Annotated in this window: 58 protein-coding genes (1 of these 58 cut by a window edge); 28 read left to right on the top strand and 30 right to left on the bottom strand. The window is 66.3% G+C overall.

Features of this window, described 5'->3' with window-relative positions; all coding sequences use genetic code 11:
* Nucleotides 1–227: 227 nt before the first annotated feature.
* The 3 genes from CXR02_RS09265 to CXR02_RS09275 form a co-directional block, all read right to left on the bottom strand.
* A complete protein-coding gene (locus tag CXR02_RS09265) occupies nt 228–563 on the bottom strand; it encodes a lipopolysaccharide assembly LapA domain-containing protein (RefSeq protein WP_104061729.1) in 336 nt (111 codons plus the stop codon).
* Between the two features lie 85 nt (nt 564–648).
* Complete coding sequence (locus CXR02_RS09270; RefSeq protein WP_104061730.1) at nt 649–825, bottom strand: CsbD family protein; 177 nt, start codon at nt 823–825, stop codon at nt 649–651.
* A 288-nt stretch (nt 826–1,113) separates the two neighbouring features.
* Nucleotides 1,114–1,371 carry a hypothetical protein gene (locus CXR02_RS09275; protein ID WP_308470675.1) on the bottom strand — a complete coding sequence of 86 codons (258 nt, stop codon included), beginning with the start codon at nt 1,369–1,371 and terminating at the stop codon, nt 1,114–1,116.
* A gap of 340 nt (nt 1,372–1,711) precedes the next feature.
* Between CXR02_RS09275 and CXR02_RS09280 the strand changes: the two genes are divergently transcribed.
* From CXR02_RS09280 to CXR02_RS09290, 3 genes are all read left to right on the top strand, one after another.
* Nucleotides 1,712–2,224 carry a MepB family protein gene (locus CXR02_RS09280; RefSeq protein WP_104061731.1) on the top strand — a complete coding sequence of 171 codons (513 nt, stop codon included), beginning with the start codon at nt 1,712–1,714 and terminating at the stop codon, nt 2,222–2,224.
* A 352-nt stretch (nt 2,225–2,576) separates the two neighbouring features.
* Nucleotides 2,577–2,714: a hypothetical protein gene (locus CXR02_RS22360; protein WP_181037181.1), complete on the top strand. Its 138-nt coding sequence runs from the start codon at nt 2,577–2,579 to the stop codon at nt 2,712–2,714.
* 341 nt (nt 2,715–3,055) lie between these two features.
* Nucleotides 3,056–4,360, top strand: a complete 1,305-nt coding sequence (locus tag CXR02_RS09290; protein WP_104061733.1) for an ATPase — start codon at nt 3,056–3,058, stop codon at nt 4,358–4,360.
* Nucleotides 4,361–4,646: 286 nt separating this feature from the next.
* On the opposite strand, the gene CXR02_RS09295 is transcribed toward CXR02_RS09290, so the two are convergent.
* A complete protein-coding gene (locus CXR02_RS09295) occupies nt 4,647–5,399 on the bottom strand; it encodes an SDR family oxidoreductase (protein WP_104061734.1) in 753 nt (250 codons plus the stop codon).
* Nucleotides 5,400–5,489: 90 nt separating this feature from the next.
* Here CXR02_RS09295 and CXR02_RS22120 point away from each other — a divergent pair, with 90 nt between their 5' ends.
* The 3 genes from CXR02_RS22120 (at nt 5,490) to CXR02_RS09305 (ending at nt 7,296) form a co-directional block, all read left to right on the top strand.
* On the top strand, nt 5,490–5,696 hold the full coding sequence (locus CXR02_RS22120; protein WP_146072501.1) for a hypothetical protein: 207 nt from the start codon (nt 5,490–5,492) through the stop codon (nt 5,694–5,696).
* 104 nt (nt 5,697–5,800) lie between these two features.
* The gene (locus tag CXR02_RS09300) at nt 5,801–6,058 is read left to right on the top strand and encodes a helix-turn-helix transcriptional regulator (RefSeq protein WP_181037182.1); all 258 of its coding nucleotides are present in this window, start codon (nt 5,801–5,803) and stop codon (nt 6,056–6,058) included.
* Nucleotides 6,055–7,296: a type II toxin-antitoxin system HipA family toxin gene (locus tag CXR02_RS09305; protein ID WP_104061736.1), complete on the top strand. Its 1,242-nt coding sequence runs from the start codon at nt 6,055–6,057 to the stop codon at nt 7,294–7,296. The genes CXR02_RS09300 and CXR02_RS09305 overlap by 4 nt, the downstream gene beginning before the upstream one ends.
* Before the next feature lie 120 nt (nt 7,297–7,416).
* Here the strand turns inward: CXR02_RS09305 and CXR02_RS09310 are convergent, their stop codons facing one another.
* The 3 genes from CXR02_RS09310 to CXR02_RS09315 are packed head-to-tail and all read right to left on the bottom strand — an operon-like array spanning nt 7,417 to nt 10,304.
* Nucleotides 7,417–7,917 carry an SRPBCC domain-containing protein gene (locus CXR02_RS09310; protein ID WP_104061737.1) on the bottom strand — a complete coding sequence of 167 codons (501 nt, stop codon included), beginning with the start codon at nt 7,915–7,917 and terminating at the stop codon, nt 7,417–7,419.
* A gap of 37 nt (nt 7,918–7,954) precedes the next feature.
* Complete coding sequence (locus CXR02_RS22870; protein ID WP_258060886.1) at nt 7,955–8,302, bottom strand: hypothetical protein; 348 nt, start codon at nt 8,300–8,302, stop codon at nt 7,955–7,957.
* Nucleotides 8,271–10,304 (bottom strand): S26 family signal peptidase, encoded by a 2,034-nt coding sequence (locus tag CXR02_RS09315; RefSeq protein ID WP_258060888.1) that lies wholly within the window; start codon nt 10,302–10,304, stop codon nt 8,271–8,273. The genes CXR02_RS22870 and CXR02_RS09315 overlap by 32 nt, the downstream gene beginning before the upstream one ends.
* Nucleotides 10,305–10,575: 271 nt before the next feature.
* Here CXR02_RS09315 and CXR02_RS09320 point away from each other — a divergent pair, with 271 nt between their 5' ends.
* On the top strand, nt 10,576–10,914 hold the full coding sequence (locus CXR02_RS09320; RefSeq protein ID WP_308470676.1) for a hypothetical protein: 339 nt from the start codon (nt 10,576–10,578) through the stop codon (nt 10,912–10,914).
* 95 nt (nt 10,915–11,009) lie between these two features.
* On the opposite strand, the gene CXR02_RS09325 is transcribed toward CXR02_RS09320, so the two are convergent.
* A complete protein-coding gene (locus CXR02_RS09325) occupies nt 11,010–11,351 on the bottom strand; it encodes a hypothetical protein (protein WP_104061738.1) in 342 nt (113 codons plus the stop codon).
* A 120-nt stretch (nt 11,352–11,471) separates the two neighbouring features.
* Between CXR02_RS09325 and CXR02_RS09330 the strand changes: the two genes are divergently transcribed.
* Nucleotides 11,472–12,689: an MFS transporter gene (locus tag CXR02_RS09330; protein WP_104061739.1), complete on the top strand. Its 1,218-nt coding sequence runs from the start codon at nt 11,472–11,474 to the stop codon at nt 12,687–12,689.
* Between the two features lie 88 nt (nt 12,690–12,777).
* Here the strand turns inward: CXR02_RS09330 and CXR02_RS09335 are convergent, their stop codons facing one another.
* The 4 genes from CXR02_RS09335 to CXR02_RS09350 all read right to left on the bottom strand — a co-directional run bounded on the left by CXR02_RS09335 (nt 12,778) and on the right by CXR02_RS09350 (nt 15,077).
* A complete protein-coding gene (locus CXR02_RS09335; protein WP_104061740.1) occupies nt 12,778–13,239 on the bottom strand; it encodes a hypothetical protein in 462 nt (153 codons plus the stop codon).
* Nucleotides 13,232–13,864 carry a signal peptidase I gene (locus tag CXR02_RS09340; RefSeq protein ID WP_104061741.1) on the bottom strand — a complete coding sequence of 211 codons (633 nt, stop codon included), beginning with the start codon at nt 13,862–13,864 and terminating at the stop codon, nt 13,232–13,234. Before CXR02_RS09340 ends, CXR02_RS09335 begins: the two co-directional genes overlap by 8 nt.
* 86 nt (nt 13,865–13,950) lie before the next feature.
* On the bottom strand, nt 13,951–14,541 hold the full coding sequence (locus CXR02_RS09345; protein WP_258060889.1) for a TasA family protein: 591 nt from the start codon (nt 14,539–14,541) through the stop codon (nt 13,951–13,953).
* Nucleotides 14,542–14,714: 173 nt separating this feature from the next.
* Nucleotides 14,715–15,077, bottom strand: coding sequence for a hypothetical protein (locus tag CXR02_RS09350; protein WP_181037183.1), 363 nt, complete (start codon nt 15,075–15,077; stop codon nt 14,715–14,717).
* 163 nt (nt 15,078–15,240) lie between these two features.
* Between CXR02_RS09350 and CXR02_RS09355 the strand changes: the two genes are divergently transcribed.
* A complete protein-coding gene (locus CXR02_RS09355) occupies nt 15,241–16,713 on the top strand; it encodes an APC family permease (RefSeq protein ID WP_104061743.1) in 1,473 nt (490 codons plus the stop codon).
* A 92-nt stretch (nt 16,714–16,805) separates the two neighbouring features.
* Here the strand turns inward: CXR02_RS09355 and CXR02_RS09360 are convergent, their stop codons facing one another.
* The 8 genes from CXR02_RS09360 to CXR02_RS09395 form a co-directional block, all read right to left on the bottom strand.
* Complete coding sequence (locus CXR02_RS09360) at nt 16,806–18,251, bottom strand: TrkH family potassium uptake protein (RefSeq protein WP_104061744.1); 1,446 nt, start codon at nt 18,249–18,251, stop codon at nt 16,806–16,808.
* 11 nt (nt 18,252–18,262) lie between these two features.
* The gene (locus CXR02_RS09365) at nt 18,263–20,245 is read right to left on the bottom strand and encodes an APC family permease (protein WP_104061745.1); all 1,983 of its coding nucleotides are present in this window, start codon (nt 20,243–20,245) and stop codon (nt 18,263–18,265) included.
* Between the two features lie 144 nt (nt 20,246–20,389).
* Nucleotides 20,390–21,067 (bottom strand): response regulator, encoded by a 678-nt coding sequence (locus tag CXR02_RS09370; RefSeq protein WP_104061746.1) that lies wholly within the window; start codon nt 21,065–21,067, stop codon nt 20,390–20,392.
* On the bottom strand, nt 21,064–23,655 hold the full coding sequence (locus tag CXR02_RS09375; protein ID WP_104061747.1) for a DUF4118 domain-containing protein: 2,592 nt from the start codon (nt 23,653–23,655) through the stop codon (nt 21,064–21,066). The genes CXR02_RS09370 and CXR02_RS09375 overlap by 4 nt, the downstream gene beginning before the upstream one ends.
* A 30-nt stretch (nt 23,656–23,685) precedes the next feature.
* The gene (locus CXR02_RS09380; protein WP_104061748.1) at nt 23,686–24,309 is read right to left on the bottom strand and encodes a potassium-transporting ATPase subunit C; all 624 of its coding nucleotides are present in this window, start codon (nt 24,307–24,309) and stop codon (nt 23,686–23,688) included.
* 9 nt (nt 24,310–24,318) lie between these two features.
* On the bottom strand, nt 24,319–26,448 hold the full coding sequence (kdpB, locus tag CXR02_RS09385; protein ID WP_104061749.1) for a potassium-transporting ATPase subunit KdpB: 2,130 nt from the start codon (nt 26,446–26,448) through the stop codon (nt 24,319–24,321).
* Complete coding sequence (gene kdpA, locus CXR02_RS09390) at nt 26,445–28,112, bottom strand: potassium-transporting ATPase subunit KdpA (RefSeq protein WP_104061750.1); 1,668 nt, start codon at nt 28,110–28,112, stop codon at nt 26,445–26,447. Before kdpA ends, kdpB begins: the two co-directional genes overlap by 4 nt.
* Before the next feature lie 7 nt (nt 28,113–28,119).
* Nucleotides 28,120–28,218: a potassium-transporting ATPase subunit F gene (locus CXR02_RS09395; RefSeq protein ID WP_104061751.1), complete on the bottom strand. Its 99-nt coding sequence runs from the start codon at nt 28,216–28,218 to the stop codon at nt 28,120–28,122.
* Nucleotides 28,219–28,543: 325 nt separating this feature from the next.
* Between CXR02_RS09395 and CXR02_RS09400 the strand changes: the two genes are divergently transcribed.
* The 4 genes from CXR02_RS09400 to CXR02_RS09415 are packed head-to-tail and all read left to right on the top strand — an operon-like array spanning nt 28,544 to nt 30,783.
* Nucleotides 28,544–28,873, top strand: a complete 330-nt coding sequence (locus CXR02_RS09400) for a PadR family transcriptional regulator (RefSeq protein WP_058931552.1) — start codon at nt 28,544–28,546, stop codon at nt 28,871–28,873.
* Nucleotide 28,874: 1 nt separating this feature from the next.
* Nucleotides 28,875–29,240, top strand: a complete 366-nt coding sequence (locus CXR02_RS09405) for a DUF1048 domain-containing protein (protein ID WP_104061752.1) — start codon at nt 28,875–28,877, stop codon at nt 29,238–29,240.
* Nucleotides 29,237–30,022: an ABC transporter ATP-binding protein gene (locus tag CXR02_RS09410; protein WP_104061753.1), complete on the top strand. Its 786-nt coding sequence runs from the start codon at nt 29,237–29,239 to the stop codon at nt 30,020–30,022. The genes CXR02_RS09405 and CXR02_RS09410 overlap by 4 nt, the downstream gene beginning before the upstream one ends.
* Nucleotides 30,019–30,783, top strand: coding sequence for an ABC transporter permease (locus CXR02_RS09415; RefSeq protein WP_104061754.1), 765 nt, complete (start codon nt 30,019–30,021; stop codon nt 30,781–30,783). Before CXR02_RS09410 ends, CXR02_RS09415 begins: the two co-directional genes overlap by 4 nt.
* A gap of 38 nt (nt 30,784–30,821) precedes the next feature.
* Here CXR02_RS09415 and CXR02_RS09420 read toward each other — a convergent pair whose 3' ends face one another.
* Nucleotides 30,822–31,730, bottom strand: coding sequence for a phosphatase PAP2 family protein (locus tag CXR02_RS09420; protein ID WP_104061755.1), 909 nt, complete (start codon nt 31,728–31,730; stop codon nt 30,822–30,824).
* Nucleotides 31,731–31,920: 190 nt separating this feature from the next.
* Here CXR02_RS09420 and CXR02_RS09425 point away from each other — a divergent pair, with 190 nt between their 5' ends.
* From CXR02_RS09425 to CXR02_RS09455, 7 genes are all read left to right on the top strand, one after another.
* Complete coding sequence (locus CXR02_RS09425; protein WP_104061756.1) at nt 31,921–33,342, top strand: extracellular solute-binding protein; 1,422 nt, start codon at nt 31,921–31,923, stop codon at nt 33,340–33,342.
* Nucleotides 33,339–34,304: a carbohydrate ABC transporter permease gene (locus tag CXR02_RS09430; protein ID WP_104061757.1), complete on the top strand. Its 966-nt coding sequence runs from the start codon at nt 33,339–33,341 to the stop codon at nt 34,302–34,304. The genes CXR02_RS09425 and CXR02_RS09430 overlap by 4 nt, the downstream gene beginning before the upstream one ends.
* 8 nt (nt 34,305–34,312) lie before the next feature.
* A complete protein-coding gene (locus CXR02_RS09435; RefSeq protein ID WP_104061758.1) occupies nt 34,313–35,194 on the top strand; it encodes a carbohydrate ABC transporter permease in 882 nt (293 codons plus the stop codon).
* A 26-nt stretch (nt 35,195–35,220) separates the two neighbouring features.
* Nucleotides 35,221–36,735, top strand: coding sequence for a glycoside hydrolase family 32 protein (locus CXR02_RS09440; RefSeq protein WP_104061759.1), 1,515 nt, complete (start codon nt 35,221–35,223; stop codon nt 36,733–36,735).
* A gap of 134 nt (nt 36,736–36,869) precedes the next feature.
* Complete coding sequence (locus tag CXR02_RS09445) at nt 36,870–37,463, top strand: sulfite oxidase-like oxidoreductase (RefSeq protein WP_104061760.1); 594 nt, start codon at nt 36,870–36,872, stop codon at nt 37,461–37,463.
* Between the two features lie 10 nt (nt 37,464–37,473).
* Nucleotides 37,474–38,211 (top strand): FAD-binding oxidoreductase, encoded by a 738-nt coding sequence (locus tag CXR02_RS09450; protein WP_104061761.1) that lies wholly within the window; start codon nt 37,474–37,476, stop codon nt 38,209–38,211.
* Nucleotides 38,208–38,555 (top strand): DUF6510 family protein, encoded by a 348-nt coding sequence (locus CXR02_RS09455; RefSeq protein WP_210412325.1) that lies wholly within the window; start codon nt 38,208–38,210, stop codon nt 38,553–38,555. Before CXR02_RS09450 ends, CXR02_RS09455 begins: the two co-directional genes overlap by 4 nt.
* Before the next feature lie 126 nt (nt 38,556–38,681).
* On the opposite strand, the gene CXR02_RS09460 is transcribed toward CXR02_RS09455, so the two are convergent.
* From CXR02_RS09460 to CXR02_RS09475, 4 genes are all read right to left on the bottom strand, one after another.
* Entirely contained in the window at nt 38,682–39,773 is a 1,092-nt protein-coding gene (locus tag CXR02_RS09460) for a LacI family DNA-binding transcriptional regulator (protein ID WP_104061762.1), read from the bottom strand.
* A 134-nt stretch (nt 39,774–39,907) separates the two neighbouring features.
* On the bottom strand, nt 39,908–41,083 hold the full coding sequence (locus CXR02_RS09465; RefSeq protein WP_181037184.1) for an MFS transporter: 1,176 nt from the start codon (nt 41,081–41,083) through the stop codon (nt 39,908–39,910).
* 147 nt (nt 41,084–41,230) lie between these two features.
* Nucleotides 41,231–41,737: an SRPBCC family protein gene (locus CXR02_RS09470; RefSeq protein WP_104061763.1), complete on the bottom strand. Its 507-nt coding sequence runs from the start codon at nt 41,735–41,737 to the stop codon at nt 41,231–41,233.
* Nucleotides 41,738–41,750: 13 nt separating this feature from the next.
* Nucleotides 41,751–42,083: a helix-turn-helix transcriptional regulator gene (locus CXR02_RS09475; RefSeq protein ID WP_104061764.1), complete on the bottom strand. Its 333-nt coding sequence runs from the start codon at nt 42,081–42,083 to the stop codon at nt 41,751–41,753.
* Between the two features lie 189 nt (nt 42,084–42,272).
* Here CXR02_RS09475 and CXR02_RS09480 point away from each other — a divergent pair, with 189 nt between their 5' ends.
* From CXR02_RS09480 to menD, 5 genes are all read left to right on the top strand, one after another.
* Nucleotides 42,273–42,674, top strand: coding sequence for an Hpt domain-containing protein (locus tag CXR02_RS09480; RefSeq protein ID WP_104061765.1), 402 nt, complete (start codon nt 42,273–42,275; stop codon nt 42,672–42,674).
* An 83-nt stretch (nt 42,675–42,757) separates the two neighbouring features.
* The gene (locus CXR02_RS09485) at nt 42,758–43,774 is read left to right on the top strand and encodes a magnesium and cobalt transport protein CorA (RefSeq protein ID WP_104061766.1); all 1,017 of its coding nucleotides are present in this window, start codon (nt 42,758–42,760) and stop codon (nt 43,772–43,774) included.
* 22 nt (nt 43,775–43,796) lie between these two features.
* Nucleotides 43,797–44,825: an o-succinylbenzoate synthase gene (locus CXR02_RS09490; RefSeq protein WP_104061767.1), complete on the top strand. Its 1,029-nt coding sequence runs from the start codon at nt 43,797–43,799 to the stop codon at nt 44,823–44,825.
* 169 nt (nt 44,826–44,994) lie between these two features.
* Nucleotides 44,995–47,070, top strand: coding sequence for a PhoX family phosphatase (locus CXR02_RS09495; RefSeq protein ID WP_104061768.1), 2,076 nt, complete (start codon nt 44,995–44,997; stop codon nt 47,068–47,070).
* Nucleotides 47,071–47,193: 123 nt separating this feature from the next.
* Nucleotides 47,194–48,909, top strand: coding sequence for a 2-succinyl-5-enolpyruvyl-6-hydroxy-3-cyclohexene-1-carboxylic-acid synthase (gene menD, locus CXR02_RS09500; RefSeq protein ID WP_104061769.1), 1,716 nt, complete (start codon nt 47,194–47,196; stop codon nt 48,907–48,909).
* Between the two features lie 108 nt (nt 48,910–49,017).
* Here menD and CXR02_RS09505 read toward each other — a convergent pair whose 3' ends face one another.
* The 5 genes from CXR02_RS09505 to CXR02_RS09525 form a co-directional block, all read right to left on the bottom strand.
* Complete coding sequence (locus CXR02_RS09505) at nt 49,018–49,821, bottom strand: amino acid ABC transporter ATP-binding protein (RefSeq protein ID WP_104061770.1); 804 nt, start codon at nt 49,819–49,821, stop codon at nt 49,018–49,020.
* Between the two features lie 11 nt (nt 49,822–49,832).
* Nucleotides 49,833–50,624, bottom strand: a complete 792-nt coding sequence (locus CXR02_RS09510; protein WP_104061771.1) for an amino acid ABC transporter permease — start codon at nt 50,622–50,624, stop codon at nt 49,833–49,835.
* Between the two features lie 114 nt (nt 50,625–50,738).
* On the bottom strand, nt 50,739–51,539 hold the full coding sequence (locus CXR02_RS09515; protein ID WP_104061772.1) for an ABC transporter substrate-binding protein: 801 nt from the start codon (nt 51,537–51,539) through the stop codon (nt 50,739–50,741).
* A 239-nt stretch (nt 51,540–51,778) separates the two neighbouring features.
* A complete protein-coding gene (locus CXR02_RS09520) occupies nt 51,779–53,125 on the bottom strand; it encodes an isochorismate synthase MenF (RefSeq protein WP_104061773.1) in 1,347 nt (448 codons plus the stop codon).
* Between the two features lie 45 nt (nt 53,126–53,170).
* On the bottom strand, nt 53,171–53,788 hold the full coding sequence (locus CXR02_RS09525; protein WP_219816408.1) for a GntR family transcriptional regulator: 618 nt from the start codon (nt 53,786–53,788) through the stop codon (nt 53,171–53,173).
* Here CXR02_RS09525 and CXR02_RS22595 point away from each other — a divergent pair.
* From CXR02_RS22595 to CXR02_RS09540, 3 genes are all read left to right on the top strand, one after another.
* Nucleotides 53,777–54,235: a zinc-binding dehydrogenase gene (locus CXR02_RS22595; RefSeq protein WP_219816409.1), complete on the top strand. Its 459-nt coding sequence runs from the start codon at nt 53,777–53,779 to the stop codon at nt 54,233–54,235. The two genes, CXR02_RS09525 and CXR02_RS22595, sit on opposite strands and share 12 nt — an antisense overlap.
* 107 nt (nt 54,236–54,342) lie before the next feature.
* On the top strand, nt 54,343–55,119 hold the full coding sequence (locus CXR02_RS09535) for a demethylmenaquinone methyltransferase (RefSeq protein WP_258060892.1): 777 nt from the start codon (nt 54,343–54,345) through the stop codon (nt 55,117–55,119).
* Nucleotides 55,120–55,122: 3 nt separating this feature from the next.
* A protein-coding gene (locus CXR02_RS09540; RefSeq protein WP_104061775.1) for a geranylgeranyl reductase family protein crosses the window boundary here: on the top strand, nt 55,123–55,264 show its 5' end (the start). 1,190 nt of this gene lie beyond the right edge of the window; 142 of the gene's 1,332 nt are visible here — the first part of the coding sequence; the start codon lies at nt 55,123–55,125; its stop codon lies beyond the right edge, outside the window.

Genomic DNA, 55,264 nt, shown 5'->3' on the forward strand with positions numbered 1-55,264 from the left:
CCGAAACCAAAGAATCAACCCGCACCAGAATCAAGCAGGGACCGGGCGGCCAACGTCACTCTGATGAAAAATTCGGGCTAGGGCGCCTTCTCAATTCCTTGGTTCTGTCGGGACGCCGAGAGAAGCAAGGAAGTGAAACGGCCGAATTCTAGGCGACGCGTTGTGTAGGAGCGCGCGGGCAGGGGCGCGAGGGAACAGGCAACCTGAATTCGCACTGAGGGTCGCCCTCAGGCTGGTTCCGGTGGGATCTGTTCGTGGCGGTGGTGGGATCTGAGTTGGATGATCCGCCCGGCGCCTGCCACGGCGACCAGGACCCCGCCGCTGACGGCGGCGATAAACAGGGCCATGCCCAGGGAAATTGTCCCGTCCAGGCCAAAGTACCTGACCCTGACGTTGTCCTGGTTCTGCACGATGAAGGCGATGAGCAGGATCAGCAGCATCAGGGTGGCCACGGTGGCCACCCAGATCATGCCTGAGCGGGTTACTGCCGGCCGCTTCGCAACGGCCGGAGCGGGCCCGGGGCCGTGCACCGGCTCCGGCGGCGGAATCGGTTCAGCATTCATGAGGTGGTCCCCTCTTTGGTTCCCCCGGACGTGCCGGGCGGGGCCTGGGGCCAGGCTGGGAAGGCTCCGGGCCCCGGGTTTCGGGTCAGTGTTTCTTGAAGGCGTCTTTGATTTTTTCCCCGGCCTGCTTCAGGCCGGCCTTCGTCTGGTCGGTCTTGCCTTCGGCTTTGAGGCTTTCGTTGCCGGTGGCCTTTCCTGCGGCTTCCTTGCCCTTGCCGCCGGCTTTCTCGGCGGCGTGCCTGATCTTGTCACCTAAACCCATGATGGCTCTCCTATCCATGGCCGGTCCGCCGGCCCATGCCGGCGGGACACTTTCATCCTATCGCCGGGCGAACAAGGCGAACGGGCGAGGGCGATAACATTCACTCGGCACCGTGGTCAGGGCCGCCACCGCCGCCTTGCTCAGCGATGACTACTGCATCATCCTGGCCCGCCGGATCCTGGACGCAGCCCGTGCCATCCGCGATTTATGCGGAGGTGCCGCTGAGCCGGGCTCCGCTCTCTTCCGGGGCACGGGCGGTACCCGGGATGGCGCAAAGTGCCCCGCTGTTCACGGTTGTACGGAGTCAAAGAACCGGTACTCCGGGGGATCGGTCCGGGCCTCGTGTGCCTTGGCCTGGATGAAGTCACGGTCGTCCTGGGAGAGCACCGTCTCGCCGTGCCGGTCACCCTCGTCGGTTCCGCCGGTCTCCTTGCAGATGGTCGCTGTGATCGTGCGCGGCAGGATGAGGCATCCCGGGTGGTCGATGAGCCACTGCTGTGTGGCGTGATCGAGCCGCGCCCATTGGCCTTTGATGTTCATCCCCATGAATGCTGCCTTCCCGAGAACACGTATTGAGGGCCCCGGCGTCGCGCCGGTACCCGGTATGCGCTCAGGGTACGCCCCGCCGGCAGACGAAGGACAGGGCCGCGGGACGGAACCGTGCACCGCGGCCCGTCGAACCGTCCCACCAAGACACGCCGGCTGCGCACAGGCACCTGTTGCCTCATTGGGGACTAAAGATATCGGTCGTTTGTGAATCAGAGGATTCGTTGCCCAGGATCCTCCGGAAGACGTGCACATGCGGATAGTGTCCGGGTGGTGAGGGCTGAGCTTTTCATGCACTGCCCCGTCGTTCCTGTCGGGGATTCGTTTCGATGGGAGTTCTATGTCTGCTGTTCAGGTCCATCCGGATGTCGCCATGGTGATGAGGGTTCTCGGCGGCCTCGCCCTCGACTGTTCTCCCGCCATAGTCGAGGCCGACAACGCTGAGTACGGTGCCGCGATCTCGGCAATCGGTCGGTCTCCGGTTCGCTTCAGGGTCGGAAAGCTGACCCCGACGAAGGTGGGCTTGTTCGTGACAGTGTGGCGGCGTTCTCTCGATGGGTCGACCGAGCCTCTGCCTGCGGAGGAGTGCAGCGACGTGCTGGTGATCTGCGTGCGGGAGGATTGCAGAGTCGGAGCATTCGCGTTTCCGAAGGCGGCGCTCGTCAAGCATGGCGTCGTGTCCGTGGGCGGCGCCGGAGGCAAGCGAGGGTTCCGCGTCTATCCGCCGTGGTCAGCAACGACGAATCGGCAGGCGAAAAAATCCCAGCAATGGCAGTGTAATTACTTCTTCGAGATGGCTGACGGATCCGCCATCGATGCGCAGCGAGCCATTCGACTCTTCGTTGCGGCCTAGCTAGGAGGAGCGCTGGGGAATAGCTCCAGACGCATCCCGTGCAGAAAGCCAAAGATCAGCTCGCGATGATGATCTCCGGCTTTCTGATGCCCGGAACGATATAGCCCTTACAACGCCAGCACTTCGTCGGAATTTTCTGGCTGCTGATCTTCATTCTGGTGGCCGTCTCGTCCGCGCGCCGGCCGTTAGGAACAGCTGCGAGACGGAAATCAATCTTGTCCGGAGGGATCCATCTGGTGACCGGAAGCATGCCCAGCGCGCCGCGTCAATGACGCGATTTGTCAATCCCGTGACGGACCGATAGCGTGACCTCTGATCGCATGGGGGATCACTCTAACGTTCGGAGACCGTTGTGGCTCTCATTGACTATGTCCTGGCGCTGTGCGCGCTGTTGGGCACACTGCTGATTCCCTTTTTTGCGATGTACCACGTGCTGCGCCGGAAGCGACGCGCAGTGCGGGTGACCGCCACGAGGAGTATCCGCAGCTAGCCATGCCCTATATCGATATCAACCCGCATAAAGGCCGCCCCAAATGGCAGGCCTACGCCATCCTGGCCGTGCTTCTGGTCCTGACCGCCGCCGTCGTGGTCGCCGCGCTCACCCGCGGCTGACCTCGCAATTCCACCCCAGCGCCTAGACTTACTGATTGAATCAGTCCGTAAAGTGCCGCAGAACCTTGTGCCGAAAGTCCTGGGGGGACAGACATGCCCGATCCGGCGGATCAGAACGCACGCCCCATCGCAGAAGATGCAGGGCTACCGCAACCGCCCCGGCGACGCCGTGACCTCCGTCGCGCCGACGGTGCGCTTTCGGATGCCCAGACAGGAACCATGCCAGCCGTAACGCCAGACCTTTCGAGCACCCCCGACGCCGGCGCCCCCGACGCCGGCACCCCGGTACCGCGCCGCAGTTCCTGGGCGGAGGCTGCGGCCGCCGCCGACCAGGCCAGTCCCGCACCCTCTGCTCCCATCAGTTCTGTCCCGGCGCCCACCCGCCGGCCGGCCAGGCCGCCGGTGACCCCGCTGCCGCAGGCGGCGCCGCAGGACGGGCAGCCGGCCGAGCCGGACTATGGCACCCCCGCATTGGCGTACGACGGCGACGAAGCCGCGCCGCCGTCGTCGTACCTTCCAGAGGAAGCACCGGAGCCGGCACCGGCGTTCCGGCGCATCCGCCCCACCACCGCGGACATCATCGCCGACAGCCCCATGCCCGACTTCATCAGCTCCCCGGGCCTGTTCGTCAAGGAGCAGAAGCCCCGGCCGGTGGGCGGCGTCCGCGGCGCCCTCTACTCGCTCACGGGCGGGGCCTGGAACATGGGCCCCAGCGCCAAGCAGCGCGAGGAAGACGAGCTGGGCCGCCGCATCTCCCGCCAGCTGCAGGGCAGCTACAACACGGCGGTGCTGAGCCTCAAGGGCGGCATCGGCAAAACCTCCACCACGGTGGGCGTGGGCCTGACGCTGGCCGAATTCCGCGGCGACCCGCCCTGCGCCATCGACGCCAATCCGGACTCCGGCGACCTCGTGGAGCGGGCCCTCGGCGAGGGCATCTACCAGCAGGCCAGCCCGCGCACCATCACGGACCTGCTGGCCAACATCGAGGGCGTTGACTCGCTCACCGCGCTGGCCCGGTATATGCACCACGCCGGCCGGCTGCACCTGATCGCGGGGGAGCAGGACCCGGAGGTCTCGGACTCGCTGACGGCCGCCGAGTACCTGCGGATCCGCAAGCTCATCTCCAACTACTACTCCGTGGCCCTGACCGACTGCGGCACCGGCGTGACCCACAATGCCATGAGCGGGATCCTGCAGTCGGCGGACAACATCATCATCGCCGCCGGGTATGCGGTGAGCGGGGCCAAGCGTGCCCGCAGCACTCTGCACTGGCTGGCGAGCCACGGGTACGAGGACCTGGCCCGGAACGCCGTGGTGGTCATCACAGACAAGGAAGAGGTGTCCTCCCGCGTGGACAAGGACGCCATCGAGGAGCACCTGGCCGGGATCTGCCGCCAGCTCATCGCCGTCCCGCACGACAGGGGAGTAGCCGACGGCGACCTGGTCACCCTGGACGTGCTGAAGCCCGAGACGCGGCGGGCGTACAAGGAAATCGCGGCGTCGATCGTGGACGGGTACCGGTAGCTTCCCCCTTCCCCCTTTTCCCAACTGACTGGCACTTAATGTCGTCATTCGCGGTTTTCACGACGTTAAGTGCCAGTCAGTTGGGTGGGCGTTAATCTTGAGTGAACGCACCCGGCCATCTTGGGCTGATCCTGAGCATCGATCACTAGCGTCAGCGCATCAGCCATATGAAAGGTGCGTCAACGATGACCATTCTTGAATACCTCACAGGCCTGGCAATCATCCTTGGGTCCCTGATGGGCACCATGGGGCTCGCGGCGGCAGTCATGCGACACAGGCAGCGCCACTAGTGGATCGGAAGACAGGTTTCCAGCCACTCGCGGTATGTCTGGCGCCCGACGGCGGAGCCTGCCGCCGGGACAAGGTCACCGCGTCGCATGGCCTGACCCATGGCGCCGGGTGCCGGTACCTTCACCACCAGCTTCCGCTGCCCGGATTTCCGCAAGTACTTGCGGACCAGATCCGCGAGCTGCTCCCGACGGGGCCCGCCAAGATCAGCAACCCGTCCGCGGGGTCCCTGCTCTGCCGCGTCCACCAACGCCGCAGCCACTTCCCGCGCTGCGACCGGCTGAGTGATCATCTGTGGAACCAGCACCACCGGGCCAATCGAGGCGGCGCTGATGGCCATGGGCACAAACTCGTGGAACTGGGTTGACCGCAGGATGGTCCACGGCACCCCTCCGTGCCGGACGGCATCCTCCTGCGCAAGCTTCCCGGCGTACAGCCCCGACGCAGCCTTATCGATGCCTACGATCGAGAGCGCAATATGGTGCCTGGACTGAACCGCTGCCTCAGCTGCGAGCAGGTTCCGGGTGGTGGCGGTGAAGAAGTCCACGGCCTTCCTGGTGGAAAGCGTCTGGATTCCGGAGACATCAATAACGGTGTCCACACCCTGCAGGGCTTCGTGCAGCCCGCGGCCCGTGAACAGGTCCACGCCTTCTGATCGGGTCAGGCTTGTCACCTTATGTCCGCGGTCCCTGGCAATAGAGACGACATGTTGGCCGACGGTCCCGGTACCTCCTGGAACGGCAATATGCATGCTCAGATCCTACGGCCGTGGGTGGGCGGCGCTGAAGACAGGTAGCCGCTACTCGTGTGCGCGTGTGCTGTACATCCCTAGTCTCGGACCATGGAGCGAGGTAATTACCGAAGAGTGCGGCGGCGCGGGCGGGCACAGCCTACCGAACGAGCGATCCAGAAGCCCGCCGCAGTGATCGGTGACTCGGACCGAGACGGTGTCAGCCGGAAGGCCGCCGTTGTCGCGCCCGTCTCCGGATTCGGCCTCCTGCGTGAATCGCTGCGGAAGATCCTGAACAAGGGATCCGGCATTCGCTGAAGCGGTGCCGCGGTCCGGCGTGTTCGTTATATCGAACAATTGGCGCAGTACCTGAAATGTTTGATTTAATGAACATTCCGACTAAAATGCCATATGATCGGTATATGCAACATTCTGAGGCGACAAGTTTCTACAGGGCAGTCGATGCCGCATCCCTTGGCCGGTCGATCGCCGACGCCCGCAAGGAAGTAGGACTGACCCAGCAGGACGTTGCCGAGAAATTGGGGGTCACGCGGGGAACCATCGTCAGGCTTGAACACGGCGAGCCCGTCTCCATCGTCATCGCCATGAACGCCATCCGGGCAGTCGGCCGTGACGTTGCACTGGTCCCCCGTTTCGCCAGGCTGCAGGTTAAGCAGTGAAGCGCCAAAGCCTGGAGGTGTATCTGCACGGCCGCCACATCGGTGTGCTGTCCGGGTCCTCCTTGCGACTGGCGTTCCAGTACGACCCCGAGATCATCGCCGAGTACGGTGCGTCGTCGATCCTCCTGTCCTTGTCATTGCCGGTCAACCGCAAGAAGATCACCGGCGCGGCTGTATTCAACTACTTTGATGGGCTGCTGCCAGAAGGGCAGGTCCGTTCGCATCTGGCATCGGAGAACGGGCTCTCCACTCCGGACGCTCTAGGCCTGCTCAGGATTCTCGGGGCTGACTGCGCCGGAGCCGTCCAGGCGGTGCCGGACAGTACGTCACCTGACGGGCCGGCGGATGCCAGACCGATGACCGACGCGGAGGTCACTAACGTCGTCGAAGCATTGCCGACCTGGGACCTGCCGGAGGACTTCGCGATCACGGCTTCCCTCGGCGGCATCCAATCCAAGGTCCTGCTGAGCCGCCACGGCGAGGGCTGGGCATGGCCAGGCCGGGGAGCCGTCTCCACCCACATCATCAAGCCGGAACCCTTGGACTCGCCGATACCGCATCTGCTCGAAGCGGAGGACTGGGCACTGAAAGTGGCCGCTGCGGCAGGCCTGCCGGCCGCCGAGTCCCGGCTGGAAACCTTCGGCACCCGCCAGGCGATCGTCGTCACCCGTTACGACCGGACCCCTGACGGCGGCCGCCTCCACCAGGAAGACTTCACCCAGGCACTGGCACTGGCCAGCAGCGCCAAGTACGAGGGCACCACGGCGCCGCCGTCCAGGCTCACCACGCTTGTAGCGGCTGCGGCACCGCATACCCGCGACGACGACGCGTTCCGGCGCGATCTGGTTCGGGCCGTGACCTTCAACCTCGTCATCGGCAACGGTGACGCACACTCCAAGAACTATTCGCTACTGATCCGCGACGGCGGCGAGGTGCTGCTCGCACCCCTGTACGACGTGGCACCCACCCAACTGCTCTACGCGCCCAGCGTCAACGCAGGCCATGCGCTGGGCGGGCAGGCAAGGCTGAATCATCTGACGCTGGATCATATCGTCCGTGAAGGCGCCGTCTGGGGCCTCGATGCCGATGATGCCAGGACTACCGCTGGGGCTGCCCTGGAGGCCGTGGCCAGAGCGGCAGCTACGACGCGCGCGGAAGGCAGCATTGGCTTCCTGGGTGAACTGGTCGCCGCCCGGGCCACGGACCTGCTGAACGGTGGAACGGCCCGCCGGACCTGACTTGAACCACCGGATCCGTCGGCCCCGGTACCTCCTGGAACGGCAATATGCATGCTCAGATCGTACGGCCGTCAAATGGCTGACCACGCGATCCAGACCAGGTATGCCAAGCCCTAGGCTTCAGCGCGTAACGCCCTCCACGAGCGCGGCCATTTTGTCGAGGCACTGCTCAAGGCCGCTCTGCGACATGTCCCGTGCCTCCTGGGTACCGTACCCGCGCTCGGTCATGTGCAGCATCGTGCGCCCGTCGCCGAGATCGGTCAGCACAACCTCGTGTTCACCGTCGGCGGGAACGCCATCGGCGGGAATGCCCGCCTCTGTGGGCGTGATGCGGTTGCCATCGGCATCAGCGAAGTTGAACACGTAGCGGATGTGACGCAATGGTTCCAACTCGGTGATATTCCACGTGCTGTGCTGCTCGAAGCCGCCCCACTCCACGGGTGCGCGCATCGTCACGAGGATCCGGCCGCCGGGGCGAACGTCGGCTTCCGCGCGCGGGCATGTGAAACCTGTTGGTCCCCACCACTGGCGCAGGTCGCCGGGCGCGGTCCAGGCGGCCCAGACCCGGCTCAGCGGAGCGTTGAACTCTCTGACCACATCGACGTCATACGTGCCGGACATGCCAATCCCCTTCTGTAGCTGAGATTGGGCAAACGTATCAGAAGTCCCGGTCCGGCGTCCCCGTTTCGGTGGCCGGGACCGTGGAGGAGGCGACGCCCGCGCTGCTGGTGACGGACGACGTCGGGCTCCACACCATGGCGGCCGCCGTGAACGAGGTGAGCAGGCTGCCGTTGCTGCTGGCCGTGCTGCCCAGCGTGACCGTCACGACCGTGCGGGAAACCCCGCCAACAGTGACCGTTGTTGCCGTCATCGTGGCGTTCACTGTGATGGTCCTGCCGTTCTTGGCAAAGTCGGACTTGGTGTTAACGGATCCCAGGTTGACGGTGCTGCCGGGCCGCTGGATGTCCAGCGTGTCACCGTTGCTGCCCAGGCCAAGGCCGGGCACGTTGCCGTCGCGCAGCCGCACCGTCACCGGGAGCGGGGCGCCGGCCCAGCCCGGAGTGACCGTTGCCAGGTTGACCTGCTGGCTGTAGGTGAAGCTCAGGGTGTCCCCGGCGTCCAGCTTCCCGACGGCGCCCGAAGCGTTGGCCGCCTGGACGTCCGTTGCGCGCAGGGGGGGTGTTGTCCACGCGGCGTCCTGTCACGGCGCCGGAGATGGTCTCCTTCCCCGCGCCGTCGGTGAGGATGGCGCGGAAATCGTAGAGCCCGTTCGGGACCGTGGACGTGTTCCAGGCGCAGGAGAAAGGAGCCGCCGCGCGTGTGCAACGCGTGGTCCACGTGGTGGTGCCGGCCGGAGCTGTCTGGATCCGAACGCTCCCGACGCCGGCGGTGGAGTTCGCTGCGGCGTTCAGGGATACGGCGCCGGTCAGGTAGGCGCCCGGGTCATCGACCGAAACGGAGGAAACGGTGTTGTCCACCGTGCGGGTGACCGCTGCCGACACGGTGCTGTTGCCGGCGGCGTCCGTGGCCACCGCGCGGAAGCTGTAGCTGGCGGTTGCGCTGGTCAGCGCGCTGGTATCGAACCGGCAGGAGTAGGGGTCCACGTCTGCCGAGCAGAGCGGCAGCCACGTGCTGGTGCCGGTCCGGGCGTACTGGATCTGCACCTGGGCTATGCCTGAGTGGGCGTCCGAGGCCGTGGCCGCAAACGTCCTGGTGCCGCTCAGCGGTGTTCCCGGGTCCACCATGCTGGCCGTTGGTGCCGCATTGTCCACCAGGACGTCGGTCACGGTTTCGGAGTAGGTGCTGCTGACGCCGGAGACCGCCACTGCACGGAGGTCATACTCGCCATTGGCGAAGAAGCCCGTGGCCCAGGAGCAGCTGTACGGGGCAACCAGGTCGACGCAGAGGGTGTTCCATTTGTTGGCTCCGGCTACGGAGTATTCCACGCGCACGGCACTCATGGGGCCGGGGGGATTGAACAGGCTTGTGGACAGGCTGACCGTGCCGCGCAGGATATCACCTGGATCGGCAAGGGCGACGGCGAAGGTGTTGGTCACGCTTGTTTCCACGAGGGCCGAGGTGGCGGTGAGGCCTGCGTTGTCGGTGGCCACGGCGCGCAGGCTGTAGCTGCCGTCCGTCACGGACGTGGTGTTCCAGCTGCACGTGTACGGCTGGGCGGCGGGCGTGCACAGTACGGTCCAGGTGCTGGCACCGGCCCGCTGGTACTCGATGGTGACGCTGCGGAGGCCGGATTCGGCGTCGGCTGCGTCAGCGGTGAGGGCTGCGGTGCCCTTCACGGTGGCTCCGGGGCTGGCCAGGCTCACGGTGGGTGGATTCCAGTCCGCGGCCGCGCCGAAAGAGTTGGTGGCGTTGGCCGTGCTGGCGGTAAAGGCGGCCGAGGAGAAGACAGCGGCGCCGGCAAGGACCAGGGCCGCCAGCGCCGCGACGACGCCCAGGGCGCTGCCGGTGCGGAGGCGAAGTGACGTGTTGCGGTTCGCCTTGGCTTGTTGGGACTTGGTGCCGGGGGATTCGGTGCGGTGGGCTGGCGGGGGAGTGCCGCCGTCGTCCGTCTGTTCTGCCTGCTCTGCGGGACGCGCGCCGAAAAGGGCGGCGACGACGGCGAGCAGCGTGAGCACCGACCACAAGGCCAAGGCCGGAAGGTTGCCCAGGCCCAGCCACAAACCAGGGAGCCCGATCGACGGAACAAGGAGGCGGGCCTGGCCCGTGATCTGCCCGCGCGCCAGCGGGGTGCTGTCCGCCTGGGCGTTGGCGTCCCCGGCCGTGACGAAGGTGCCATCCGGACTCTCGGCCACGATCCGGTGCAGGCGGGTCGTTTCCACGCCGCTCGGCTCGGCCTCCGCAGAGCTGGTGAACTCGACCACGCCGCCGACCGGAACCTTCTGGTCGGGACCGAACGCGGCCGCGAGGACAACGTCACCCGCGCTGATGTGCGGCTCCATGGAACCGCTCTGGACCACCGTGCCATGCCAGCCCAGCAGCAATGACACCCCTCAGACTAGGGCAGTCTGACAAGGCATTAAGCCTGATTGTCATTAACTGCACTGTTTCGCAATACAAAAATTACAAAATTGTCGATTGGGTGGCCTCGCAGGCTGGCCCGGGGCAGGCTGACCGGACGCGGGTGGCTCCGACGCAATGAAACCTGGTGTTGCGCAGATCACATTCGTTGCCTACTCTGGATGAGGCTGCAGAGGCGCGGCCATTGGCCGCAGCGTCGCGGCCTCCCCGGCTGCAGCGTCGCAGCCACGCAAGGAAGGCATGATCATCTTGTCCGAAAAGCTCAGCATTCTTGTCCGTGTAGACCTCGACCACGCGAAGGCCCAGGTTCTCGCCAAGGGCCACGTCACCATCCACAGCATCCAGGCCCTCTACGTGGTGGTGAAACGCGCCAACGCCTTGAAGCACAACCTGGACCTGGAATTGGACGTGCGTAACGCCCGCGTGGATCCCGAAGCCCTGCGGCAGCTTCAGGTCTGCTCCGAGACGCATCACCTGCCCACCAGGATTGACCCGCAGCAGACCCACTGCACGCTGAGCATCCTCGCGCCCCGCCGCGCTACCACTCATGCGGCCGAGTTCAGCCACGCCGCAGCCTGACCCACGCTTCATTCGGCGCTAACGGACACTTGAGGCCCTGTTTCGAAGGGCCTGAACTGTCCGTTCGCGCTTTGGTGGAGGGCCGCCGTCGGGGGTTATCCGACGGCGGGAATCCCGCCGGCCAGCTCCGCCGCCGCGGCGAGGGCCCAGCGGTCGTTCTCCGGGTCGAAGAAGACCACCATGGATGCGTCGGCTTCGCGGGCCTCGTCGAGGGCGAACAGCAGCGCATCCTCCAGATGCTGCGCGTGCTCCAGCCGTTCGGGAAGCGTGCCCGGAAGAACGCCGTCGTCAATGACGACGTGGGCCTTGCCGTCCACGATGACCTTCAGCGCAAAACCCTGGTCCTCATGAAGGGACCCCCGGGTGGATGCGATTTCCGTGACTTTGTCGGCCCGGACCAAACCATTGTTGATGGTGCGGATCCACACTTCACCCATGAGACCTCCTTGGCTGAGAGGGGCAGGCGGAAGCGCCCCACAAGGCAAACGTTAGTCCTCGCGGGGCCGCTTGTGACCCCCTGAAAGCTGGCGAATTTTCGGCGGCATAAGATAAATCTGATGACTTCGCCCGGAACCCCACAGCCGTTCAACTTCCGAAGCATCGCCATACCCGCGTTCGGGCCGGCGCTGCTGTTCTGCATCGGCGAAGGCGCGGTCCTCCCGGTGGTGGTCCTCTCCGCCCGTGACCTCGGCGCCTCGGTGGCGGTCTCCGCGCTGATCGTCACCCTGATCGGGCTCGGCTCGTGGTTTTTCAACCTGCCGGCCTCCCTCATCACGCTCAAGTTTGGCGAACGCTGGTCCATCGTCGGCGCCGCGGCCGTGGGTGCCCTGGCGCTCGCGGCCGCCGCCATCTCTTCCATGATTCCCAACGGACTGTGGCTGCTCGCGGTGGCGATGGCCGTCGTCGGGATGGCCGCCAGCGTCTTCAGCCTGGCGCGGCAGAAGTACCTCACCGAGGCGGTGCCCGTCCAGTTCCGGGCGCGGGCGCTGTCGACGCTGGGCGGTGTCAGCAGGATCGGCGTCTTCGCGGGGCCGTTCATTGGTGCCGGCGTGATGCAGTTCGCCGGGATCGCCGGAGCGTACTGGGTGGGGGTGGTGGGCATGGCGGCCGCCGCCGTTCTGGCGGTCACCATCCCGGACCTGGTGGTCCCGCCAGCGCCCGACGGCGGCCACAAGGGTCCGGAGCCGACGCTGCGGAATGTGGCGGTTTCGCATGCCCGCGTGTTCCTGACGCTGGGTGTGGGGGTCCTGCTGCTCAGCGCGCTGCGCGCGTCCCGCCAGGTAGTCATCCCGCTGTGGGCGGACCATCTGGGCATGGATCCGGCCCAGGCTTCCGTGATCTACGGACTGTCCGGGGCGATCGACATGCTGGTGTTTTACCCGGCCGGCAAGGTGATGGACCGCCGCGGCAGGCTGTTCGTGGCCATCCCGTCCACCATCATCATGGGCATCGCGATGCTGCTCATCCCTTTGTCTGCGTCCTTTGGCGGGCTGCTGCTGGCGTCGCTGCTGATCGGCTTCGGCAACGGCATCAGCTCCGGCCTGATCATGACCCTCGGCGCCGACTTCTCGCCCGACCGCGGCCGCGGCCAGTTCCTGGGGCTGTGGCGGTTCATCGCCGATGCGGGATCCACCGGCGGGCCCGTCCTGCTCTCGGGGGTCACGGCGCTTTTTACTCTGGGTGCGGGTGTCTCGGCGACAGGTTTCCTGGGGTTTGCGGCGGCTGGTGTGTTCGCCGTTGTGCTGCCGCGGTTGAGGCACCAGCGGAATTACTGAACCGACATCCCGTCCACGAGGTGACCTTGCTGCAGCGCGTCAGGGGCGAATCCGGGACGGTCCGGATGATCGCAGAGCAACTCGGCTGCTAATTGCAGATCAATGTCCGGGCGAGCGGCTGGCCGCTCCAGACATTGGTGGTTGAGGGGACTTTATACTTGGCGCGGATCTCGTAGATCCAGTTGCCCTTGCCGGCGCCGACGCTGACTTGGGTGGTGTAGGTTCGCTCCAGCGGGTTGCTCAGGTTGCCCGTGAACTGGACGGCACCGGCCGGGTTGCGGACCACCATTTCGTAGTAGTTCGCGTACTGCACGTTGCCCGTGCCCGTAATCGAGATGCTGACATTGTACAAGCCACTGACCTTTGAGCAGCTGGCGGATGCCGGAAAGGACGCGGCGCTTGGCATCGGTATGGATGCCGTGGAGTAGCTCGTGGCCGCACCACCATTGCCGGTGAAGGCCGCGTTGGCGGCGGGGGCCAGGGTCAGGCCCAGAAGCAGGCACAGCGCCAGACCGGTGGCCGCCGCCGAACCTGCGCCAGGCCTACTCACTGGCGGCGGGTTCCGGATCCCTGCGCCAGATGGAGGCCAGCAGCCCGATCACCAGGACGGCCGGCGCCCCGTACATCATGGTGTTCAGGACAACCGGCTGGCGCAGGGTGCGGATGGCTTGGCCCACAGAGGGGACGGTCAGGACGTGCCGGTCAACAGCGGCGGCGTTGAAGGTGGCGGTCCAGGGATCCACGCCGGTGTTGGCGTCCCCCTTGGTGCGGACCGCAATCGTACCGGCCGCGTCGGCAAAGAGCTCCGTGACCCGGTGGGTCTCCACCCGGTGGTCTTCCACAGGGATGCTGTAGGTAATGACGTCGCCCACCCTGATCCTGTTGACCGGTGTGGGGACGGTGACCACCACATCGCCCGGGTTGATCAGCGGGGCCATGGACCCGGTGAGCATGGTGGACGTCTGGTAGCCAAAGACCCGCGGACCGACGGCCAGGAGCAGGAAAGCTGCCACTGTCGCGACGAAAATCGCGGAGGTGAGGACGCTGACCGTCCTTCGCAGTACTGCCTTAAAGCGCGGTCGCTTGCCCGTCCGGACCCCAGACCGGGGGCGCGCGGCGATAGTGGTCCCGGCGCCGCGCGGCGCCGCCGTCGGAATTTCAGTTACTGCGCTCATCACTACCAGCCCTAAGGGGAGTCCGGACGGGGGTCAGGAGGTACTGCTTGGCGGCGCCGGCTTTCATGACACCGCCAAGTCTTGGGTTACCCGACCGCGGCGGTGCGCTGCGTGGCGTCGAACGTGAAGCCGATGGTGCTGGTCAGGCCCTGAAAGGTGTTATCCGCGCTGATGGGCAGCGAGGTGGTGATCTTCAGGCGGTCGGACGAGCCCGCAGTCACTGATGCGAGGTTGGCCAGTGCCTTGCCGGTGCCGATGATGGAGCCCTTGGCGAGGACGGCGGTCTGCGTGCCGGAGCAGGTGTCCGGAGCGGCGGCAACCACGGTCCAGGCAACGCTGCACGCGTCGATGGTCACCTGCAGGCCGTTGGTTGCATCGGTTGTCAGCAGCGAGGAGACAGAGGCGTTGGTGGTCAGGGTTACCGTGTTCAGGGTCGAGTTGCCCGTGTTTTTCAGCGTGGCAAACTTTTCGACGGAATCGCCCGGCAGCAGGCCGGCTACGGCAACGTTAAGAGTGCCCGGATCCGTCAGGTCGATGTCGACGGTTCCTGCGGTCACCTGCTGGTCTACGGTGGTGGTGGTCCCCGTGAAGGCACCGTAGGTGCCCATGCCTGCAACGGCCGCGGCGGTGCCGACCAGAGCGACGGAAGCCAGAATCTTGCCTGATGTGGTTTTCATGCTGATGCCCATGAGAATAAGTCCTTTGTGACGGTTGCCCACCCCCAGGCGGGCCAGCCACCCCCCAGCGGGCCGGCTGCCAATGCCAGGCTCACGTGGGCTGGCAAGAACTACTTTTCCCGATCCGACGCAACTTATGCCCGGGTATTTCCTCAAGACTCTGTCAAGGTTTTTTAAAGTTTTCGCAGGTCAAGGGCAGAAAGCAATCCATTTGATGGACTAAAGCGTGGTCCGCCCGGCGTCAAGCACACCATGCTGCTTGCACTAAGGGTTGGCGGAACATCGAGCTCCACGGCCAGGGCAAGGAGCGTGCGGCTGAGGAAGTTTCGCGCGGTGGCCCCCAGGGTGATGTCGATGATCTCGCTGTCCGCGAAGCCGTGGTTGGGCACTTCCAGTGTGACGGCGTCGGTCATTGCAGGATTGATCGCCATGGCCTTCGTATGGGAGGTGACGTAACCGACTGAGCGAGTGTCGTCGTCGTTTATTTCCGCCGTCAGGCCCGTTGCCTCGGATTCCGACGTGGTTTTCAGGGTCATGGCTACCCCTGTCAGGCTCGCAAGGCGGTTATCTGGCCATTCTGGCCCGTGCCAAAACCCCCGCAACAGGTATGCCGATGACCCGGGCCCGGCCCGTTGCCAAAGGAACGCGAAAGGATCACAGTGAAGTCACATCGATGTATTGAGTGTGGAGGTCAGGGCGATGAGCACCACTTCAGATGACCTGTTTCCGGCAACACCGGAGGCAGAGACCCACGAACTCAAACGGGTCATGGGCCCCAAGCTCCTCCTGCTGTTCATCGTTGGCGACATCCTCGGCGCCGGCGTGTACGCAGTCACCGGAACCATGGCCGGGACGGTGGGCGGCATCGTCTGGTTGCCCTTCCTGCTAGCGTTCGTCGTCGCGACGCTGACCGCGTTCTCCTACCTCGAGCTCGTCACGCAGTACCCGCAGGCGGCAGGGGCGGCGCTCTATACGCACAAGGCGTTCGGCATCCACTTCGTCACGTTCCTCGTGGCATTCGCCGTGGTTTGCTCCGGCATCACCAGCGCCTCAACCTCCGCGAACGTCCTCGCCCAGAACTTCTTCGGCGGCCTGAGGATCAACGGCTGGATGGAGATGCCCGCCCAGGGCGTGATCACCGCCGTGGCCATGGGTTTCATGGTCTTGCTGGCCGCGATCAACCTGCGCGGGGTGGGGGAGAGCGTGAAGTTTAACGTGGTCCTCACACTGGTGGAGGTAGTCGCGCTGTCCATCGTGATCGGCGTCGGCTTCTACGTAATGACGCAGGGCACCGGGAACGTGGGCGAAGTCTTCGTCTTCAACGATTACCAGGACAAGGGCCTGTTCCTGGCAGTCACAGCAGCGACCTCCATCGCCTTCTTTGCCATGGTTGGCTTTGAGGATTCGGTGAACATGGTGGAGGAGACCAAGCACCCCGAGAAGATTTTCCCGCGGACCATGCTGACCGGCCTTGGCATCGCCGTGATCCTCTACATGCTGGTGGCCGTATCCGTTGTCAGCGTGCTGTCGCCCACCGAGCTGGAGAACATCCGCGAGGCTGAAGGCGCCGCGCTGCTCGAAGTGGTACACAAGGGCTCGCCGGACTTCCCCATCGACAGGGTCTTCCCGTTCCTCGCGGTGTTCGCCGTTGCCAACACCGCGCTGATCAACATGCTGATGGCGAGCCGGCTGATCTACGGCATGGCACGCCAGAACGTCCTGCCGCCTGCCCTGGGGAAGGTCCTGCCGGGCCGCCGCACCCCGTGGGCCGGCATCCTGTTCTCCACCGTCCTCGCGCTCGGGCTGATCTGGTACGTCACCAGCGACCCCAAGAGCAACATCGTGGCCAACCTTTCCGGCACCACGGCGTTCCTGCTGCTGTGCGTCTTCACCGTGGTGAACGTGGCCTGCCTGGTGATTCGCGGCAAGCGCGACCTCAACCGCAAGGTGTTCTTCACCTCGCCCGGGCAGCTGCCGCTGCTCGCCGCCCTGCTGTGCGCCTTCCTCGCCGGGCCGTGGGTGGGCCGCAACGTCATCCAGTACCAGATCGCCGGCGGTCTGATGGCGATCGGGGTGGTGCTCTGGTTTATCACCTGGCTGATCAACAGGCGGACGAGCAGGGCGGAAGGCGAGCCGGTAGGGACCCAGAACATCGGCAAGGATGGCACTTAGGCGCTGCTAACGGTGCCCGACGGCGGCTGGCGCGCTCAGCGCCTTGGCGAGTCCCGCCGTCGTACTTTCCAAAGCGTCCGACGACGGCGCCACTAGCCGATGATGGGGCGTTCCTCCGGCAGGCTGTAAAGGCGGGGCCGGGAGGACAAGGCGAGAGCGGACGCGACCGTCACTGTCCCGATTCTGCCGAGGAACATCAGAGCCATGAGCACCCATTCCGCCGCCGGCGGGAGGTTGTAGGTGATGCCGGTGCTCATCCCGACGGTGGCGAACGCGGAGATGGCTTCGAACAGCACCTTTTCCAGGCTGTAGTCGGTGACCATCAGCAGCGCCAGCGTGCCCGCCACCACCGCTGCCACCCCGAGCAGCGCGACGGACAGGGCCTGGCGCTGGGACGAAGCGCTAATGGAACGGTGGGCAATGGTCACCTCGTCCCGGCCGCGGACCTCGTTCCAGATGGAGAAGCCGAGGACCAGGAACGTGGTGATCTTGATGCCGCCTGCGGTGCCGGCGCTGCCGCCGCCAATGAACATCAGGATGTTGGTGACCATGAGGGCCTCCGGTGATGCCGCGCCGTAGTCGATGCTGTTGAAGCCGGCAGTGCGGGGGAAGACGCCGCCGGCCAGGGAACCCAGCAGCTTCCCGGTCAGGGACAGGCCGCCGAGTGTTTCGTCCCTGTTCCATTCGAACGCGGCGAAAAGCGTGACGCCAAGCACCAGGAGCAGCAGCGTGCCGTAGATGGTGAGGCGGAGGTGGACGCTCCAGTTCCGGGCCGTGACGTTTCCCCGGAGCAGTTGGATGATCACCGGGAATCCGAGGCCGCCTGCGATGATCGACAGGCAGATGGGGACGATGATCCAGGGATCCTCCGCGAAGCCGATGAGGTTGTCGCTGTAGAGCGCGAACCCGGCGTTGTTGAACGACGAGACGGCGTGGAACACACCGTGCCACAGCGCAGTGCCGGGGTTCTGGTCGTAGGCCAGCCAGAAGCGTCCGGTCAGCACCGCCGCGGTGGCTGCTTCGATGCCCACCATGAGCCTGGCCACGCGGAGCAGCACGGCGCTGACGTCGCCTAGGTTGAGCGTGTGCGTTTCGGACTGCGCCACGAGCTGGCCGCGGAGGCCGATGCTTTTGCGGACCAGCAGGGCCAGGAGCGTCGCCAGCGTCATGATGCCGAACCCGCCCACCTGGATCAGTCCCAGAATCACGGTCTGCCCGAAAGGGGTCCAGTACGTGGCCGTGTCCACGGTGATCAGCCCGGTAACGCAGACAGCCGACACGGACGTGAACAGCGCGGCCATCAGGGGGTCGGCCCCGGGGTCGCTGCCGGTCCGGGCAACCGGCAGCATCAGCAGGGCCGCTCCCAGAATGATGACGGCCAGGAATGCCAGGGGCACCGACCGGACGGGGTGCAGGAGGGCCCGACGGATGGCGCTCTCCTTGCGGGCCCTGGCCGTTTTGGCTGTTTTGGCTGCCTTGCCTTTCCACCGCCCCGGGACGGGTCCCTTCACCCCGGCGGTGTCGCCACGTGCGGTCATTGGACTGCCCGTCAGCCCACGTGGATGCCGGGGCGGCGGACAGGATCCGGTTCGTTTTCCCTGATGATTTCGCGGACCACGGGGGCGGTGTCGCCCCGTCCCAGCAGCAGGTAGCGCATGAGGTGAGCCAGGGGGTTGCCTTCAGCCCACTCGAAGTACGCGTGCGGCCGGACACCGGTGGCGTCGCGGAGGGCCAGCAGGATGGCGGCGATGGCGTTGGGTGCGGCCGGGCTTTCGGCGCGGAGCACGCGGTGTCCGTCCACTTCGATTCCGCGTACCTCAAGGACGTCGCTGAATCCCGAGGGGTCGGTGACCTCGATTTCAAGGAAGATCACATCGGCGGTGCCGGGCACGGGGTTGTTCTCCCGCTGCTCGGCTTCCTTCTCACGGTATTCTGCGGCGTCGCGGGCCTGCGGGCGGTTCGCGATCAGGTTTATCCGCCCGTCAAAGTCCAGGGTGTCGGTGATGAAGCGGCGGGCTTCGTCGTCGAATTCGATGTTGTGGACCCGGAGTTCGGTGGTGCGGCTGACCCGGGAGACGAGTGAGACCACAATGATGCCCAGGATGAAGAAGCCGGATATTGCAATGCCGTCCGGCTTGGCGATGACGTTGGCCCCCAGCGCATAGAGCAGGATCAGGGTCAGGATGGTGAAGCCGACGGCGGCGCGCCGCCTCTTGTTGCGGGCGGCGGAGATGCTGACCGCAACGGCGCCGGAGACCATCATGGCCAGGATGCCGGTGGCGTACGCGCCGGCCTGGGCGTTGACGTCGGCGTTGAAGCCGATGGTGATCAGGATGCTGATGGCGGTGTACACCAGCACCACCGGGCGCACGGCCCGGGACCAGTCCGGGGCCATGCCGTAGGACGGCAGGTAGCGGGGAACGATGTTGATCAGCCCTGCCATGGCGGAGGCGCCGGCGAACCACAGGATCAGGATGCTGCTGATGTCGTAGACGGAGCCGAAGCCGGTGCCGAGCAGCTCGTGGGCCAGGTAGGCCAGGGCGCGGCCGTTGGCCTCGCCGCCTGCCTGGAAGGCCTCGGCGGGGATCAGTACGGTCGTCACGAAACTGCTGCCCAGGAGGTACACGCTCATGATCAGGGCGGCGGTGGTGAGGAGTTTCCGGGTGTTGCGGACGCGGGTGGCCAGGCGTTCCTCGGCCGTGGCGCCGTCGGCCGCGACCAGTGGCATCATGCTGACGCCGGTCTCGAAACCTGACAGGCCCAGGACCAGCAGCGGGAAGGCGAGCAGGGCGGGTCCGGCGATATCGCCGAAGCCGGTCCCGGAGGAGGTGAGCGCCGCGGTCCAGTCAGCCATGGCACCGGGCTGGGTGACGGCGTCGTACAGTCCCACTCCGATGATGACGGCGTTCAGCACGAGGAAGATGGCGACGAGGGGGATGGCGACGGCCACCGCTTCGGAGAAGCCGAGCAGGAACACCCCGCCCAGAATGAGCAGGAGGACCACGGTGATGACAACCGCCTGGCCTTCGAGGAAGTGCGGCAGGTAGGGGTTCTCCAGCATATGGACGGTGGCGTCGGCGGCGGAGAGGGTGATGGTGATGATCCAGGACGTGGCGACGAAGCCGAGCAGGATGAGCACAAAGATCTTGCCGCGCCAGAACGGCAGGAGCTTTTCCAGCATGGCCACCGATCCCTGTCCGTGCGGGCTTTCTTGCGCCACCCGTCGGTACATCGGCAGCATGCCCAGCAGGGTCAGGCCGACGATCAGCAGGGTGGCCAGCGGGGAGAGCGCCCCCGCGGCGAGGGCGGCGATGCCGGGCAGATAGGAGAGGGTGGAGAAGTAGTCCACCCCGGTCAGGCACATGACCTTCCACCAGCTCTGGGTGGGGGCCTGGTTCTCCGCAGTTTCCGGGCCCACCGGCTGGTGGACGGTGTGTTCGAGCAGCCACCGGGTGAGCCGGTTTCCGGGTCCGCCGTCGCGTTCGGGATTGGGAACGCTGGCAGGAATGGAGAAACGGGTGGGTGCAGTCAACGGGTTACTTTCTTTACCCCGCGCAGGCGGGATTGGGGTGAATAACCAACGGAGCGTAGCACCGGGCCAAGGGCCCTTTGCAGGAAAACACGGGATCTTAACGCATCCTTAACGCCTGCCCGACACGTTCGTTATGACTGCACACTAAGGCTGGAATCTGTAGCCGATGCCAGCTTCGGTGAGGAGGTGGCGGGGGTTCCCGGTATCGGGTTCGAGTTTGCGGCGGAGCTGGGCCATGTAGACGCGGAGGTAGTTGGCGTCCTTGGCGTAGGCGGGTCCCCAGACCTCGGTCAGCAGCTGGCGTTGGGTGATGAGTTTTTCGGGGTTTCTGACCAGGATCTCAAGGATGTTCCACTCGGTGGGGGTCAGGCGGACGTCGGCGCCATCGCGGGTGACGCGATGTTTGGCAAGGTCGACTGCGAAGCTGTCGGTGGTGACGATGGGCTCGGATGTTTTGTGGTCGGTGGTCCGGCGGAGCAGGGCCCGGAGACGGGCCAGGAGTTCGTCCGGGCCGAAGGGCTTGGTCAGGTAGTCGTCGGCGCCAGCGTCCAATGCTTCGACTTTGTCATCGGAGGTGTGGCGGGCCGAGAGGACGAGGATGGGGACCTCGTTCCAGGTCCGGAGCTGTTTGATCACGTCAGTGCCGTCAATGTCCGGCAGGCCGAGATCCAGGATGATGACGGCAAGGGCGTGCTGGGTGGCGGAGAGCAGGGCCGACCGGCCGTCTGTGGCGGTAACGACCGTGTAGCCGTTGGCCTGGAGGGCGATGTTGAGGACTTTGAGCAGGTGCGGATCATCGTCCACCACGAGGACGGCGGTCATGGCTTGTCCTGGGCGGGTGCCCCGGTGGACAGCGGCAGCCTGATGACCATGGTGAGGCCTCCTCCGGGGGTTTGTTCTGCTGTCAGTGTGCCACCCATTGCTTCGGTGAATCCTTTCGCGACGGCCAGCCCCAGGCCGACTCCCGTGGTCTGGGGAACATCGGTGAGCCGCTGGAAGGGCCGGAACATTTCAACCACGTTTTCCGCGGGGACGCCCCGGCCGTGATCGATGATGCGCAGCTCACCAGCGGGCTGGCCCGCCAGCGTTTCGGTGCTGAGCCCGCCGGCTGTTCCCACCAGAACCACGTCGGATCCGGGCGCGTACTTGACGGCGTTTTCGACGATGTTGGCTATGACGCGCTCGAGCATACCCGGGTCCGCCTCGATTTCGGGCATGTTCGGGGGCAGCTCCACACGGGCGCTGCCGGCGGGGATACCGTGCAGGGCGGCCGGGATAACGTCGTTCCAGCGCACCGGCTTCAGCAGTGGCTTGGCGGCGTCGGTGGTGATCCGGGACATGTCGAGCAGGTTCCCCACCAGCAGGTCCAGCCGGTCCGAGGATTCATCAATGGCCAGGAGCAGTTCGTGGGCAAGTTCCGGGCCATAGTGCACGTCCTTTTGCAGGAGGCTCCCGACAGCGAGTTTGATGCTGGCCAGGGGTGTGCGGAGGTCGTGGGAGACGGCACGCAGAATGGAGGTGCGCATGGTGTTGCCTTCAGCGAGGCGGAGGACTTCACGGCGGCTGTCGGCCAATTGCTGGCGTTCAAGCTGGGCGGCCAGGTGTACTCCGAAGGCCCCTAGCAGCCGCCGGTCGCTGGCCGGCAGTGCCCGGCCGAAAAGTACCAGCCGGGTGGTCGCGTCGACCTGTTCGGTATTCTCCGTTGGGAAGTCCGGCTGATCGGGTGACGGCTGGTGGGCCGTGCCGGCGTCGGGGACCTCACCGGCGCGGGTGATCGGTGCCCATTTTTCCCGGTGGCCGCCGTTGCCCGGTTCGGCCAGGCCGTAGAGGGCTGCGCCGCGGACGTTGAAGACGGTAAGTGCCTGTTGCAGCAGGTCCTGGACGGTGTCCTCCGAGCTGGCTGCGCCGCGGGTGAGATCTGAGAGGGTGGTCGCTTCGGCGCGGGCCCGCGCGGCCTCCTTGGAGCGGCGTGCGGAGACGTCCACCACCACGGCAACGGCGGCAGATACGCCGACAAATACCAGGAGGGCCAGCACGTTTTGGGGGTCGCTGATGGTCAGCGTGCCCACCGGCGGGGTGGAGAAGTAGTTGACCAGGAGGCTGCTCCAGAGCGAAGCGAGGATGGCTGGCCAGAACCCGCCCACCAGCGCCACCGTGACGGATCCGGTGAGCTGGACCAGCACGGCTGTGGCGACGTTCTGGTCCGGGTTCAGGGCCAGCAGGAGCTGGAGGAGAACGGGCAGCAGGATGGCGAGGACGAATCCGGCCGCCACACGCATCCGGCCGAGGTCCCGTTGCCGGCGGGACCGGGCCCCGGCGCCCCCGAGGGGGTGGGAGACCATATGGACGTCGATGTCGCCCGAGTCCCGGACCACCCTGGTGCCGATGCCGCCGCCGAGGAGTGCACCGAGCAGTCCCGCGAGCTTTCCGCGGCGTGAGATGCCGACGACGATCTGGGTGGCGTTGACGCTCCGGGCAAAATCCAGCAGCGCCGTCGCCGGGTCTTCCCCTGCAACGATGTGGTAGCTGCCGCCGAGGTCCTGGATCAGGCGGCGCTGGGCTTCCAGGGCCTGCGGTGATTCGGAGGCAACACCGTCGGTGGCGCGGACATGGACGGCGAGCAGGTCGCCGCCGCTGACGCGGTTCAGGATCCGTGCGCCGCGCCGGATCAGGATTTCCCCCTCAGGGCCGCCGGTCAGTCCGATGACGATGCGCTCGCGGGCCGGCCAGGTGGCCTGGATGTCGTTTTCTGCCCGGTACCTGGCCAGGCCTTCATCCACGCGGTCCGCGAGCCAGAGGAGCGCCAGTTCACGCAGCGCCGTCAGGTTGCCGAGCCGGAAGTAGTTCGAGAGCGCGGCGTCGATCTTGTCCCGGGCATAGATTTTTCCGTCGCTCAGGCGCTGGCGCAGCAGTTCCGGGGAAATGTCGACCAGGTGGATCTGGTCTGCCCGGCGTACGACGTCGTCGGGCACCGTTTCGGCCTGCCGCACCTCGGTGACGGCGCTGACGACGTCCCCCAGGGACGCCAGGTGCTGGATGTTGACGGTGGAGAGGACATTGATGCCGGCGTCGAGCAGTTCATCGATGTCCTCCCAGCGTTTGGCGTGCCGGCTGCCGGGGATGTTTGAGTGGGCGTATTCGTCCACGACGGCGGTGGCCGGCGCACGGTGGAGGACGGCGTCGAGGTCCATCTCGTCGAACTCGGTGCCCCGGTACGCGAGGCGCCGGGGCGGGATGATCTCGAGCCCGTCCAACAGCGCCCGCGTCTCCGCGCGGCCGTGGTCCAGGGCGAACGCGACGACGACGTCCTCGCCGCGGGTGCCGAGGCGGTGGGCTTCTTCGAGCATTTCGTACGTCTTGCCGACTCCGGGCGCGGCCCCGAGGAAGATGCGCAGCGTTCCACGTGCCATGCCGTCATTCTTTCACTGGGAGAGGTCCGGTCATTGCTGCGGCGCCGAGCCGGGCGCGGCGGCGGCAATATCCAGGTTCAGGGCGGTGACATTGACCGAGGGCTGACCCAGGAACGCCTCGAGGCCGCCGGTGGTGTTCCGGTCCACGAGGTCCTGGACGGTGGCGGCGCTGAGCCCGTGGGCTGCAGCCACCCTTGCCACCTGGAGCTTGGCGTAGGCCGGGGAGATGTCCGGGTCCAGCCCGGAGCCGGAGGCTGTCACGGCGTCGGCAGGCACGTCGGCTGCACTGACACCTTCGGCGGCCGCAACGGCGCTCCGGGCGGCCGTCACAGCGTCAAGGAGTTTCGGCTCATTGGGGCCGAGGTTGCTGGCCGATGACGATGCCGGATCCCAGCTGACCGCTGAGGGCCGGGCGTGGAACCAGGCCGGATCCTGGACCCCTTCCCCGTTGGCTGCTGCCTGGGCGATGAGCTCCGACGCCGCGGGAGCACCGCCGTCGTCCCTAATGATGGAGCCGTTGGCCCGGTACGGGGCGGCCAGCTGTCCGACGCCGAAGACGGCAAGCGGGTAGGCCAGCCCGAGGACCACGGTTGCAAGGAGCAGGAATCTGGCGGCGGTTCCGGCCTGCCGGAGGTAGCCTGTGAGCGTGTTCATGGAATGTTCCTAGCCGATGCCGGGGATCACGGAAATGATCAGGTCAATGAGTTTGATGCCGATGAACGGTGCGATGAGCCCGCCGAGGCCGTAGACAAGCAGGTTCCGGCCCAGCGCCTGGTTGGCGGACACCGCCCGGTACTTCACGCCGCGTAGCGCCAGCGGAATCAGGGCGATGATGATCAGCGCGTTGAAAATGACGGCGGACAGGATGGCCGAGGCTGGGCTGCTGAGCCCCATGATGTTCAGCAGTGCGAGGCCCGGAAAAGCGGCCGTGAACAGGGCGGGGACGATGGCGAAGTACTTCGCGACGTCGTTGGCGATGGAGAACGTCGTGAGGGCACCGCGGGTGATCAGCAGCTGCTTTCCGATGCCCACTATGTTGATGAGCTTCGTCGGGTCGGAGTCGAGGTCCACCATGTTGGCGGCCTCCTTGGCGGCCGGGGTGCCCGAGTTCATCGCGACGCCGACATCCGCTGCGGCCAGTGCGGGGGCGTCGTTTGTGCCGTCCCCGGTCATGGCCACGAGGCGTCCGGCGGCCTGCTCCTTCTTGATGACGGCGAGCTTGTCCTCGGGCGTGGCTTCGGCGAGGAAATCATCGACGCCGGCCTCGGCAGCGATCGCTTTCGCGGTGACGGGGTTGTCACCGGTGACCATCACCGTCCGAATTCCCATTTTCCGCAGCTCGGCGAAACGGGCCTGCATGCCTGGTTTGACGACGTCGGCCAGGTGGATGGTGCCGAGGATCCGGGCGCCGTCCTTGGCTGCGGTGGCAACCAGCAGCGGCGTGCCGCCCTGCGCCGAGATTTCCTGCACACGGTGCTTCACCTCGGCCGGGGTTTGGCCGCCCAGACCGGCCACAAAGGCGGTTACCGCGGCTGCAGCGCCCTTGCGGACCCGGCGGCCGTCCAGGTCCAGGCCGCTCATGCGTGTGCTGGCGCTGAATTCGACCACGGTGAACTGTTCCGTTCCCCGTCCCAGATCCGCCAGGTCAGGTACGCGCACACCCCTTTCGGCCGCCAGGTCCACCACTGACCGCCCTTCGGGGGTGTCATCGGCGAGGCTGGAGAGGCGCGCCGCTTCAATGAGTTCGGTCATGCCGACGGTGTTGGCGGGGAAGAAGTTGACGGCGCGGCGGTTGCCGTAGGTGATGGTTCCGGTCTTGTCCAGCAGCAGCGTGGTGATGTCACCGGCGGTTTCGACGGCGCGCCCGGAGGTGGCCAGGACGTTGTGCTGGACGAGGCGGTCCATGCCGGCGATGCCGATGGCCGGGACCAGGGCCCCGATGGTGGTGGGGATCAGGCACACGAGCAGCGCCACGAGCACGATGGGCGAGGGTGTTGCCCCCGCGAGGGACGCGAAGGGTGCCAGGCTCATGGTCACTACCAGGAACACAATGGTCAGGGAGACGAGCAGCACGTGGAGCGCGATCTCGTTGGGGGTCTTCTGCCGCACGGCACCCTCGACGAGTTTGATCATCCGGTCGATGAAGGTCTGCCCGGGTTCGGCTGTGATGCGGACGACGATCCGGTCGGAGAGGACCTTCGTGCCGCCCGTGACCGAGGAACGGTCCCCGCCGGATTCGCGGATGACCGGTGCCGACTCTCCGGTGATGGTTGATTCGTCAACGCTGGCCAGGCCCTCGATGATCTCGCCATCGGACGGGATCACGTCCCCGGCCTCGCAGACCACCAGATCGTTCCGGCGCAGTTCGGTACCGGGGACTTCCTTGATCGCCCCGCTGTCCAGCTGGAGTTTCGCCCGGACCCCCTGGCGGCTGGCCCGCAGACTGTCGGCCTGGGCCTTGCCCCGGCCCTCAGCGATGGCTTCCGCAAGAGTGCCAAACAGCACGGTCAGCCACAGCCAGGCCGTCACGGCGATGCTGAACACCGACGGCCGGACCACGCAGATCGCCGTGCACAGGCCCGCCCCCACCAGCACCGTAAACATAACCGGTGAATGGATCATCTGGCGCGGTGCCAGTTTGCGGACGGCCACCGGAAGGGCGGCCGCCACGCTGGACAGTGTCAGTTTCGCCGGGGCCTTGGTGTGGTGCTTATGTTCGCCGGGGGTGCCGAGCGGGTTGCCGTCGGCCAGGGTTTCGGGGACGGTGGCGAGGGCCGTCGGGGTGTGGGTCATTGGAGGAGTCCTTCTGCGAGGGGGCCCAGGGCAAGGGCGGGAAAATAGCTGAGGGCAGTCAGGATGACGGTCACGCCCAGCAGCAGCGCGCCGAACAGGGGCCCATGGGTAGGTACCGTCCCGGCGGACGTGGGGATCTTGCCTTGCCGGGCGAACGATCCAGCCAAAGCCAGGACCAGGACGATGGGCAGGAACCGCCCCAGCAGCATGGCGATTCCGAGCATCATCGAAAGATGCGGGCCCGAGCTGGTGATGCCGCCGAACGCGGAGCCGTTGTTGTTCGCCCCGGACGTGAAGGCGTAGAGCAGTTCGCTGAACTGGTGCGGGCCGGACGCGGGCACGTTGGCCATCACGTCCGGAAGCAGGACGGTGATGCCGGCCAAGGTGAGCACCAGGATCGGCGTGACCAGGATGTACAGGGCGGAGAGCTTCATCTGGCGTGGGCCGATTTTCTTGCCCAGGTACTCGGGGGTCCGGCCGACCATCAGCCCGGCGATGAAGACGGAGATGATGGAGAGGATCAGCATCCCGTACAGCCCGGATCCGGTTCCGCCGGGGGCCACTTCGCCGAGCATCATGTTGACCATGGTCACCCCTCCCGCCAGCGGCGGCAGGGAATCGTGGGCAACGTTGACGGCGCCCGTTGAGGTCAGCGTCGTGGAGGCGGCAAAGATGGCGCTCGGAGCGGCACCGAAGCGCTGCTCGAACCCTTCGCCGAGTCCGCCGGCAGCCGCTGTCGCCGTTCCCTGCGCGGCGGCGACGGCCCATCCTGTCAGGGAAACGGAGGTCAGCCAGAGTGTTCCCATGACGGCGGCTACGGTGTAGCCCTGCTTTTGGTCACCCACCAGCCTGCCGAACGCGTAGGGGAGGGCCGAGGGGATCAGCAGCAGCAGGAACACCTGGAACAGGCTGATAAAAACGTTGGGGTTTTCGAAGGGGTGCGCGGAGTTGGCGTTGAAGTAGCCGCCGCCGTTGGTGCCCAGGACTTTGATCGCTTCCTGGGAGGCCACCGGACCGCCCGGAATGCTCTGTGTTGTCCCCGTTGCCTGGTTGATGACGTCGGTGGGCCAGAAGTTCTGCACCACACCGCCAAGGACCATCACGATGGCCGCGACCAGGGCCAATGGCAACAGGACGCGGAACGTTGTGCGGGCCAGGTCCACCCAGAAGTTTCCGAGCCTGTCGGTTTTTGTACGGGCGATGCCGCGGATCAGGGCGACAGCGACGACGATTCCGACGGCTGCAGACAGGAAGTTCTGAACCGCGAGCAGGGCCATCTGGACAAAGATGCCGACGGTGGTTTCCGGCACGTAGGTCTGCCAGTTCGTGTTGGTGACAAACGAGATGGCCGTGTTCATGGCCACCCAGGGGTCCACCCCTGTCAGTGCCCCGCTGCCGGGAAGCACGCCTTGGAGGCGCTGGAGCAGGAACACCACCAGGATGGAAATCGCGGAGAAAGCCAGGATGCTGCGAAGGTAAACGGCCCAGGTCTGTTCAGTGCCGGCGTCGACCCCGGCGAGCCGGTAGAACAGACGCTCCGGCCGGGTGGAAGCGGTGCCTTCAAACACGCGGGCAAGGTAGAGGCCGAGCGGCTTGTGCACGGCGGCCAGGGCCAGCAGCAGCGCCAACACCTGGATCAGGAAGGAAGCGGTGTTGAACGTCATGGCCGGCTCACCACTTCTCGGGGTGGATCAGGGCCGCCAGCAAGTACCCGGACAGGCATAGGCCGGCAATCAACAACGCCAGCCAAATGATCGCATCCAGGCTCATAGTCCGTCCTCGCCCCCATCGTTTGTACCGCTGACCACTCCGGCCAGAAGGTGACCGATCCACATCACGAATCCCATGGACACCATGAGGATTCCAAGTACAGCCGCGTCGGCCATTGCAAGTTCCTTTCGAACGCACCCCCATCCGGGGCTGATCCCAGTCAACTCCCGGGAAACTGGCGGCAATGCGTTCCTGACGAATCCTTAATGCGCAGGCGCCGAATATTGATGCGGTCTTAACGGCAACGATTGAGGGCTTGCGCTTCCACTACTTAGCGCTACTATGTACTAGTAGCTAGTAATACTGAGTAGTGGAGGAGTGTCCGATGGGCAAGCAGATGACGGAGATGCTCAAAGGCACACTGGAGGGCATCGTTCTTGCCCTCCTGACCGGGAACCCGGCGTATGGGTACGAAATCACCACGCTGCTCCGGGCACAGGGGTTCCCCGACATTGCCGAGGGCACCGTGTACGCGCTGCTCGTCAGGATCGAGCAGAAAGGCCTGGTGGACGTCGAGAAGCGGCCGTCCGAGAAGGGCCCGCCCCGCAAGGTGTACACGCTCAACGCCCAGGGCACGAAGGAACTGGACGAATTCTGGAACACATGGAGCTTCCTGTCCGAACGGCTTGAAGAGCTCCGCAAGGGAGGAAAATGATATGGCAGCGAAATGGATCGAGCTGGTGACCGGCTCGCTCGAGCAGAAGAAGCAGTACAAGCAGGCCAAGGCGCGGCTGGATGCCCTGCCTGAGCCCTACCTCACCGTGGCGAAGGCCTTCAACCGGTACTTCATGTACTACGGCGGGGTCACCGAGGGGGACACGATGGTGCAGATGCACTCGGACCTCGCGGACCTGTGGGAACGCGCCGCCATCGACGGCACGCCTGTGGGCGAGATCGTCGGCGAAGATCCCATCGAATTCGCGGAGAGCTTCGCCCAGGCGTACGGCGGAAAGCGGTGGATCGACAAGGAACGGGCCCGCCTCAACGAGGCGGTCGACAAGGCGAAGGAGGCGGAGTCATGACCGCGACAGCAATCCGGGTGCAGGGCATGGAGAAGTCCTTCAAGGACCTGCACGTGCTGCGCGGCGTGGACTTCGAGGTGGTGGCGGGCAGCATCTTCGCCCTCCTCGGCTCAAACGGGGCCGGGAAGACCACGCTCGTGCGCATCCTCTCGACGCTGCTGAAGGCCGACGCGGGAACCGCGACGGTGCTCGGCTTCGACGTCGCCGCTAACCCCGGCGATGTGCGCGAGTCGATCAGCCTGACCGGGCAGTTCGCCGCCGTTGACGAAGTGCTCACGGGCCGGGAGAACCTCGTGCTGGTCGCGAAGCTCCGGCACCTGAAGAACGCGGGGGCGATCGCGGACGAGTTGCTCGGGCGCTTCTCGCTCACCGAGGCCGGCGGCCGCAAGGCAGCCGAATACTCGGGCGGCATGCGCCGCCGGCTCGACATCGCGATGAGCCTGATCGGCGAGCCGCAGGTGATCTTCCTCGACGAGCCGACCACCGGGCTCGACCCGCAGGCGCGCATCGACGTGTGGCAGACCGTGAAGAATCTCGCCCAGAACGGCACGACAGTGCTGCTCACCACCCAATACCTCGACGAGGCCGAGCACCTCGCCGACCGCATCGCGATCCTGCACAAGGGCACGATCATCCAGAACGGCACGCTCGACGAGCTCAAGCGGCTGTTGCCGCCGGCCGAGATCGAGTACGTCGAGAAGCAGCCCTCGCTCGAAGACGTCTTCCTGGCACTCGTCGGTGAGACGGCTGAAGAGCAGGAAGAGAAGGAGGCATCCCGATGAGCACCCACGTCCTCAGCGATACCGGCGTCCTCACCGGCCGCTCGCTGCGCCACATCCTGCGCAGCCCGGACACGATCATCACCACCGCGGTCACGCCGATCGCGCTGATGCTGCTGTTCGTGTATGTGCTTGGTGGCGCGATCAATACCGGATCCGACGAGTCGTACGTCAACTACATGCTCCCCGGCATCCTGCTGATCACGATTGCCTCCGGCATCGCCTACACCGCCTACCGCCTGTTCCTCGACATGCAGGGCGGCATCTTCGAGCGGTTCCAGTCCATGCCGATCGCGCGGTCGAGCGTGCTCTGGGCGCACGTGCTCACCTCGCTGGTGGCCAACCTCGTCTCGGTCGCGGTCGTCGTCGGCGTGGCCCTCCTCATGGGGTTCCGCACCGGAGCATCCGTGGGCGCCTGGCTTGCAATCGCCGGCATCCTGGTCCTGTTCACGCTCGCCCTGACCTGGCTGGCCGTGATCGCGGGGCTCTCCGCGCAGACCGTCGACGGCGCCAGCGCGTTCAGCTACCCGCTGATCTTCCTGCCGTTCATCAGCTCGGCGTTCGTTCCGACGGCGACAATGCCGGGCCCGGTGGCCTGGTTCGCCGAGAACCAGCCGGTGACCTCGATCGTGAACTCCATCCGCGCGCTGTTCGCGCAGCAGCCGGTGGGGAACGACATCTGGATCGCACTGGCCTGGTGCGTCGGCATCCTCGCGCTCGCCTACGTGTTCGCCATGGCCGCCTACCGGCGCAAGATCACCTAAGGCCCCTGCGGCAAAGGTGCCCGACGACGACGGCGAGCTCAGCGCGTTGGTGAGTCCCGCCGTCGTGCGGCATATGCGAACAGCGACGTGGTGGCCACGGTGGCCAGGTATCCGGCGATCACGATGAGCGAGATCCCGGCCCAGAAGTAGTTGGTGGTGCTGTCATCCTGGAGCGGCCCCGCGGCGATCTTGGCCAGCGAATACACGGCCACCCCCGCGGACGCCAGCCCGATCACCACCGGCAGCGTGAGCCAGATCTTTGCCGAGCCCACGTGCCTGTCGAAGCCGTCCCACACGTTCCACGCCGCGCCGTTCCGGACGATCAGCCAGCCGGCGGGGATCATGAACGCGCCCACCAGGAGGAAAGCTGCGACGACGTCGGCGGGGCGGTGCCACTGGTTGATCAGGGTGGAGACTCCGGAGGCGATGGCGAAGGTGCCGCCCACAAAACCGGCCAGCGGACGCCACCGCGGCGAGGCCATCAGGAACACCGCCGCCGCAGCCGACGCCGCCAGCGTGGTGTGACCGGACGGCAGCGAGTTCAGCTCCAGCGTCACCACACCCTTGTCCGGGCGGGCGGGCAGCACTTCCTTCAGGACCTGCGCGGCGATATTCGCGCCGATGCACGCGGTGACTGCGATCCCGGCAGCTGACCACCGTCGTCGGATCACCGTGACAAACAGAACCACGACGGCGGCCACCACCAGCGAGATGGTGGGCAGCCAGTCCAGGAACTCGGTGGCTGCCTTGCCCGCCGGCCCGTGGATGTCCACCGCTTCAACCAGGGCGGATTCATCGATGAACTGGCCTGTGGTGGTCTGGACGAAGTAGTAGTACGTGGCGATCAGGCCGACGACGCAGGCGAGCCAGGCGAACGCGAACATAAAGCCGGAGCCAGGGGAGGGTCGGGGCGGGGTCCGCGGTGGTGCCTGGCGTGGAATGGTCATCGGTTAAGGGTGTCACAGAAAACTGGGAGGTCCTCTCACCCAACTGGGTAGCAGTAGGTGTCGTTATGGAGGCTCATAACGACATCTGCTGCTACCTACTTGGGCGGCCCTGGCCAGCTTGGATGTGACACTTGACACGTGTTAGGTCGGCGCCATAAGCTACCTCACACGTGTTAGGAAGGAAATTGATATGACCGGTGCCACGACTGGCCGTCTGCGTGAAATCACACGCCGGACCGCCCTGGGTGCCCTGGGAGCAGGAATTGTGGGAGCAACGGTGGCATCGTGGCCCCGGCTCTCCGGATCCGATATTCCCGGGCGGGGCGACAACAGCCTCAGCATTGCCATCATGGGTACAGCCGCCGATGCCGCAGCGCGCCAGCGCGCCATCGACGCGTTCACCCGACTCCACCCGGACATCCGGGTCAAGGTCCAGGCCATCCAGGCCGTGGACTGGAAAGACTTCTTCACCAAGATCCTCACCATGGTGGCCGCCGGCACCCCGCCCGACGTCGTCTACGTCGCCACCGAGGGCGCGCAGCTGTTCGCGGACAAGCTGGCCCACCCGCTGGACGAATACCTGCGCCGCGACGCCGCGGACATGGCCGAGTTCTTCGCCGACGTCCACCCCAGCCTGGTGGAGGCCTTTATGTACAAGGGCAGCCTCTTCCAACTCCCCATGGACTGGAACGCCGCCAACATGTACTACAACACCACCGCCTTCGCGCAGGCGGGGCTGGACCGTCCTGCGGACGACTGGAACCACGTGGACTTCCGCAACAGCCTCGCCGCCATGCGCAAGGCCCGGCCGACCGACTTCACCCCGTACTACTGGACCAACCGGCTCTTCGGCGGCGTGGTGCCCTGGCTCTACGCCAACGACACCAGCTTCCTGAAGGAGACCAGGTCCACCGGCGGGGACTGGCTCTGGGACTCCTTCTACGCCAACGATCCCTCCCGCAACCTGCGCTCCGGCGGCTACCAGTGGCTGGAACCCAACGCCGACGACCCCCGCGTCTTCGAGACCTTCGACTACCTCCGCGGCCTGGTCAAGGACGGCCTCGGCGTCCGGCCCGAAGAAGGCGGCGGCAGCTCCCTGGTGGGGCTCTTCGCCTCCAACCGGATCGGCACCACCCCGGCCGGCGGCTACTGGGTCCAGGGCCTGCACGAGGCCGGAATGAAGGAGAACGACTACGACGTCGCGTTCTTCCCCAAGTGGCGGAGCCAGCGGCACCAGTTCGGCACGGCCGGCTACGCCATCATGAAAACCGCCAAGGACAAGGACGCCGCCTGGGAATGGATCAAGTTCAGTGCCAGCCGTGAGGCTATGGAGCTGATCTTCCCCAACCCGGTCACCACCCCCGCCCGCCGCTCCATGGTCAACGAGGCCCTGTACGCGGGTAAAGGCCCGGCGCACTGGAAGGTCTTCTACGACACGCTGGACAAGTACCCCACCACCGGCCCCATCCCGGCACCGCCCCAGCAGGCCGCCGTCGAAACGGCCCTGATGAAAAACGTCTCGCTGGCCGTCAGCGGCGACGAGCGCCAGCTCAAGCAGGCCCTCGAGTCCATGCAGCGCGATCTTGAACTGGCCCTGAGGAGGCAGTCATGAGCACCACCATCACTCGCCGGGACCGGCCGAAGCAGGCCGCGAAGGCCGCCAAGCCCGGTACGCCCGCCTCCGCGAACACCGCGTACGGCCGGCACAGCCAGCGCTGGCTTGCCTGGATCTTCCTGGCCCCCACCATCCTGGGCATGGGCCTGTTCACCCTGGTGCCCATCGCGGCGTCGGTGGTCCTGGCCTTCTTCCGCTGGGACATCATCTCCGCCCCGACGTTCGTGGGATTCGACAACTTCGCCGAAGTGGTCCAGGACCCCACGGTCCGGGTGTCCTTCCTGAACACCATCGTGTTTGTGATTGTGGCGGTGGCATTCCAGCTCGGCCTGGCCCTGGCGCTCGCCGTGATGGTGCAGGAGAAAATGCCGGCCTGGCTGCGGACCTTCTTCCGCTCCGCGTTCTTCTTCCCGCTGATCCTTTCCGCCGCCTCGGTGTCCATCTTTATGCGGTACCTCTTCAACGAGCAGTTCGGCGTGGTCAACTGGTTCCTGTCCCTGGCCGGCATCCCCGCGGTGCCGTGGCTGACCACCCCCGGCGGGTCCGCCGCCGTCGTCATCCTGGTCTATGTCTGGCAGAACTTCGGGTTCTCCTTCCTGCTGTTCATCGGCGGGCTGGCGTCGATCCCCGTGGAAACCTATGAGGCCGCCTCGCTGGACGGCGCCACCGGATGGCGCAAGCACGTCTACGTCACCCTGCCGCTCCTCAGCCCCACCACCCTGCTGGCGTCCGTGATGGCCATCATCAGCGCCCTCCAGGTGTTCGACCAGCCGTACGTCCTGACCCGCGGCGGGCCCGGCGACTCCACCCGCACCGCCGTGATGGTGATCTTCGAATCCGCGTTCCAGCGCCTGGAATTCGGCGAGGCCTCGGCCATCGGCGTGATCCTGACCCTCATCATCATGGCCATCACCGCCGCGCAGTTCCGGCTCAGCAAACGATTCGTCTTCTACCAGTAAGGCCCGCCATGACTACCACTACAGAGCGTGTATCCACCCGCACCCCTGCCGTGCCTGCCCGGTCCCGGCGGAAGCCGAACTGGAACCTGGTCCTCCGCATTGTCCTGCTCATGATCGCAGCCGTCCTGACCCTGGGCCCGGTGATGTGGACCCTGTCCACCTCGCTGCGGTCGCCGTCGGAATCGTTCAAGCTGCCGCCGTCGTTCTTCCCCTGGAATCCCGACTTCACGTCCTACGCGCAGGTCTTCCAGCAACTGGACATCGTCCTTCTGGTGCTGAACAGCGCCCTGGTCACCGGGCTCATCGCAGTGGGACAGATGGTCACCGCCGCGATGGCCGGCTACGCCTTCGCCAACCTGAAGTTCCGCGGCCGCGGCGCCCTGTTCTCCATCGTGCTGGCCACCATGATGGTGCCGGTGCAGGTGACCATCGTGCCCGTTTTTATGCTGATCCGCGGCATGGGACTTTCAGACACCCTCCTGGCGCTGATCCTGCCGGCCATCCCGACGGCGTTCGGCACCTTCCTGATGCGGCAGTACTTCATGGGGCTGCCCACCGACCTCGCGGAGGCGGCATCGATCGACGGCGCCTCGCCCTGGCGGACCTTCCGCTCGGTCTACGCCCCGCTGGCCATTCCCGGGATGGCAATCGTGGGCATCCTCGCCTTCAATTTCCACTGGAACGAGTTCTTCCGGCCGCTCATCATGACCATCTCGGAACAGAACTTCACCCTGCCGCTGGGCCTCGTCTCCCTGCAGGGCAACCTGGGCACGGGCAGCATCTCCGTGGTGCTGGCCGGCGTCGTCCTGTCCATGATCCCCGCCCTGGTGGTCTTCTTCTTCGGCCAGCGCGCGCTGCAGGACGGCCTCACCGCCGGCAGCGGCAAATAGCCCACACCTCTGAAAGGCCTACTTCCATGTCATCCCCGGACCTCGCCGCCACCGACTTCGCCAGCCTGGCCGCCGCCCACCCCGACCCCGCGTTCCCCCACTTCCACCCCCGCCCCGCCCAGGGCTGGATCAACGACCCCAACGGCGTCAGCCACCTCAACGGCCGGTACCACGTCTTCTTCCAGTACAACCCCGCGTCCGCCCGGCACCACAAGATCGCGTGGGGCCACCTCAGCTCCGCGGACCTGGTCCGCTGGGAGGAACACCCCGTGGCGCTGCGCCCGCAGGACGGCGGGCCTGACGAGTACGGCTGCTGGACCGGTGTGGTGACGGACGACGGCGGCGTCCCCACCGCCGCGTACTCCGGTGTCCGCGGCGACGGCGGCCACTCGCAGGTGGTCATCTCCCGCGGTTCGGCGGACCTTGTTTCCTGGACCCAGGATGGCCACGTCGCGGCATCCATGCCGGTCGACCCCATGGTCACCGCGGTCCGCGACCCTTTTATCTTCCGCTTCAACGGCAAGCGCTACGCCATGCAGGGCGCGGGTCTGGCCTCCGGCCACGCGGCACTCCTGCTCTACACGGTGGAGGACCTGGCTGACTGGAAGTACCAGGGCATCTGGCTCACGTCCGAGAACCCGGTCGCTGCTGCCCGGACGCCGGCCGAGATCTGGGAGTGCCCGCAGCTGGTGCGGGTGCCGTCCGTGTCCTCCGCTGAATCCCTTGAATCCGGGTCCGGCGGCGACGCTTCGTCCGACGACGCGTGGGTCATGATGTTTTCCCTGTGGCTCTCCGGCGATGACCACGAGCATGCCAACGGGGTAGGCCACCTCATCGGCTCCCTGGCCGAGGACCCCGCCACCGGGCTGCCGGTATTTTCCCCGGAGACCGGCGGAAAGTCCGACCTGGGCCGCGACTTCTATGCGCCGCAGATCGTGCAGCTGCAGGACGGTGCGGGTGCCGGCGGTGCCGGTGCTCCTGGTTCTTCTTCTGCTCTTGCTGCTCTCGCGGAACCCAAAGCGCTGCTGTGGGGCTGGGCCAACGAAGGTCCGGGCCGGGACGGCCGCCGGGGCCGCAGCCAGGAACAGATCGACGCCGCGGGCTGGGCCGGAGTGCTCACGCACCCGCGCCTACTGTCCGTGGTGGACGGTGCCTTGGCCGTGGCACCCGCGCCGGAGGTGGATGCCTACCGTGGCGCGCAGCTGGCTGCGCAGGCTGCTGGGAGCGTTGAGCTGCCGGCGTACGCCGAAGCTGTTGTGACCGCCCGCTCCGGTGGGCCGGCGGCCCTGGCCGCGGACGCCGTCGTCGAACTTTGCCTGGTGGGCGCCGCATCTTCGGCGGACGCGGGGCAGGTGGTGTTCAGCGGGACACTGGCGGCGGGGGAGGAGCTGCGTGTGTTTGTGGACGCGTCGCTGGTGGAGGTGTACCGGAGCGGTTCGGTGGCCACCACGCTGCGCGCCTATCCGGCGCCCGGCGAGCGGTGGGTGCTGCGGCTTCCCGAGGGCGCGGCCGCGGACGTCTGGCAGCTGGCACAGCCTTAGTACGGCGGGCTCGCAAGGACTCAACCAAGCGCGAACGGACACTTGAGGCTCCACTAGCCGGGGGTGCTGCTGTTGGCCTATCGTTGGGGCACGGATTACATTCGACCGGCGGGGCTCCGCATCGGAGGTACAAGGTGGGAATCATCTCGTCTGGTTTTCATGGAAAACGGCGCACCGGAAATCCAGCGTTACCACCGGGTCAATACGAGACGGAGAGCTTTCCCGTGCTGACGGCGGGTCCTGCACCGTACATCGCTCGGGCGGACTGGGAATTCTTCATTACAACCGAGACGGGGCGGCGTCGCGCCTGGTCCTGGGATGAGTTCATGGCTCTGCCTCAGGTGGATATCCGGACCGACATTCACTGTGTGACCAGCTGGTCCAAGCTGGGCACCTCGTGGCGCGGGGTGTCCCTGGACACCCTGTTCGGCGACGTGGAAACAACGTCCGAGTTCACCACCGCCCACTCCTACGGCGGCTATACGACCAACGTGCCGCTGCAGGACCTGCTGGACGGCCAGGCGTGGGTGGCCTGGGAATTCGACGGTGAGCCGCTGGAACGCGCCCACGGCGGACCTGCCCGCCTGCTGGTACCCCATCTGTACTTCTGGAAGAGCGCGAAATGGGTCAATGGCATCGAGCTGACGCCGCACGATGTTCCGGGTTTCTGGGAATCCAACGGCTACCACATCTACGGCGACCCCTGGCGCGAGGAGCGTTACTCATGAGGCACGCCCAATGAGTAGCCTGTGGCGGGTCGCCGACGTCGTCAGCGCCGATCCCGAAACGGATTCGTCCAGGACCATCGGGCTGCGCGTGGACGGCCTGAACGGCAACCTTGCCGGCCAACACATCGATATTCGACTCACGGCCGACGACGGCTACACGGCAGTACGGTCCTACTCCGTGGCCACAGCCGGCATGGACGAAATATTGGAGATCACGGTCGATGAACTGGCCAACGGGGAGGTCTCCCCCTATCTGGTCAGAGACCTGATAGTCGGAGACCGGTTGGAGATCCGGGGTCCCGTCGGCGGCTGGTTCGTCTGGCGTCCGACTGACCCGAACCCGGTTCAGCTGATCGCCGGAGGATCCGGCATCGTCCCGCTGATGGCAATGATCCGCGCCCACGAGGCGTCCGAGAATCCTTCGCAGTTCCGGCTGCTGTACTCGCTTAAGTCGCCGGAGTCGGGGTTCTATCGGGAGGAGCTGCTCACCTTGAGCCGGGAATCCCGCAGGCTCGTGGTCGACTATGTCTACACACGCAAAGTGCCGGAGGGCTGGCCCAGCGCCCCGAAGCGACTCTCCGCCGAAACGCTGCTGGCAAACATCCTGCCGGTGCACGATTCTCCAGACATCTTCATCTGCGGTCAGACGATGTTTGTCGAAACAATCACAGAGTGGCTGGTGCAGGCGGGCTATCCGGCCGCCTCGATCAAAACCGAACGCTTCGGCGGAACGGGAGGAATCCGGTGACTGCCAACAACGGCTCCGCTTCGCCTGGCGCTGAGGATCCGCGTTTCGAGGACCGGGACATCGCCGGAACCACGGACAATCCCATACCTCATCTTGACGGGAACGCGGCGGCAGGACCGCTGTGGGAACTGTTCCGCATTGACATCATCGCAGCGATCGGTCGATGCAAGAACTGTGGCGCTGTCAGGGTCTTCGGGGAAGCCGCAGTGTATTCCGACGCCCCGGGAATCGTTGTACGCTGCAGTTCCTGTGGGGGTGTACTCCTGCGTCTTGTCGAGACTCCCACCAAATTTTGGCTCGACGTCAGCGGACTCAGCTACCTGCAGATCGACCGGGAGGGCTAGCGCGTACGCCTTGGAGGCTTCCTGAGAGTCGTCCTGATATCGCGTCCGGATCAAAAATCCGGCTCGTCTCCACGCTCGGTTCCCTCCCATCAAGGAACCCCCACACCTTTCGACTTCGGTGCCGGGTCAGGCCTGGCCGGCCGGGACCGGGCCGGTTGACTCGCGCACCACGAGCCGGCACGGGACCAGCATCTGGCCGGGACGGCCGTGCTCGGCGGGGGCGCCGCCGTCGTCGTAATCCTCGTTATCCTCCGCCTCCTTCGAGAGTTCCCGGAGGAGCCCGGTCATGGCGGCGGCGCCCATCTCCCGCAGCGGGAGGGCCATGGTGGTGAGCGCCGGGACCATGGTGGAGGCGATGCGGAATTCGTCGTCGTACCCCATGACGGAGACATCCTGAGGCACAGCCAGGCCCAGCCGGTTGGCCGCGAGCACCACGCCGACCGCCAGCCGGTCGTTCGCGCACACGATCGCGGTGGGCCGGTCCGGCGCAGCCACGCCGTCCAGGAGCTTCATGGCGCCATGGAACCCGGCATCGATGTCCCAGCCAGCTTCGAGGATCCGGCCCGGCCGCACCGGCAACCCGGCGGCCTCAAAGGCATCCCGATGGCCCTGGATCCGGCGCGGCGCGGCGGGTGTGACGCCGTCACCGGCGAGGAACGCGATGTCCCGGTGGCCAAGCTCCAGGAGGTGCATTGCCGACTCCCGGCCGCCGCGGACCTCATCCGGAATGACGGCCGGAACGCCTGCCTCGGGACGGTCATCGAAGCAGTTGGCCAGCACCGACGGCACGCGCTGCATGTTGAGCGGGACGTGCAGGGGGCGCAGGCCCACGGTGACATACATCAGCCCGTCCACCTGGCGGTCCAGCAGCGTGGCCACCGCACTTTCGTCACGGGTCTCGTCCAGCTCCGTATCCATCACCACGGTGACAAAACCCTGGGACCGGGCCACGGCGTCAGCCCCGGCGATGATGTTGCCATCGAACGGGCTGGTGACCACCTGGTCCGAGACGATCCCGATGATCCGCGACCGGCGGTTGCGCAGGCTCACGGCGATGGCGTTGGGCGTGTAGTTCAGGGTGGCCGCCGCTTCACGGATCCGGACCTGGCTCTCCTTGGCCACATTCCCGTCGCCGCGCCCGTTCAGGACCAGCGACACCGCGCTGCGGGAAACTCCGGCGAGCTTGGCGACGTCGAGCGCTGTGGCTTTGCGGTTCATACTGGGTTTCCTCCCGCGTGCGGTATTTCCTGCAGTCTACCTAACGCGTGTGAGGTGCGCCCGGACCTGGCCCCTTCCCCAAGTAGCTGGCACTTAACGTCGTGAAAATCGCGAATGACGACGTTAATTGCGAGCTAGTTGGGGCGGGGGGCGTTCGGGAGGCGCGGCAGGCTGGCCGCAGCGACCAGCAATGCCAGGGCCCCGAGGCCAAACGGCAGGGCGGTGAGGGTGGCGATGCCGCCCACCAGCAGCGGCCCGCCGGCGTCGCCGAGTTCCCGGCCAAGTTCCGCCGAACCCATGGTCCGGCCCATCCGCTCCGGCGGCGTGGTGTCGGCGAGATGCGCGAAACCCAGCGGTGTGGCCAGCCCGACGCCGGCGCCAATGGCCGCCGCCGCAATGAACAAGGTGACCGGACCCGGCGTGAGGGCGATGAGTGCGACGCCCGCGGCGGTGAGGAGGAGTCCCGCCGTCGTCCCTTTGTTATCGCTGATGCGGTGCGCGTCCCGCAGCCTGCCGATCCAGGGCTGGATTAGCACCGACGTGATGGCCAGGACACTGACCGCGGCCGTGCCGGCAACCGGGCCGAGGCCGTGCCGCGTGGCGAGGGCGGGAATGAATCCGATCGCCGCGCCGAGCGCCCCGGTCGAGGCCGCCAGCACCAGCGTCGGCACCAGGAAGCGCCGCTCGGTGACCTGGCGGGCAAGGTCCAGAACGGTGTAGCGCTGCCGGGGGAGCGGCGCCAGGTGCGGAACGGACACCAGCACCCACACGGCGGTGGCCGCCGCCAGCACCGAGAGGGCCCCGAACAGCAAGGCAAACCCGCCCGCGAGGATCAGGCCCGCCCCCAGCAGCGGACCGATGACGTACCCCAGGCTCTTCCACGAACCGTACCGGCCGAAGTAGGTCCCGGCCTTCTTCCCCGCCGCCAGCCGCGCAACCATCGCGGACGACGCCGGCGAGAACGCAGAAGCCGCTGCGCCCTGCCCCAGCCGCGCGAGTCCAAGCATCAGCGGCTCAGCCGCCCAGAGGCCGATCAGCGACAGCACCGCGAAGCCCAGGAGGCCGCCGACGATGACGGGCTTGGTTCCGATCCGGTCGCTCAGCGCGCCGAAGACCGGCTTGAGGAAGACCTCCGAAACGTCATAGAGGGCCAGCAGGATGCCCAGGTTGAGCAGCGTCAGGCCGATGTTCTCGCTCTGCGCTCCCATGCCGGCGGCGATGCTGTGGGCGCCGAACGCGGTGACGAAGCCCGCCGCGTACAGGGGGACGGTGGACGCCCGGGCGTTGACCACCTGTGCCGGGGCGCTCACGCGTGCATTTCGAGACCGGGCGCCTGCTGGAGGGAAATCACACGTTGGAGTGTAACAACCGCCCCCAAAGTAGCTGGCACTTAACGTCGTGAAAATCCCGAATGACGACGTTTAATGCGAGCTAGTTGGGCCGGATGGGTACGCAGGTCAGGTGAGGGACGCCGCCAGCTCCTCGATGATCTCGAACTGCTCGCGCACGCCGCCTTCCATGCCGGACTGCGCAATCAGGTCCCGGACTTCTTTGCTCCCCGCATCGGTGCGGATCCGCACGGTGGTGGCGCCGCCGTCGGCCCCGTCAAAGGTGACCGTATTAAGCACGGCGCCTTCCTCGCTGTCCGGCGCGGTGCCCGGCATCTCCATGACCTCCGTGTGGACGATCCGCTCGTTGGGCACAATCTCGCGGTATATGCCGTGGAAGGCCACCTCGAATTCGCCGTGCGCCACCATGACGTAACGCCACGCGCCGCCAACGCGGAAGTCCATCACCGCCACGGTCATCTCACCGCGCCGGCCCGGCCACCATTTCTTGACGAGTTCCGGCGTGGTCCATGCCAGGTAAACGAGGTGCGGGGGCGCGTTGAGGGTCCGCGTGATCAGGATTTCCGTGTCGCTGGGGAACGTCACATCCATGGTGCTGCTGCCTGCCTGTGCCATTGTCCTGCTCCTTTCAGTGCTCTTCCTTGAGATCCTCCAGCACGTCCTCAAGAAGATCGAAGCGCTCCTCCCAGAGGTGCTGGTAGCTGGCCACCCAGTCGTGGATGGGCTTGAGGGCTTGCGGATTGAGCCGGTAGAGCCGCTGCCGGCCTTCTTCACGCACGACGACGGCGCCCACCTCGCGCAGCACCCGCAAGTGCCGTGACACGTGCGGCTGCGCCAGGCCCAAAAGGGTCACCAGCTCGTTGACCGGGCGCTCGCCTTGAGTGAGGGCGTCCAGGATTTCCCGACGGCGGGGCTCAGCCACCGCGTTGAACGTATCTGCCGTTGTTGCTGCCCGTGCCATACGACGATTGTATACACATATGGATATGCATTGGAGGAGACGGATAGCTCATCTGCCACGCAGTGCCAATGAGTTGAAAAGTCGAGTACCTACTACTGATGCTTTCGGCATCCGCGGCCGCATAGCGTCGTACGGGGGACCTGCGAGACGTCCATCGGTACACCGCTTCTCGGGGCAGGAAGGACAGCAATGGCGCCGGACGAGGGCAATGACCTTCCCCTCCTGGATCCGGCTGTCCTGGACAGGCTGCGGACAGAGCTCGAGGACGATGACGGCGTGTGGAAAGTCTTCGTGCAGAACTTCATCGAACGCCTGCCCCACAGAACTGAAAAGCTGCGTCTGACCCTGACCACCGGCGACCTGGTCGGTGCGATGGACGCGGTCCTCAGCCTCAAGACCTCCAGCCAGATGGTGGGCGCGGAGCGCCTGGCCGGGCTTGCCATGGAGCTGGAACAGGCCCTGCGCCACGAGACCCTCCACTCTGAACCAGCCCGGGTCCTGCCCCGGCTGGCAGCGGACCGCCTGCGCCAGATCATTCGCTGCGCCCGGCAGACCACTAACATCCTGCAGAAGTACCTGCACTCCGGGTGACGCCCGCCTGCCCGCACTCTGGACGACTGGGAGCGCGAAAGGAACACTGGGGTCAGGCGATGTTCCGACAAGGAGGCCCGGCCATGACCATCATCGATAACGCGGTGTACGTGGACGGGGTCAGGACGGCGGACCCCGTCAGCTTGGACGAGACGTACTTCGTCCTGAGGCAGCGCGAAGGAATGGCGTGGATCGGACTGTACCGCCCGGACGCCAAGGAAATCAGGTCGGTGGCCGAGGAATTCGACCTGAGCCCCCTTGCCGTGGAGGACGCCCTGGCCGGACACCAGCGGGCCAAGCTGGAGCACTACGGCGAATGCGTGTTCCTGGTGCTCCGCCCCGCCCGCTACCTCGACGACGTGGAAAAAGTGGACTTCGGCGAGATCCACGTTTTCGTCGGCGCCGATTATGTGATCACCGTCCGCCACGCCGAATCTCCGGACCTGGCAAGGGTGCGCCAGCGGATGGAATCCACACCGGAGTTCCTCGCCCTGGGCCCGGAGGCCGTGCTGTACGGGATCCTGGACCAGGTGGTGGACGAGTACGAACCCGTGGCCGCGGGGCTGGAGAACGATGTGGACGAGATCGAGGACGACCTCTTCGGCGCCGATCCAGAGGTGTCGCGCCGGATCTACGAGCTATCGCGCCAGGTCATCACCTTCCAGCGCGCCACGAGTCCGTTGGTTGGCATCCTCCAGGCCCTCGCGGCCGGAACACCGGAGCGCGCACCCGGTCCCGAGCTGCAGGACCACTTCCGCGACGTGCTGGACCACGTGATCCGGCTGAATGAACGGGTGGCGTCCTTCCGCGCACTGTTGCAGAACGCCCTGGCCGTTAACGCGGCGTTGGTGGCGCAGCGGCAGAACGACGAAATGCGCAAGCTCACCGAATCCAGCTTCGCCCAGAGCGAGCAGGTGAAACGCATTTCGTCGTGGGCGGCCATCCTGTTTGCGCCCACGCTGGTAGGCACCATTTACGGCATGAATTTCACCAGCATGCCCGAGCTGAACTGGGTCTTCGGCTACCCGTTTGCCCTGGGCCTGATGGTTGCCATGGGGCTGGGGCTCTACTGGACCTTCAAGCGCAACAAGTGGATTTAGCGCTGCCGGTACAGTGAAGGGCATGCCCGCCGACGCCGCCCTGCCGCCCGCCGCCTTGCCCTCCTTGGACGAACTGCTCGCCAGCGCGCATGTGGTGAGCCTGCCCATGCGGGTGAAGTTCCGCGGCATCATGGAACGCGAAACGCTGCTGCTGCGCGGCCCGCACGGCTGGGGCGAGTTTTGCCCGTTCCCCGAATACGCCGACGCCGAGGCCTTCCGCTGGCTCGCCGCCGCCATCGAGGCCGGCTGGCACGGCTTCCCTTCGCCCGTCCGTTCGGTGATCCCCGTCAACGCCACCGTTCCCGCCGTTTCCGCGGACCGTGTGCCGGAAGTCCTGGCCCGGTTCGGCCGGGTGGACGCCGTCAAGATCAAGGTGGCCGAGCGCGGGCAGACGCTCGACGACGACGCCGCCCGGGTCGCCGCTGTCCGTTCCGCGTTGCCGGACGCCGCCCTCCGCGTCGACGCCAACGGGGGCTGGGACGTGCCCACTGCGGTGGCGGCGCTCACCCGGCTCGCCGCCGTCGGGCTTGAATACGCCGAGCAGCCGGTGCCGTCGATTGAGGGGCTCGCCGAGGTGCGGCGGCAGCTGCGCGCCGCCGGGACGCCGGTGCTGATCGCCGCCGACGAAAGCGTGCGCAAGGAATCCGATCCGCTTAAGGTGGCGCGGTCCGGCGCGGCGGATCTGCTGGTTGTTAAGGTCGCGCCGCTCGGGGGAGTGCGGCGCGCGCTGGACATCGTGGCGCAGGCCGGGCTCCCCGCCGTCGTCAGTTCCGCGCTGGACACCTCCGTGGGCATCCGCGCCGGGCTGGCTTTGGCCGCTGCCCTGCCCGAGTTGCCGTACGCGTGCGGGCTGGGGACGGTGTCACTGTTCGCCTCGGACATCACGCTGGATCCGTTGGTGGCCGACGACGGCGCCATCCGCCTCCGCGAGGTCGCCGCCGACGCCGGGCTGCTGGTGCAGTATGCGGCTTCCGCGGAACGCCGCGACTGGTGGCTGGCCCGGCTCGCCAGGGTCCACGCACTCCTCGCCCCCGGACGCTCTCTCACTTAACGCGGGTTTCTTACGGACGCTCTCTCGCTTAACGCGGGTTTTTGGGCAACCTTCTCTCACATACCTGCAGGTCACCGCCGGTTAACCGGAACTTCACCCGGCTGACGGCTGGGCGTCGGACGCGGCTGAAAGGGTGGCCGGGACCCGATCGTAAATTTGGAGGCACCCCTTGTCTGAAACGACAGCCCGCAAGTTCACCCTGCTGCCCATGCTCGGCCACACCAAGGGCAAGCGCAGCGCCGTCACGTGCGCCTTGAAGTGCGACAACGCCTGCGCCGGCGATGTCTGCAACACGAGCTCCAACAGCTATTTCCGGGACATCGCGTCCGCCACCATGTCCCGCCGCGCCGCCCTGGGCTTCGGCGCCGCCGGTGCGCTCGCCGTCGTACTTGGCAGCGCCATTACCTCCGCGGAACCGGCAATCGCCGGCGGCCCCGGGCTGGCCCCCGCCGCGAAGGAGGGCTTCGCGAAGTCGAAGCTGAAGTTCACGCCGATCGCTCCGGTGGATGCCGCCGTCGACGCGTTCACCGTGCCGGAAGGCTTCACCTGGCAGCCCGTGATCCGCTGGGGCGATCCGATCTTCAACGGCACGCCGGACTTCGATCTGAACAACCAGACGGCCGCCGCGCAGGAGAAGCAGTTCGGCTACAACAACGACTACACGGACATCCTCGAGATTCCGAACACCAAGGGCCGCCGCGCCGTGCTGTTCGCCAACCACGAATACACCAACGAGAGCATCATGTTCCCGGCCACTATGCCGGCGGCCGACGTCCGCGCGGTGGGGGCCGCTGCACACGGGCTGACCGTCGTCGAGCTGGAGCGCAAGAACACCACCAAGCCGTGGACCTACGTCAAGGGCGCGCCGCTGAACCGCCGGTACCTGAACAACACGGTCTACGAACTGACTGGGCCCGTCGCGGGTTCCGCGCTGGTCAAGACCGTCGCGGACCCGAGCGGCCGCAAGATCAAGGGCACCCTGGGCAACTGCGCCGGCGGCACCACGCCGTGGGGCACCATCCTGTCAGGTGAGGAAAACTTCAACGGCTACTTCGTCTCCCCGGGCACGTCCGCCGGCGACAAGCGCTACGGCCTCACCAGCAAGGCCACAGCACGCCAGTGGGAAATTGATGACAAGCGCTTCGACACCCGCAACGCCGGTTACGAAAACGAAGCAAACCGCTTCGGCTGGATCGTGGAAGTTGACCCGTTCGATCCCACGTCCACCCCGAAGAAGCACTCCTCGCTGGGCCGCTTCAAGCACGAGGGCGCCAACGTGATCGTTGCGGAATCGGGCAAGGTGGTGGCCTACTCCGGCGACGACGAGCGCTTCGACTACCTGTACAAGTTCGTCTCGAAGGACTACTACAAAGAGGGCGACCGGGCGCACAACATGACGCTGCTTTCCGCCGGCGACCTGTTTGTAGCCAAGTTCAAGGGCAACTCGCCCATCGCTGAAATCACCGGGGTTGGCAACGTTCCCGCTGACGGTTCATTCGACGGTACCGGCGAGTGGCTGCCCTTGGTGGTCAACGGCGAGTCTGTCGTCGACGGAATGACCGTGGAAGAGGTCCTGGTCTACACCCGCCTCGCCGCCGACAAGGTTGGCCCCACCAAGATGGACCGCTGCGAGGACGTTGAGCCCAGCCTGCACACCGGCAAGGTTTACGTGGCCTGCACCAACAACTCGGACCGCGGCAAGGTTGGCAAGGAAGGCGCCACCGAGGTCAACCCCCGCAACGCCAACCGCGACGGCCACATCGTGGAGATCACCGAAACCGGCGACCAGACCTCCACTGCCTTTACGTGGAACCTGCTGATGGTCTGCGGCGATCCCTCCAGCGGCGACGTCACCTACTTCTCCGGCTTCCCGGTGGACAAGGTCTCGCCCATCTCCTGCCCGGACAACCTCGCCTTCGACTCCGTGGGCAACCTGTGGATCTCCACCGACGGCGCCCCCGCCGGCATCGGCAAGGCTGACGGCCTCTTCAAGGTCACCCTCGAAGGCGCCGAGCGCGGCAGGGTGGAGCAGTTCCTGGCCGTGCCCAAGGAAGGCGAAACCTGCGGACCGATCGTCCACGACGACGAGAGCAACGTGTTCGTATCCGTGCAGCACCCGGGTGAGGAAGGCTCGTTCGCGGACCAGCACTCCTTCTTCCCGGACTACGTCGCGGAAGGCACGACGCCGGCCCGCGGCCAGGCGCGCGCGCCCCGTCCGTCCGTGGTCCAGGTGTTCCGCGGCTAAGTCCGTTCCCACCTCCTGGCCCGTTGCTCTATCACTTTTGGTCTCTTTGCCGGCCTTTTAGGGACTGTAAGTGATAGAGCAACGCTTGAGGGTGAGAGCGTTTGAGGGTGGCAGACTGGGTCGGTGACTTCTGAGACTTCCCCGGACCTTCTGAACTCCCTCGCCGCCGCGCGGATCGCCGTCGACGCCCTGATCGACGGCGGCGTCCAGTACGTGGTGGTCTCGCCGGGTTCGCGTTCCGCCCCCATGGCCTACGCCCTGGCCGAGGCCGAAGCGGCTGGCCGCGTGGACCTCCTGGTCCGCATCGACGAACGTTCCGCCGGCTTCACCGCCCTTGGCCTGGCCCTGTCCACCGGCTCCCCGGCGGCCGTCCTCACCACCTCAGGCACCGCCGTCGGGAATCTCATGCCCGCCGTGATGGAGGCCAACCACGCCGCCGTCCCGCTGGTGGTGGTGTCAGCGGACCGGCCCGAGGAACTGCAAGGGACCGGCGCCAACCAGACCACCATCCAGCTGGACCTGTTCGGCGAGCACGTGCGCTTCGCCGCTGACGTCCCGGCCGGCAGCAACCCGCTGCGCGCGGTGGAAACGGCGCTGGCCGCGGCCACCGGAGCGTTTTCCGACCTCGCACCCGGGCCCGTCCAGCTGAACCTGGCGTTCCGCGACCCGCTGGTTCCCGCACCGGGGGAGGGGCTTCCGACGGCGGCCGGGCATCCCCGGTTCCGGATCGGCACCGACCCGCTCACCATGAACCTGCCGCCCGCCCCTGCCTCGCTGGAGGAAAGGCGCACCGTGGTGCTGGCAGGGCACGACGCCGGGCCGGTCGCCGAAGCGTTCGCCCGCGCACACGGCCTGCCTCTGCTGGCCGAGCCCTCTTCCAACGCCAGGTTCGGTCCCAACGCCGTGGGTCCGTACCGGCTGCTGTTGGAACACTTCGGAGCGTCGTCCGCGCTGCCTATAGAACGCGTGGTGATGTTTGGCCGGGCCACATTGTCCCGCCCGGTTGCTGCGTTGCTGGAGCGGGCTGACGTGCTCTCCGCGCTGTACCAGCCGGTTCCCGTGGCCTGGTACCAGCCGGGCCGGCGCACGGAACTTCCGCTGGAGAACCTGGCCGATCTCGCCGATTTCGGCGGCCGCGGCCCGTCCGACTGGCTGGATACCTGGCTGCTGGCCGGTGCCGCCGCGCAGCACGCGCTCGACGGCGTCCTGTCCGCCGAGCCCGCCGCTTCCGGACCCTCCGTGGGCGCCCAGGTCTGGCAGCACGCCCGCGGCCAGTTGATGCTGGGATCCTCCAATGGCATCCGCGATGTTGACCTGGCCGGCCTTCCCGCCGCCGAGCCGGCGGCCACGGTGTACGCCAACCGCGGCCTCGCCGGGATCGACGGCACCATCTCCACTGCCACCGGGATTGCCATCGGCGGCCGCCAGGACACCACACTGCTGCTGGGCGACGTTACTTTCCTGCACGATGCCGGCGGCCTGCTCTTGGGGTCCGGCGAACCAGAGCCAGGGCTCCGGATCGTGGTGCTGAACGACGCCGGCGGGGCCATCTTTGATCTGCTGGAGCACGGGGCTGTGCGTGAATCCGGACGCTACACGGACGCCGTCGAGCGGCTCTTCGGCACCCCCCACACCGTGGACATTGCGGCACTCGCGGCGGCGTACGGCGTCGGGCACTGCTCGGTAAGTACGACGGCGGGACTCGCCGAGGCGCTCGCCGCACCGCTGAAGGGGCGCAGCATCATCGAAGTCCGCACCGACCGTATTGGCCTTCGCGCCCTCCACGCCCGCATCAAGAAGGCCGTGGCCGCCGCAGTCGGAGGAGTCCTAGCTCGGTAGAGACGCGCTCTCGGCTGCCTGACGCGCAAATGCCCTGCCGCTATCGGAATACCGATAGCGGCAGGGCATATGCGCGTCGCCAGGCAACAGCCGCGTCGACGATGCCGGCTACTCCTCGATCTCGATGTGCGTCGGGTCCAGGACTCGGCGCAGGAACTCCTTGGTGCGGGCCTGGGTGGGTGCGGAAATGACCTGCTCGGCCACGCCTTCCTCCACCACCACGCCGCCGTCCATGAACACCACGCGGTCGGCTACTTCGCGGGCGAAGCCCATCTCGTGGGTCACCACCAGCATGGTCATGCCCTCCTTGGCCAGGTTCCGCATGACCGAGAGGACATCGCCCACGGTCTCGGGGTCCAGCGCGGAGGTTGGCTCGTCAAAGAGCATCAGCTCGGGGTTCATGCTGAGCGCCCGGGCGATCGCAACACGCTGCTGCTGGCCGCCGGAAAGCTGGTCCGGGAAACGGTCGGACAGGTGGCCCAGGCCCACGCGGTCCAGGTTGTGCTGGGCAACCTTGTCGGCGTCTTCCTGTGACCGCTTCAGGACCTTCGTCTGCGCGATGGTGCAGTTCCGCTTGGCGTCCAGGTGCGGGAACAGGTTGAACTGCTGGAACACCATGCCCACCTTGCGGCGCATTTTGTCGATGTCCACGTCGGGGTCGGTAGCTTCGAAGCCACCTACGTGGATGGCGCCCTCGTTGGGCTGCTCCAGGAGGTTGACGCAGCGCAGGAGGGTGGATTTGCCGGAGCCGGACGGGCCGATCAGGCACACCACTTCGCCGGGGGCCACGTCCAGGCTGATGCCCTTGAGGACCTCGTTGGACCCGTAGGATTTGCGCAGGTCTTTGATGGACACGCCAGCGGCATGGACGGGACCCGTGTGATTGCGGGAGTGAATTACGACGTCGTTCATGACTGTCCTGCCTATCGCTTGGTCCGCGCGGAGCGGCTTTCGAACTTCCGGGCCAGGAGGCTCAGCGGGATGGTGATGACCAGGTAGAAGGCGCCGGCCACGAGGAGCGGCGTCAGGCCCGCGCCCAGGCTGGAGATACCGTCGCGGCCGAACTTGGTGAGCTCGTACTGCGATGCCGTGAGGCCCAGGACGTAGATCAACGAGGAGTCCTTGGTCAGCAGGATGACCTCGTTGGTCAGCGGCGGGAGGACAATCTTAAAGGCCTGCGGAATGACGATGGACACCATGGCCCGCCACTGCGGCATGCCCAGCGACCGTGCGGCCTCGAGCTGCCCCTTGGGCACAGCCTGCAGGCCGGCGCGGAGGGTTTCGGCGATATATGCCGAAGCCACCATACCCAGTGAGATCATGACGATCAGGGTGACGTTCCACTGAACGCCGAAGGCGAGGGGGACACCGTAGCCGAAGGCGATGAACACCAGCAGTGCCGGGACGCCGCGGAAGAATTCGATGTAGCCGGTGGCGATCCAGCGGTACAGCGGGAAGCTGGACAGCTTCATCAGGGCCAGCAGCAGGCCGCCGGAGAGGCCCACGACAAAGCCAAGGAACGTGTAGATCAAGGTGTTCTTGAGGCCCACCAGGAAGATGTCCGGGAACATTGGGCCGATCTTGCCGAAGTTGAAGACACTGGTGCCGATGGTCTTCCAGTCGGTGGCCAGAGCCAGCGCGGCCACGGCCACAACGAAGATGCCGATCTGGACATACAGGCTTACTCTGGCCCGTTGACGTGCGGTCATTGCCATGGGGTGCTCACATTCATTTGCGTGGCTGAGGCCCCGGACGGGCTGCAGTGCAGTCCGTGCGGGGCCCCAGCGGCGTGGTTCTCAGGGCTGTGAAGATCAGTCCGGGGTGCCCGGCTACTTGGCGGTCTCGCCGAACCAGGTGGTTTCGAACTTCTTCAGGCTGCCGTCGCCGGTCAGGCGCTTCAGGGTTCCGTTGACCTTCTCGGCCATGGCGGTGTTGCCCTTCTTGATGGAGATGCCCAGCTTCTCGCCCGTGGCGTAGTCATCCACACGCTCGAACTTGGCGTCATCCTTGATGGCGTAGGCCAGGATTGACTGGTTGCCCAGGGCAGCGTCGATGGTACCGGCCTGGAGAGCCTGGACCAAGAGGCCGCTGTCCTCGAACTGCTGGGCGTCGATGCCGTTTTCCGCCGCGTACTTTGCGCCGGTGGTGGCCTGCTGGACGCCCACTTTTTTGCCCTTGGCGCTGTTGATGTCCGTGATCCCGGACGCCGTGGTGGCCACGAGGGTGAGGTCATCGTCCATGTACGGGTCGGAGAAGTCCATGACCGACTTGCGGACATCCGTGATGGAAATCGAGGAGATGGAGAGGTCGCAGCCGGTGAGGGCGGTTCCGGTCTCGATGGCCTCGAAGGAGCTGTCCACGATGCTCAGTTCGGCGCCGAGATCCTTGGCTACTTCATTGGCGATATCGATGTCGAAGCCAACGATCTTGCCGTCCTTCTGGAATTCGAAGGGCTCGTAGGGGACGTCGGAGCAGACAGTGAGTTTGCCGGCATTGATGAGCTGGATGCCGCCCTCGGTCGCTGCCGGGGTAGTGCTGCCGCCGCAGGCAGTGAGGGTGAGTGCGCCGGCGGCCAGGATTGCTGCTGCCTTGGCGGCGAACTTGGCCTGGGCCAGGGACTTGAGCTGCATGTTCTTTACCTTTTGTTGCAGGGGTGTGCGGTACTAAATCGGTTCATAGTGTATCGCCGAATGAGAGATGTGCATCACACGAAACTTAGTTTCACTATTGGATAACTAAATCACAGCCTAAATCAAGACCCGGGAGGCCGCCCATGTCTGGCATTCCGGACACCCCGCCCATGTAGCTCGCACTTGACGTCGTGAAAACGCGGTTTCGCGACGTTAAGTGCCAGTCAGTTGGGCGGGGCCTAGTTGGAAATCCCCAGCGACTCCAGCATCGGCCGGAACTTCGCCCACGTCTCCGCCAGCTCGGCGGCCGGCTGGGAGCCATCCACTATGCCGCAACCGGCATATAACCGCACGGTATGCGGATCCTCAATCACTGCGCCACGCAGGGCGATGCCCCATTCGCCATTCCCGGCAGCGTCGAGCCAGCCCACCGGCCCTGCGTACGGGCCGCGGTCCAGGTGTTCAAGCTTGCGGATCAGGGCGCCGGCCACCAGCGTGGGCGTGCCGCAGACCGCGGCCGTGGGATGCAGCGCGTTGATCAGCGCGAGGCACGTGGGCACGTGGCCCTCCACTTCGGCGAGTTCCGCTTTGACGTCCGACGCCAGGTGCCATACGTTCGGCAGCTCCAAAATAAACGGCTCGTCGTGCGCATTCATGGCCTCGGAGAACGGCGCCAGCTGCGACGTCAGCGACTGGATCGCGATCTCGTGCTCGTGCCGCTGCTTCTCGGATCCGGCCAGCACCCGCTCGGCGTAATCCATGGGAATCCCGGACTCGCCATGCGCATCGCGGCGGTCCAGCGTCCCGGCCAGCACGCGCGCCTGGGCGGTGCGGCCTTCCACCTGGATCAGCATCTCCGGGGTGGCGCCCACAAGCCCGTCCACGCCATACGTCCAGCATTCGCGGTACCGCACGGCGAGCTCGCGCAACACCTGCGCGGCGTTCACGCCCGACGGCACCGTGGCCACAATGTCCCGCGCCAGCACCAGTTTCTCCAGCGCACCCGTCCGGATCTCCGCCACGCCGGCGGCGACGGCGGCCATCCAGGCTTCTTCACTGAGCGAGCCGGTGTGCAGGGTGGCCCCGTCGGCGGAAGGCAGAGGACGCTCGACGGCGCCGGCCTCACCACCGGCGGGGACGTCGCCGGGGGCGTTGCCACCGCTCAGCCAGCCGGCCAGGGCGGCGAGGGCGCCCGCCTCGGTGAGTTCGCCGTCGTCGAACGTTAGCTGGGTGAGCCAGTACCGGCCGTCGCGGACACCCACCACGATCTCGGGCACAATCAGCCGCGATACATGGGTGGACTTCTTGGAAAACGCGAAGGAGCCGAAAGCCACCGGGCCGGTGCCGGGCAGCTCCACGGAGTCAGTTATGTCCGCTTCGAGGACCAGATGGCGCCACCAGATGTCCGCTTCGAGGAAGCGTTCAGGGCCGGTGGCCGTGAAGCGGGCGATCTCGCCGAATCCCACCAGGCCGGCTTCGCGGCGGGTCCAGCAGAGGACGTCGTCCCGGACCAGGAACTGCGGCAGTCCGCCGGCAGATGCGTTGCCATCCAGGGGGACTGTGAGGGTGCGGAACGTGCTCGTCATGATGAGACAACATTACTCCCGCGGGTGGTGCGGAAGTCTCAGGACTCAGACCCGGGCAGGGCGGCCCGTGCGTCGCTCGGGGCCGGAAGGGGCGGAGAACAGCCCGGGCCGTGCGGCGCGCATGCTCGTGACGTCAACCAGGACAAAGCGCAGGTGGCTGCGCAGGCAGTCTTCCGCGGCGGAAAGGTGGCCGGCGAGGATCGCGTCCAGCACCTGGCGGTGGTCGGCGGCGTACTCCGTGATGCCGCGGTAGCCGCTGAGCCCCAGGTACCGGGCGCGGTCCAGATGGCCCTTGGCGTTGGAAACGGTGGCCCAGGCTGTTTCGTGGCCGGCGATGGCCAGCAGGGTCCGGTGGAAGTCCTCGTCCAGCGGGTAGAACTCCTCGCGGGTGGTGCAGGCGTCCTGCCGGTCCAGGAGTTCGTAGAGCGCGGCTGCATTTTCAGGGGTGATGTTGCGGGCGCAGTCAGCCAGCGACGCCACCTCGATGGCCTCGCGGATGAACTGGGCCTGCGCCACGATATCCGGATCGAGGTAGGTCACGTAGATGCCGCTCTGCGGGCGGACCTCCACGAGCCCTTCCTGCGCGATGAGCATCAGGGCCTCCCCCGCCGGCGTCACACCCGCCAGGCGGCGGTCGCCGAGCCGCTCGCGGTGGCGATCCACGCCGTTGCCCGGGCCGGCAGCCTCGCCGGCAAGGACGTTCTGGTCAACGGTGCCGGGCCGATCGGCGCGCTGCTGGTGGCCGCCGCCCGGCGCGCCGGCGCGGCCAGCGTCATCGCCAGTGATCTCTCGGAGACCTCGCTGGCGATCGCCAAACGGATGCGAGCCGACGGCGTCGTGCTGGTGGGTTCCGGCGCGCAGCTTCCCGAGGCGGATGTTGCGTTCGAGGCCGCCGGCGCTGCCCGCGTCCTGGGCGGTGTCCTCGCGGCCGTGCGCCGCGGCGGCGTCGTGGTCCAGGTGGGCAACCTGCCGGCCGGGCCCGTGACGGCCGAGCTCGCCGCACTCGTCTTCCGGGAGGTTGATTACCGCGGGGGACCTTCCGCTTCGCGGACGAACTGGATGAGGCCCTCGCGTACCTGGCGGATGGGCTGGACGTTGAGCCGTTGCTGACGCACACGTTCGACGCCGGTGACGTGGCCGAGGCGTTTGCCGTGGCTTCGGACCGGGGGACGGCCTCGTCGAAAGTCCTTCTCAAGTTTGTCTGAGACAATTGCATGGTGAACCGAGCATCCTTGGAAAAGCGTCCGGACGAAGTAGCCACGATGTTTGACGACGTCGCACCTAAGTACGACGTCGTCAACGATGTCCTCTCCATGGGGCAAACCCGCCGCTGGCGCAGGATCGTGGTGGACGCCATGGACATGAAACGGGGCCAGCGGGTGCTGGACCTGGCCGCGGGAACCGGCACCTCCAGCGAGCCATATGCCGATGCAGGCATAGATGTCATCGCCTGCGATTTCTCCCTTGGCATGCTCAAGGTGGGCAAGCGCCGCCGCCCGGACATCAACTTCGTTGCCGGCGATGCCACCAACCTGCCGTTCGCTGACAACAGCTTCGACGCCAGCACCATTTCGTTCGGGCTGCGCAATGTCAACGAGCCCAAGGTGGCGCTGGCCGAGATGCTCCGCGTGACCAAGCCGGGCGGCAAGCTGGTCATCGCCGAATTCTCTCAGCCCGTGGTTCCGCTGTGGCGCACCATGTATACGGAATACCTCATGCGCGCCCTGCCGGCCATCGCCGTCAAGGTGGCCTCCAACCCGGACGCCTACGTCTACCTCGCCGAGTCCATCCGCGCCTGGCCCGACCAGGACCACCTGGCTGCCTGGCTGCAGGAATCCGGCTGGGAAAAGGTCACGTACCGCAACCTGACCGGCGGGATCGTGGCCGTGCACCGTGCCACCAAGCCGCTGGAATCAACGCCCGAGGGCGCCGCGGAGGCCATCGCCGCACACAAGGGCCCCGTGGCCAAGCTCCGCCGAAACATCCAGCGCTGACCTGTGAATGTTCTGATCGTCGGCGCGGGGCCAGCCGGTTCCACCGCCGCGTACTACCTTGCCAAGGCCGGCATCAGCGTGACCGTCCTGGAGAAAACCAGCTTCCCGCGCGAGAAGGTCTGCGGCGACGGCCTCACCCCGCGGG

Origin of the sequence: Arthrobacter sp. 4R501, assembly GCF_002929755.1 — a bacterium.
GTDB lineage: Bacteria > Actinomycetota > Actinomycetes > Actinomycetales > Micrococcaceae > Arthrobacter.

What these genes read in the sequence shown, in the direction of transcription:
- CXR02_RS09345 (WP_258060889.1), bottom strand. Translation starts at nt 14,541, where the DNA reads ATGAAAACCACATCAGGCAAGATTCTGGCTTCCGTCGCTCTGGTCGGC.
- CXR02_RS09425 (WP_104061756.1), top strand. Translation starts at nt 31,921, where the DNA reads ATGACCGGTGCCACGACTGGCCGTCTGCGTGAAATCACACGCCGGACC.
- CXR02_RS09295 (WP_104061734.1), bottom strand. Translation starts at nt 5,399, where the DNA reads ATGCATATTGCCGTTCCAGGAGGTACCGGGACCGTCGGCCAACATGTC.
- CXR02_RS09370 (WP_104061746.1), bottom strand. Translation starts at nt 21,067, where the DNA reads ATGACCGCCGTCCTCGTGGTGGACGATGATCCGCACCTGCTCAAAGTC.
- CXR02_RS09515 (WP_104061772.1), bottom strand. Translation starts at nt 51,539, where the DNA reads ATGCAGCTCAAGTCCCTGGCCCAGGCCAAGTTCGCCGCCAAGGCAGCA.
- CXR02_RS09330 (WP_104061739.1), top strand. Translation starts at nt 11,472, where the DNA reads ATGACTTCGCCCGGAACCCCACAGCCGTTCAACTTCCGAAGCATCGCC.
- CXR02_RS09360 (WP_104061744.1), bottom strand. Translation starts at nt 18,251, where the DNA reads ATGACCGCACGTGGCGACACCGCCGGGGTGAAGGGACCCGTCCCGGGG.
- CXR02_RS09280 (WP_104061731.1), top strand. Translation starts at nt 1,712, where the DNA reads ATGTCTGCTGTTCAGGTCCATCCGGATGTCGCCATGGTGATGAGGGTT.
- CXR02_RS09270 (WP_104061730.1), bottom strand. Translation starts at nt 825, where the DNA reads ATGGGTTTAGGTGACAAGATCAGGCACGCCGCCGAGAAAGCCGGCGGC.
- CXR02_RS09490 (WP_104061767.1), top strand. Translation starts at nt 43,797, where the DNA reads ATGCCCGCCGACGCCGCCCTGCCGCCCGCCGCCTTGCCCTCCTTGGAC.
- CXR02_RS09290 (WP_104061733.1), top strand. Translation starts at nt 3,056, where the DNA reads ATGCCAGCCGTAACGCCAGACCTTTCGAGCACCCCCGACGCCGGCGCC.
- CXR02_RS09300 (WP_181037182.1), top strand. Translation starts at nt 5,801, where the DNA reads ATGCAACATTCTGAGGCGACAAGTTTCTACAGGGCAGTCGATGCCGCA.
- CXR02_RS09340 (WP_104061741.1), bottom strand. Translation starts at nt 13,864, where the DNA reads ATGAGCGCAGTAACTGAAATTCCGACGGCGGCGCCGCGCGGCGCCGGG.
- CXR02_RS09320 (WP_308470676.1), top strand. Translation starts at nt 10,576, where the DNA reads ATGATCATCTTGTCCGAAAAGCTCAGCATTCTTGTCCGTGTAGACCTC.
- CXR02_RS09485 (WP_104061766.1), top strand. Translation starts at nt 42,758, where the DNA reads ATGACCATCATCGATAACGCGGTGTACGTGGACGGGGTCAGGACGGCG.
- CXR02_RS09405 (WP_104061752.1), top strand. Translation starts at nt 28,875, where the DNA reads ATGGCAGCGAAATGGATCGAGCTGGTGACCGGCTCGCTCGAGCAGAAG.
- CXR02_RS09505 (WP_104061770.1), bottom strand. Translation starts at nt 49,821, where the DNA reads ATGAACGACGTCGTAATTCACTCCCGCAATCACACGGGTCCCGTCCAT.
- kdpB (WP_104061749.1), bottom strand. Translation starts at nt 26,448, where the DNA reads ATGACCCACACCCCGACGGCCCTCGCCACCGTCCCCGAAACCCTGGCC.
- CXR02_RS09450 (WP_104061761.1), top strand. Translation starts at nt 37,474, where the DNA reads ATGAGTAGCCTGTGGCGGGTCGCCGACGTCGTCAGCGCCGATCCCGAA.
- kdpA (WP_104061750.1), bottom strand. Translation starts at nt 28,112, where the DNA reads ATGACGTTCAACACCGCTTCCTTCCTGATCCAGGTGTTGGCGCTGCTG.
- CXR02_RS09325 (WP_104061738.1), bottom strand. Translation starts at nt 11,351, where the DNA reads ATGGGTGAAGTGTGGATCCGCACCATCAACAATGGTTTGGTCCGGGCC.
- CXR02_RS09480 (WP_104061765.1), top strand. Translation starts at nt 42,273, where the DNA reads ATGGCGCCGGACGAGGGCAATGACCTTCCCCTCCTGGATCCGGCTGTC.
- CXR02_RS09440 (WP_104061759.1), top strand. Translation starts at nt 35,221, where the DNA reads ATGTCATCCCCGGACCTCGCCGCCACCGACTTCGCCAGCCTGGCCGCC.
- CXR02_RS09350 (WP_181037183.1), bottom strand. Translation starts at nt 15,077, where the DNA reads ATGACCCTGAAAACCACGTCGGAATCCGAGGCAACGGGCCTGACGGCG.
- CXR02_RS09310 (WP_104061737.1), bottom strand. Translation starts at nt 7,917, where the DNA reads ATGTCCGGCACGTATGACGTCGATGTGGTCAGAGAGTTCAACGCTCCG.
- CXR02_RS09470 (WP_104061763.1), bottom strand. Translation starts at nt 41,737, where the DNA reads ATGGCACAGGCAGGCAGCAGCACCATGGATGTGACGTTCCCCAGCGAC.
- CXR02_RS09430 (WP_104061757.1), top strand. Translation starts at nt 33,339, where the DNA reads ATGAGCACCACCATCACTCGCCGGGACCGGCCGAAGCAGGCCGCGAAG.
- CXR02_RS09520 (WP_104061773.1), bottom strand. Translation starts at nt 53,125, where the DNA reads ATGACGAGCACGTTCCGCACCCTCACAGTCCCCCTGGATGGCAACGCA.
- CXR02_RS22120 (WP_146072501.1), top strand. Translation starts at nt 5,490, where the DNA reads ATGGAGCGAGGTAATTACCGAAGAGTGCGGCGGCGCGGGCGGGCACAG.
- CXR02_RS09460 (WP_104061762.1), bottom strand. Translation starts at nt 39,773, where the DNA reads ATGAACCGCAAAGCCACAGCGCTCGACGTCGCCAAGCTCGCCGGAGTT.
- CXR02_RS09355 (WP_104061743.1), top strand. Translation starts at nt 15,241, where the DNA reads ATGAGCACCACTTCAGATGACCTGTTTCCGGCAACACCGGAGGCAGAG.
- CXR02_RS09420 (WP_104061755.1), bottom strand. Translation starts at nt 31,730, where the DNA reads ATGACCATTCCACGCCAGGCACCACCGCGGACCCCGCCCCGACCCTCC.
- CXR02_RS09435 (WP_104061758.1), top strand. Translation starts at nt 34,313, where the DNA reads ATGACTACCACTACAGAGCGTGTATCCACCCGCACCCCTGCCGTGCCT.
- CXR02_RS09475 (WP_104061764.1), bottom strand. Translation starts at nt 42,083, where the DNA reads ATGGCACGGGCAGCAACAACGGCAGATACGTTCAACGCGGTGGCTGAG.
- CXR02_RS09400 (WP_058931552.1), top strand. Translation starts at nt 28,544, where the DNA reads ATGGGCAAGCAGATGACGGAGATGCTCAAAGGCACACTGGAGGGCATC.
- CXR02_RS09375 (WP_104061747.1), bottom strand. Translation starts at nt 23,655, where the DNA reads ATGGCACGTGGAACGCTGCGCATCTTCCTCGGGGCCGCGCCCGGAGTC.
- CXR02_RS09380 (WP_104061748.1), bottom strand. Translation starts at nt 24,309, where the DNA reads ATGAACACGCTCACAGGCTACCTCCGGCAGGCCGGAACCGCCGCCAGA.
- CXR02_RS09510 (WP_104061771.1), bottom strand. Translation starts at nt 50,624, where the DNA reads ATGGCAATGACCGCACGTCAACGGGCCAGAGTAAGCCTGTATGTCCAG.
- CXR02_RS09265 (WP_104061729.1), bottom strand. Translation starts at nt 563, where the DNA reads ATGAATGCTGAACCGATTCCGCCGCCGGAGCCGGTGCACGGCCCCGGG.
- CXR02_RS09395 (WP_104061751.1), bottom strand. Translation starts at nt 28,218, where the DNA reads ATGAGCCTGGATGCGATCATTTGGCTGGCGTTGTTGATTGCCGGCCTA.
- CXR02_RS09415 (WP_104061754.1), top strand. Translation starts at nt 30,019, where the DNA reads ATGAGCACCCACGTCCTCAGCGATACCGGCGTCCTCACCGGCCGCTCG.
- CXR02_RS09275 (WP_308470675.1), bottom strand. Translation starts at nt 1,371, where the DNA reads ATGGGGATGAACATCAAAGGCCAATGGGCGCGGCTCGATCACGCCACA.
- CXR02_RS09410 (WP_104061753.1), top strand. Translation starts at nt 29,237, where the DNA reads ATGACCGCGACAGCAATCCGGGTGCAGGGCATGGAGAAGTCCTTCAAG.